Origin of the sequence: Caldovatus aquaticus (assembly GCF_019458025.1) — a bacterium.
Lineage (GTDB): Bacteria > Pseudomonadota > Alphaproteobacteria > Acetobacterales > Acetobacteraceae > Caldovatus > Caldovatus aquaticus.
The window spans coordinates 1-47301 of sequence record NZ_JAHZUY010000024.1 but is presented as its reverse complement, the minus strand read 5'-3'; the positions used below and the strand labels follow the sequence as shown (position 1 = coordinate 47301).

General features: G+C 75.3%; 45 protein-coding genes. 18 read left to right on the top strand and 27 right to left on the bottom strand.

Features of this window, described 5'->3' with window-relative positions; all coding sequences use genetic code 11:
• The 5 genes from K1J50_RS10475 to K1J50_RS10455 all read right to left on the bottom strand — a co-directional run.
• The coding region (locus tag K1J50_RS10475) for an IS5 family transposase (protein ID WP_220117662.1) at window positions 1-361 on the bottom strand (361 nt) is incomplete at its 3' end.
• 640 nt (window positions 362-1001) lie between these two features.
• Window positions 1002-1970: a metal ABC transporter permease gene (locus K1J50_RS10470; protein ID WP_220117661.1), complete on the bottom strand. Its 969-nt coding sequence runs from the start codon at window positions 1968-1970 to the stop codon at window positions 1002-1004.
• Window positions 1967-3328 (bottom strand): metal ABC transporter permease, encoded by a 1362-nt coding sequence (locus K1J50_RS10465; protein WP_220117660.1) that lies wholly within the window; start codon window positions 3326-3328, stop codon window positions 1967-1969. Before K1J50_RS10465 ends, K1J50_RS10470 begins: the two co-directional genes overlap by 4 nt.
• Entirely contained in the window at window positions 3325-4161 is an 837-nt protein-coding gene (locus tag K1J50_RS10460) for a metal ABC transporter ATP-binding protein (protein WP_220117659.1), read from the bottom strand. The genes K1J50_RS10465 and K1J50_RS10460 overlap by 4 nt, the downstream gene beginning before the upstream one ends.
• Complete coding sequence (locus K1J50_RS10455) at window positions 4158-5192, bottom strand: metal ABC transporter solute-binding protein, Zn/Mn family (protein WP_220117658.1); 1035 nt, start codon at window positions 5190-5192, stop codon at window positions 4158-4160. The genes K1J50_RS10460 and K1J50_RS10455 overlap by 4 nt, the downstream gene beginning before the upstream one ends.
• A 143-nt stretch (window positions 5193-5335) precedes the next feature.
• Here K1J50_RS10455 and mntR point away from each other — a divergent pair, with 143 nt between their 5' ends.
• The 9 genes from mntR to K1J50_RS10410 all read left to right on the top strand — a co-directional run bounded on the left by mntR (window position 5336) and on the right by K1J50_RS10410 (window position 15715).
• Window positions 5336-5800, top strand: coding sequence for a manganese-binding transcriptional regulator MntR (gene mntR, locus K1J50_RS10450; protein ID WP_220117657.1), 465 nt, complete (start codon window positions 5336-5338; stop codon window positions 5798-5800).
• Window positions 5801-5977: 177 nt separating this feature from the next.
• The gene (locus K1J50_RS10445) at window positions 5978-7873 is read left to right on the top strand and encodes a PHA/PHB synthase family protein (RefSeq protein WP_255575167.1); all 1896 of its coding nucleotides are present in this window, start codon (window positions 5978-5980) and stop codon (window positions 7871-7873) included.
• Between the two features lie 105 nt (window positions 7874-7978).
• On the top strand, window positions 7979-8401 hold the full coding sequence (locus tag K1J50_RS10440) for a CBS domain-containing protein (protein ID WP_220117656.1): 423 nt from the start codon (window positions 7979-7981) through the stop codon (window positions 8399-8401).
• A gap of 120 nt (window positions 8402-8521) precedes the next feature.
• Window positions 8522-9757: a CaiB/BaiF CoA transferase family protein gene (locus tag K1J50_RS10435; RefSeq protein ID WP_220117655.1), complete on the top strand. Its 1236-nt coding sequence runs from the start codon at window positions 8522-8524 to the stop codon at window positions 9755-9757.
• Complete coding sequence (locus K1J50_RS10430) at window positions 9754-10566, top strand: enoyl-CoA hydratase (protein WP_255575166.1); 813 nt, start codon at window positions 9754-9756, stop codon at window positions 10564-10566. Before K1J50_RS10435 ends, K1J50_RS10430 begins: the two co-directional genes overlap by 4 nt.
• Before the next feature lie 194 nt (window positions 10567-10760).
• The gene (locus K1J50_RS10425; protein ID WP_255575165.1) at window positions 10761-11498 is read left to right on the top strand and encodes an exopolysaccharide biosynthesis protein; all 738 of its coding nucleotides are present in this window, start codon (window positions 10761-10763) and stop codon (window positions 11496-11498) included.
• A 25-nt stretch (window positions 11499-11523) separates the two neighbouring features.
• A complete protein-coding gene (locus K1J50_RS10420; protein WP_220117654.1) occupies window positions 11524-12003 on the top strand; it encodes a MaoC family dehydratase in 480 nt (159 codons plus the stop codon).
• Between the two features lie 537 nt (window positions 12004-12540).
• Window positions 12541-14490 (top strand): TonB-dependent receptor plug domain-containing protein, encoded by a 1950-nt coding sequence (locus tag K1J50_RS10415; RefSeq protein WP_220117653.1) that lies wholly within the window; start codon window positions 12541-12543, stop codon window positions 14488-14490.
• Between the two features lie 88 nt (window positions 14491-14578).
• The gene (locus K1J50_RS10410) at window positions 14579-15715 is read left to right on the top strand and encodes a serine hydrolase (protein WP_220117652.1); all 1137 of its coding nucleotides are present in this window, start codon (window positions 14579-14581) and stop codon (window positions 15713-15715) included.
• Here K1J50_RS10410 and K1J50_RS10405 read toward each other — a convergent pair.
• The 6 genes from K1J50_RS10405 to K1J50_RS10380 form a co-directional block, all read right to left on the bottom strand.
• On the bottom strand, window positions 15703-16311 hold the full coding sequence (locus K1J50_RS10405) for a cob(I)yrinic acid a,c-diamide adenosyltransferase (RefSeq protein WP_220117651.1): 609 nt from the start codon (window positions 16309-16311) through the stop codon (window positions 15703-15705). The genes K1J50_RS10410 and K1J50_RS10405 overlap by 13 nt on opposite strands.
• A 19-nt stretch (window positions 16312-16330) precedes the next feature.
• Window positions 16331-16642 (bottom strand): energy transducer TonB, encoded by a 312-nt coding sequence (locus K1J50_RS10400; protein ID WP_220117650.1) that lies wholly within the window; start codon window positions 16640-16642, stop codon window positions 16331-16333.
• 824 nt (window positions 16643-17466) lie between these two features.
• Window positions 17467-18357: a cation diffusion facilitator family transporter gene (locus tag K1J50_RS10395; protein WP_220117649.1), complete on the bottom strand. Its 891-nt coding sequence runs from the start codon at window positions 18355-18357 to the stop codon at window positions 17467-17469.
• A 103-nt stretch (window positions 18358-18460) separates the two neighbouring features.
• Window positions 18461-18637: a hypothetical protein gene (locus K1J50_RS10390; RefSeq protein ID WP_220117648.1), complete on the bottom strand. Its 177-nt coding sequence runs from the start codon at window positions 18635-18637 to the stop codon at window positions 18461-18463.
• A gap of 231 nt (window positions 18638-18868) precedes the next feature.
• On the bottom strand, window positions 18869-22360 hold the full coding sequence (gene metH / locus K1J50_RS10385) for a methionine synthase (protein ID WP_220117647.1): 3492 nt from the start codon (window positions 22358-22360) through the stop codon (window positions 18869-18871).
• A 10-nt stretch (window positions 22361-22370) separates the two neighbouring features.
• Window positions 22371-23312 (bottom strand): ArsR/SmtB family transcription factor, encoded by a 942-nt coding sequence (locus tag K1J50_RS10380; protein ID WP_220117646.1) that lies wholly within the window; start codon window positions 23310-23312, stop codon window positions 22371-22373.
• Between the two features lie 32 nt (window positions 23313-23344).
• Here K1J50_RS10380 and K1J50_RS10375 point away from each other — a divergent pair, with 32 nt between their 5' ends.
• Together K1J50_RS10375 and K1J50_RS10370 are read left to right on the top strand one after the other, a co-directional pair.
• On the top strand, window positions 23345-23719 hold the full coding sequence (locus tag K1J50_RS10375) for a hypothetical protein (RefSeq protein WP_255575164.1): 375 nt from the start codon (window positions 23345-23347) through the stop codon (window positions 23717-23719).
• Window positions 23720-23895: 176 nt separating this feature from the next.
• Window positions 23896-24354 (top strand): gamma-glutamylcyclotransferase family protein, encoded by a 459-nt coding sequence (locus tag K1J50_RS10370; RefSeq protein WP_220117645.1) that lies wholly within the window; start codon window positions 23896-23898, stop codon window positions 24352-24354.
• A gap of 217 nt (window positions 24355-24571) precedes the next feature.
• On the opposite strand, the gene K1J50_RS10365 is transcribed toward K1J50_RS10370, so the two are convergent.
• The 4 genes from K1J50_RS10365 to K1J50_RS10350 form a co-directional block, all read right to left on the bottom strand.
• Window positions 24572-25105: a GNAT family N-acetyltransferase gene (locus K1J50_RS10365; protein WP_220117644.1), complete on the bottom strand. Its 534-nt coding sequence runs from the start codon at window positions 25103-25105 to the stop codon at window positions 24572-24574.
• 63 nt (window positions 25106-25168) lie between these two features.
• On the bottom strand, window positions 25169-26356 hold the full coding sequence (locus K1J50_RS10360; protein ID WP_220117643.1) for an amidase: 1188 nt from the start codon (window positions 26354-26356) through the stop codon (window positions 25169-25171).
• Between the two features lie 554 nt (window positions 26357-26910).
• On the bottom strand, window positions 26911-27075 hold the full coding sequence (locus K1J50_RS10355) for a hypothetical protein (protein ID WP_220117642.1): 165 nt from the start codon (window positions 27073-27075) through the stop codon (window positions 26911-26913).
• Window positions 27076-27197: 122 nt separating this feature from the next.
• Window positions 27198-27881 carry a GNAT family N-acetyltransferase gene (locus tag K1J50_RS10350; protein ID WP_220117641.1) on the bottom strand — a complete coding sequence of 228 codons (684 nt, stop codon included), beginning with the start codon at window positions 27879-27881 and terminating at the stop codon, window positions 27198-27200.
• Window positions 27882-28092: 211 nt separating this feature from the next.
• Here K1J50_RS10350 and K1J50_RS10345 point away from each other — a divergent pair, with 211 nt between their 5' ends.
• The 5 genes from K1J50_RS10345 to K1J50_RS10325 all read left to right on the top strand — a co-directional run bounded on the left by K1J50_RS10345 (window position 28093) and on the right by K1J50_RS10325 (window position 33280).
• Entirely contained in the window at window positions 28093-28932 is an 840-nt protein-coding gene (locus K1J50_RS10345; RefSeq protein WP_220117640.1) for a ferredoxin--NADP reductase, read from the top strand.
• 218 nt (window positions 28933-29150) lie between these two features.
• On the top strand, window positions 29151-30296 hold the full coding sequence (locus K1J50_RS10340) for a TRAP transporter substrate-binding protein (protein WP_220117639.1): 1146 nt from the start codon (window positions 29151-29153) through the stop codon (window positions 30294-30296).
• A gap of 81 nt (window positions 30297-30377) precedes the next feature.
• A complete protein-coding gene (locus K1J50_RS10335) occupies window positions 30378-31049 on the top strand; it encodes a TRAP transporter small permease subunit (protein ID WP_220117638.1) in 672 nt (223 codons plus the stop codon).
• Between the two features lie 9 nt (window positions 31050-31058).
• Window positions 31059-32477, top strand: coding sequence for a TRAP transporter large permease (locus K1J50_RS10330; RefSeq protein WP_220117637.1), 1419 nt, complete (start codon window positions 31059-31061; stop codon window positions 32475-32477).
• A 29-nt stretch (window positions 32478-32506) separates the two neighbouring features.
• Window positions 32507-33280 (top strand): hypothetical protein, encoded by a 774-nt coding sequence (locus tag K1J50_RS10325; RefSeq protein WP_220117636.1) that lies wholly within the window; start codon window positions 32507-32509, stop codon window positions 33278-33280.
• 58 nt (window positions 33281-33338) lie between these two features.
• Here K1J50_RS10325 and K1J50_RS10320 read toward each other — a convergent pair whose 3' ends face one another.
• From K1J50_RS10320 to K1J50_RS10300, 5 genes are all read right to left on the bottom strand, one after another.
• Entirely contained in the window at window positions 33339-33755 is a 417-nt protein-coding gene (locus K1J50_RS10320; RefSeq protein WP_220117635.1) for a hypothetical protein, read from the bottom strand.
• Window positions 33756-33897: 142 nt separating this feature from the next.
• Entirely contained in the window at window positions 33898-34197 is a 300-nt protein-coding gene (locus K1J50_RS10315; protein WP_220117634.1) for a hypothetical protein, read from the bottom strand.
• 34 nt (window positions 34198-34231) lie between these two features.
• A complete protein-coding gene (locus K1J50_RS10310) occupies window positions 34232-34561 on the bottom strand; it encodes a YggT family protein (RefSeq protein WP_220117633.1) in 330 nt (109 codons plus the stop codon).
• A 79-nt stretch (window positions 34562-34640) separates the two neighbouring features.
• A complete protein-coding gene (locus K1J50_RS10305; RefSeq protein WP_220117632.1) occupies window positions 34641-36434 on the bottom strand; it encodes a sodium:solute symporter family protein in 1794 nt (597 codons plus the stop codon).
• 3 nt (window positions 36435-36437) lie between these two features.
• Complete coding sequence (locus tag K1J50_RS10300) at window positions 36438-36743, bottom strand: DUF4212 domain-containing protein (RefSeq protein ID WP_220117631.1); 306 nt, start codon at window positions 36741-36743, stop codon at window positions 36438-36440.
• A gap of 162 nt (window positions 36744-36905) precedes the next feature.
• On the opposite strand from K1J50_RS10300, the gene K1J50_RS10295 reads away from it, so the two are divergent.
• Entirely contained in the window at window positions 36906-37532 is a 627-nt protein-coding gene (locus K1J50_RS10295) for a hypothetical protein (RefSeq protein WP_220117630.1), read from the top strand.
• Between the two features lie 41 nt (window positions 37533-37573).
• Here K1J50_RS10295 and K1J50_RS10290 read toward each other — a convergent pair whose 3' ends face one another.
• Genes K1J50_RS10290 through K1J50_RS10265 form a run of 6 tightly spaced genes read right to left on the bottom strand, consistent with a single transcriptional unit; the run spans window position 37574 to window position 43954 of the window.
• The gene (locus K1J50_RS10290; RefSeq protein WP_220117629.1) at window positions 37574-38464 is read right to left on the bottom strand and encodes a glycosyltransferase; all 891 of its coding nucleotides are present in this window, start codon (window positions 38462-38464) and stop codon (window positions 37574-37576) included.
• Window positions 38461-39354 carry a glycosyltransferase family 2 protein gene (locus K1J50_RS10285; protein WP_220117628.1) on the bottom strand — a complete coding sequence of 298 codons (894 nt, stop codon included), beginning with the start codon at window positions 39352-39354 and terminating at the stop codon, window positions 38461-38463. The genes K1J50_RS10290 and K1J50_RS10285 overlap by 4 nt, the downstream gene beginning before the upstream one ends.
• Entirely contained in the window at window positions 39351-40481 is a 1131-nt protein-coding gene (locus tag K1J50_RS10280; protein ID WP_220117627.1) for a glycosyltransferase, read from the bottom strand. Before K1J50_RS10280 ends, K1J50_RS10285 begins: the two co-directional genes overlap by 4 nt.
• Complete coding sequence (locus tag K1J50_RS10275) at window positions 40478-41563, bottom strand: glycosyltransferase family 4 protein (protein ID WP_369413571.1); 1086 nt, start codon at window positions 41561-41563, stop codon at window positions 40478-40480. Before K1J50_RS10275 ends, K1J50_RS10280 begins: the two co-directional genes overlap by 4 nt.
• Window positions 41560-43095, bottom strand: coding sequence for an oligosaccharide flippase family protein (locus tag K1J50_RS10270; RefSeq protein ID WP_220117626.1), 1536 nt, complete (start codon window positions 43093-43095; stop codon window positions 41560-41562). Before K1J50_RS10270 ends, K1J50_RS10275 begins: the two co-directional genes overlap by 4 nt.
• Window positions 43096-43144: 49 nt before the next feature.
• Window positions 43145-43954, bottom strand: a complete 810-nt coding sequence (locus K1J50_RS10265; protein WP_304502909.1) for a sugar transferase — start codon at window positions 43952-43954, stop codon at window positions 43145-43147.
• Window positions 43955-44436: 482 nt separating this feature from the next.
• Here K1J50_RS10265 and K1J50_RS10260 point away from each other — a divergent pair, with 482 nt between their 5' ends.
• A complete protein-coding gene (locus tag K1J50_RS10260; RefSeq protein ID WP_220117625.1) occupies window positions 44437-46071 on the top strand; it encodes a DUF6311 domain-containing protein in 1635 nt (544 codons plus the stop codon).
• A gap of 16 nt (window positions 46072-46087) precedes the next feature.
• On the opposite strand, the gene K1J50_RS10255 is transcribed toward K1J50_RS10260, so the two are convergent.
• The coding region (locus K1J50_RS10255; RefSeq protein ID WP_220117624.1) for an MFS transporter at window positions 46088-47301 on the bottom strand (1214 nt) is incomplete at its 5' end.

The following is a 47301-nucleotide window of genomic DNA, read 5'->3' as shown; positions in this document are numbered from 1 at the left end:
GAGCCCCCTTTTGATCGCCGGTGCGCACCGACTGGCTGTCGATGATCGCCGCCGTCGGGCTGGCTTCGCGGCCTGCCCGCGCGCGGTCGGCCAGCAGCACGGCATGGTGGATGCGCTCCCACACGCCTTCGGCCTGCCAGCGGCGGAGGTAGTAGTAGACGGTCTGCCAGGGCGGGAAGTCGTGCGGCAGCAGGCGCCAGGCCATGCCACCGCGCAGCACGTAGAGGATCGCGTTGACCAGTTCGCGCGACGATGCCCGGCGCGGCCTGCCGCCGGGCCGCGCCTCGGGCACCAGTTCCGCGATCGCCGCCCATTGGGCATCGGTCAGGTCGGTCGGGTAGGCTCGGCGGCGCCGTCGCATCGGGTGTCGCCCTCAAGGCCGACACCCCATGAATCACGCTTCTCCCCCCGACGAAATCCCCTTCTCAAACACGCTCTTGGTCCGTCTCCACCCGCCGGTGCGCGCGGCAACGGCTCCTCCGCACCGTCGGGCGCGCGGCGGCGCGCTCCCCGCCAATGCCCGCCGGCCACCGGCGCGGGCGGTGCAGGTGCGGCGCACGCGCGGCGGCGCGCCGCCCTGGCGCGGAAGCGTTGCCGCCGTTCAGGGACGAGGTCGGCGGCGCCCCTCAGCCCCGCCGGCAGCACGCCCTCCCCCGTCGAAAGCGGCACCGGAAGCCTCCCCCCGCCCGACCGCACGCCCGGGGCCGCATGGCGGGCCATCCGCCGCGCGGTCCCGGTGCGCATCGGGCGCCACGCGAACGGGCGCGGGCGGGCGCAGTGCAGGGCCCGACCCGTGCCTTCGCCCCCCTCCGTTGGCGCTCCGAGACACGCTGCGGCGGCGGAAGGCCGGGATCGGCGGGGCGGCCGAAGACGGCATCCCGCCAACCCACGGCTCGACCGCGCCGGCGCTCTCCCCCGCAGGCGGCGCGCGAAGCCGCGCCGCGAGCGGCCTGGAGCGGGAGGCGGGCGGCTTGCGGGCGCCCGCGCCGCGGTCGCCGGCGCTACTCGGCCGCGGGGGCGGGCACGCGCACGGGGCCGACGGCCACGGCCGCGCGACGCCGCGCGCGCCCTGCCGGCCCGAAGGGGCCGAGCAGGCAGGCGCCGGCCAGCAGCAGGCCCGCCACCACGGCCATCATCCCGGCCGCGTTCAGCCCATGGCCGAGGCCGAGGGCGTCCGGCACCAGCACGGCGGCCCAGTAGCCGCCGCCCCCCATCGCCACGGCCGCCAGGGCGGAGATCGCGAACTGCGCGGCGTAGTCGTTGGTCAGCAGCCGCGCGATCGCGGCCGGCGCGACCAGCGCCGCGATCACCAGGATCGAGCCCACCGCCCAGAACGCGGCCACGCAGGCCGCCGAGACGAGCACCAGCACCAGCACCGAGACCAGCCGCGGCGCGAACCCGATGGTCCGGGCGAAATCGGGATCGAAGGCGACGAGCCGCAGCTCCTTCCACAGCAGCGCGAGCAGCCCGAGGGTCAGCGCCAGGATCGCGGCGAGCGTCTTCACCTCGGCCGGGAACTCCGCGAGCGCCGCCGGATCGAGCAGCGAGCCGAGCCCCTCCGCGGCGGGCCAGATCAGCGCCTCGAGCTGCCCGTACAACACGCAGTCCACGTCGAGGTCCACCGCCCGCGCGCCGGTCACCTCGATCAGCACGAGGCCGAGCGCGAACATGCCGGAGAACACGACGCCCATGGCTGCCCCCGGCTCGAGCCGCGTCAGCCGCCGCACCAGCGCGATCAGCAGCGCCGCGGTGACGGCGGCCGCCATCGCGCCCGCCACGAGGGGCGGCGCGGCGCGCGAGCCGCTGGCCCAGAAGCCGAGGACGATGCCGGGCAGCACCGCGTGGCTGATGGCGTCGCCAAGCAGGCTCTGCCGCGTCAGCAGCAGCAGGTTGCCGATCAGGCCGCAGGCGAGGCAGGCGAGCACCGCCGCGAGCAGGGCCGCGAGGTCGAGCCGCAGGAACTCCGTCATCCTCGTCGCTCCGGGATCGCTTCGCCGGGGCGGGGCAGGCCGACGTCATCCGGCCGCAGCCGGCCGGGATCGTGGCGGCTGAGCCACGCCTCGGCCTCCCGCGCGACCTCCGGCGGCAGGGTGTGCTCCACCTGGTCGGCGAGGCGGTGCGCCGCCGCGGGCGCGAGCCCGCCGGCCGCCTGCATGTAGTGCTCCCACAGCCGGTGGCGGCGCGTCAGCTCGCGCGCCGCCGCGAGGCCCGCCGGGGTGAGCGTCACGCCGTCCCCCCGCCGCGGGTCCTGGGCGACGAGGCCGCTCGCCCGCATCCAGCGCGGCAGCACGGCGCGCTGCCAGGCGGTCCACCCCGCGCCGCGGCCGATCTCGGCCCAGGTCAGCGGCGCGCCCCGGCCGGGCGCGGCCGCCGCCTCGGCCTGCTCGAGCGCGGCGCGCAGGGCATGGTCGCGCGCCACCGCCAGCGACAGCCGCGCCTGGCGCCAGGCGAAGGCGAGCGCCCCGCGCCGCGGCGCGAACGCCAGCGCCAGCGCGAACACGCCGCAGGCGACCAGCGCGATGGTCGCGCCGGTCGGGAGGTTCGGCAGGGCGGCGGACAGCGCCACGCCGAACCAGGCGGCGAAGGCGCCCAGGGCGCCCGCCAGGGGCACCATCACCTCCAGCCGCTCGGTCGCGAGCCGCGCCGTCGCCGCCGGGATCACCATCAGCGCGACCACCAGGACCAGGCCGACCGCGCGCAGGCCCGTGACCGTCACCGCCAGCATCAGCGCGAGCAGCCCGAGGTCGAGCGTCCGCACCGGCAACCCGACCGCGGCGGCGAAGTCGCGGTCGAAGCAGAGCGCCGCCAGCGGCTTGAACAGCACCGCCACCAGTAGCGCCGACAGCGCCGCGAGCGCGCCGATGAGCTGCGCGTCGGACGCCCGCATCCCGGCCGCCTGGCCCAGGATGAAGCTCTTCAGTCCGGCCTGGCCGCCGACGGCGAGCGACTGCACGACCGAGACCAGCACCACCCCGAGGCCGAAGCCGATCGAGAGCACCAGCGCCATGGCGGCGTCGTCGCGCAGGCGCCCGCCCCGGGTCAGCGCGCTGACGACGAGCACGGCGAGGCCGGCCGTGACCGCGCCGCCGGCCAGCAGCAGCGGCAGGGAGCGGGCATCCCAGCCCATCGCGGCGGCCAGGATGAAGGCCCCGGCGACGCCGGGCAGCGTCGCGTGCGCCGCCGCGTCAGCGATCAGCGCGCGGCCGCGCAGCAGCACGAAGCAGCCGACGGCGCCCGCGGCGAGCCCGAAGGCCGCGCAGCCGAGCGCCACCACGGCGGCGTTGTAGCCGCCGGCGAACAGCAGCGCCTCGAGCAGCGCCCCGTTCATCGCCGCTCCGGCCCGCCGGGCGTCGCCCCGCCCACCGGCACGCCGCCGCCGAGCGCCGCCGCCACCGCCTGCTCCAGCAGCGACAGCCGGCCGCCATAGGTGCGCGCGAGATTCTCGGGCGTGAAGGTCGTCGCCATCGGCCCGGCGGCGATGGCGCGCACGTTCAGCAGCAGCACGTGCGCGAAGTACTGCGGCGCCGTCGCGAGGTCGTGGTGCACGGCGATCACCGTCCGCCCTTCCCGCGCCAGGCGCTGCAGCACCTCGATGATCGCGCGCTCGGTCGCCGCGTCCACGCCGGCGAAGGGCTCGTCCATGAGGTAGAGGTCGGCCTCGAGCGCGAGCGCGCGCGCGAGGAAGACGCGCTGCTGCTGGCCGCCCGAGAGCTGGCCGATCTGCCGGTCGGCATACGCCGCCATGCCGACCTCGGCGAGCGCGGCGCGGGCGCGCTCCCGCTCCGCGCGGGGCAGCGGCCGGATCCAGCCGACCCGCGGGTAGCGCCCCATCGCGACCACCTGCAGCGCGGTCGCGGGGAAGTCCCAGTCCACGCTCGCCCGCTGCGGCAGGTAGCCGACGCGGCGGCGCACCTCGGCGATCGGCCGGCCGAAGGCCCGCACCTCGCCCGAGAGGCGCGGGACGAGGCCGAGCACCGCCTTGAGCAGCGTGGACTTGCCGGCGCCGTTCGGCCCGACGATCGCGACCAGCCCGGAGGGCGGCGACTCCCAGGTGACGTCCCAGAGCGCCGGCTGGTCGTTGTAGGCGACGGAGAGGTGCCGGACCGAGAGCGCCGGGACCGGCAGCGGCAGCGAGGCGCCGCTCGCGGGCGATCCGCTCATGACGCCGCGCGCAGCCGGCCCTGGAAGCCGCGCTCCGGCGCCACGCCGCCGAGGGCGCGGACGATCGCGGTCACGTTGTGGTCGATCATGCCGATGTAGGTGCCCTCGTAGGTGCCGGGCTCGCCCATCGCGTCCGAGAACAGCTCGCCCCCGACGACGACGTCGTGCCCGCGCGCCCGCGCGCCCTCGACCAGCGCCCGGACATTGCGGTCCGGCACGGAGCTCTCGACGAAGACCGCGGGGATGCGCCGCCCGACGAGCACCGCGACCAGCTCCTGGATGCGCCGCACGCCGGCCTCGGATTCGGTCGAGATGCCCTGGATGCCCAGCACCTCGATGCCGTAGCGGCGGGCGAAGTAGTTGAAGGCGTCGTGCGCGGTGACCAGCACGCGCTGCCGCTCGGGGATCGAGGCGATCGCGCGCTCGGCATAGGCGTCGAGCTCCCGGATGCGCGCCTGCAGCACCGCGAGGCGGCGGCGGAAGCCCGCCGCGCCTCCCGGATCGTGGTCCGCGAGCTTGTCCGCGATCAGCTCGGCGGCGCGCGACCAGGCCCGCGGGTCCATCCAGACGTGCGGGTCGTAGTGGCCGTTCGCGCCCTCGGGCTCCAGGAGCTGATCCTCGGGCAGCAGCTCCGTGACCGCATAGACCGGCTTGCCGCTGCGGGCGATGCGGACGAAGGCGTCGGTCATTTTCCCTTCGAGACCGAGGCCGTTGTAGAAGACGACGTCGGCGCGCAGCATCTTCGCCACGTCCTCCCGCGTCGGCTTGTAGAGGTGCGGGTCCACCCCGGGTCCCATCAGCACCTCGAGGCGGATGCGCTCGCCGCCGATCTCCCGCACCAGGTCGCCGATCATCGCGGTGGTCGCGAGCACCGCGAGCGGGCCGCGCCGCGGCGCCTGGGCGTCGATGTCCCGCCACGGCCACGCGAGGAGCGCGGCGGCGAGCAGGCCGCCGGTTGCGCGCAGCGCGGCGCGCCTTCCGGGCACGCGGTGGCCGGCGTGGCGGGAGGCCCGGTCGGGGAGGTCGGTCATGCGTCCGCTCCTGGGGCGAGCTCGCGCCGGCGTGTTCCTCCGGCCCCATTCTGGATAATCGGCCCCATTGTCGCGCTCAAGCCCGAATATCGAGCCTTGGCTACAAGTTGGCGCAAGGGCTTCGGTCCTGCTAGATTGCACCCATGGAATTGCTTGGACACCCGGAGGCCCAGGCCGCCGACCACCGGCCGGACGAGGCGGCGCGCCACGCCTCGGCCCGCTCGGCGCGCGCCAGCGCCCTGGCGGAGGACTACGTCGAGATCATCGCCGACCTGCTCGAGAGCGAGGGCGAGGCGCGGCCGATCGACATCGCCCGCCGGCTCGGCGTGACCCACGCCACGGTGATCAAGACGATCGGCCGCCTGAAGCGGGACGGCCTCGCCCACGCCAAGCCCTATCGCGGCGTCTTCCTGACCGAGGCCGGGCAGGCGATGGCACGCCGGGTCCGGGCGCGCCACCAGACGGTGGTCGCCTTCCTGCGCGCGATCGGCGTGCCGCCCGCGGTGGCGGAGATGGACGCCGAGGGGATCGAGCACCACGTCAGCGACGCCACGCTTGCCGCCTTCGAACGCTTCCTCGCCGGCCGCCCCTCCCCCGCCGGGCAGTGACGGCGCCCCGGCCCGCCGGCGGCCGCGCGCCCGGCCCCGGGCGCGGAATCCGGGCGACGCCGCCCGGCGCGAGCGGGCGAACCGGCCCGCCGGCGCGCGATTGACGAAGCGCAACGCGCGCACCGCGCCGCCCCGGCAGGGAAGCGGGGGAAGCGGCATCGCAGCGGGAGCGGTTCCATGGACGAGAGCGATCGCCGGATGCAGGCGGACGGCAGGACGACGGAGGCAGCGGCCCCGGCCGGGCCCGTGCCCGCGCCGCCCGCGCCTCCCGCCCCCGCGAGGCCGCCATCGCCCGCGGCGGCGCCCGCCGCGCGGCCGGGCCAGGCCCCGGGCGCCACTGCGGGCGGCGCGCCGCTGCCCAGCTTCGAGACGCTCGACCGCAGCCTGCGCGCGGCGCAGGCACGCGCGACGCAGGGAATCTCCCCCCTGGCGCTGGCCGCGCCCTGGCTGGACTGGGCGGTCAACCTCGCGGGGGCGCCGGGCAAGCGGCTGTCGCTCGCCCTGCACGCCCAGGTGCTGGCCGCGCGCTACGCCCTCTGGCTCGCCCGCTCGGCCCTCGGGCGGGAAGCCGAGCCGGTCGCCGCCCCCTCCGATGCGCGCTTCGCCGACCCGGGCTGGAGCCTGTTCCCGTTCAACGCCGTCGCCCAGGCCCACCTGCTCGCCGAATCCTGGTGGCTGGAGGCGGTCCGCCGCGTCCCCGGCGTCACCCGCCGCCACGAGGAGCAGCTCGGCTTCATGATGCGCCAGATCCTGGACGTGTTCGCGCCGAGCAACCAGCCCTGGCTGAACCCGGTCATCATGACGCGCACCATCCGCGAAGGCGGGCTGAACCTGCTGCGGGGGGCGGAGAACTGGATCGAGGACCTCGAGCGCGCGCTCGCCGGCAAGCCTCCGGCCGGGGCGGAGCGCTTCGTCGTCGGCCGCAACATCGCCGTCACGCCGGGCCGGGTGGTGCTGCGCAACGACCTGATGGAGCTGATCCAGTACGCGCCGGCGACCGAGCGGGTGCACGCCGAGCCGGTGCTGATCGTGCCGGCCTGGATCATGAAGTACTACATCCTCGACCTCAGCCCGGAGAACTCGCTGGTGCGCTGGCTGGTCGAGCGCGGGCACACCGTGTTCATGATCTCGTGGAAGAACCCGGACGCGCGCGACCGCGAGACGAGCCTCGACGACTACCGCCGCCGCGGCGTCATGGCGGCGCTCGACGCGGTGGGCGCGATCGTGCCGGGGCGGAAGGTCCACGCCTGCGGCTACTGCCTGGGCGGCACCATCCTCGCCATCGCCGCCGCCACCATGGCGCGCGACCACGACGACCGGCTCGCCTCCATGACCCTGCTCGCCGCGCAGACCGACTTCGCCGAGGCGGGCGAGCTGATGATGTTCATCGACGAGAACCAGCTCCGCTGGCTCGAGGACCTGATGTGGGACCAGGGCTACCTGGACACCCACCAGATGGCGGGCGCGTTCCAGATGCTGCGCTCGAACGAGCTGATCTGGTCGCGGCTGATCCGCAACTACGTGCTCGGCGAACGGGACGAGATGACCGACCTGGCGGCCTGGAACGCCGACCAGACGCGCATGCCTGCGCGCATGCACAGCGAGTACCTGCGCGGCCTGTTCCTCGAGAACCGGCTCACCGCCGGGCGCTTCGCGGTCGAGGGCCGGGTGATCGCGCTGCGCGACATCCGCGCGCCGATCTTCGCGGTGGGCACGTTGCGCGACCACATCGCCCCCTGGCGCTCGGTCTACAAGGTGAGCCTGTTCAGCGACACCAACGTCACCTTCGCGCTCGCGACCGGCGGGCACAATGTCGGCATCGTCAACCCGCCGCCGGGCTGGCCGGGCAGCGGCTTCCAGCTGATGACGCGCCGCCACGGCGAGCGCTACATGGACCCCGACACCTGGGCCACCGTCGCGCCGCGCCACGAGGGCTCCTGGTGGCCGGCCTGGGAGGAATGGCTGGTCGCGGCCGGCTCGGGCGAGCGGACCCCGCCGCCGCCGATGGGCGCGCCGGAGCGCGGCCTGGTGCCGCTCGATCCCGCGCCCGGCACCTACGTCCACATGGCCTGAGGACCGGCGCGGGCGCCCGTTGCGCTGGATCAAGGCGCGCGCCGCGCCGGCGTCGCCTCCTTGGCGCCGGCAGCGGTGCCGCGCGGGGCGGCGGGGAGAGAGGGCATGCACGAACGCAGGGTGGGCGAGATCGTCCGCGACCAGCGTCCCCTCATGATGGGACCGGACGCCACCGTTTCCGAGGCCTGCGCCGCCATGCACAAGCGCCGTGTCGGCGCCGTGCTGGTGGTGGAGGACGGCGACCGCCTCGTCGGCATCTTCACCGGCCGCGACGCGGTGCGCTGCCTCGCCGAGGGCTGCGACGCCAGGCGCACGAAGCTGCGCAAGGTGATGACCCGCGACCCGGTGACGCTGCCGCCGGAGGCGACGGCGGTGGAGGCGCTGCGCCTGCTTTCCGACTGCGGCTTCCGCCATCTCCCGGTGTGCCGGGACGGCCGGGTCCGCGGCATCGTCTCGCGCTACGACTTCCGCGCCACGGAGCACGCGCGGCTCGACGAGGAGACGGGCTTCTTCGAGATCCTGCGCTGAGGACGGCGAGCCCCCGGCCCCCGGCGGCAAGCGCCGCCGGCGGCGCCGGGCCTCCCGGGACCGGCTAGCCGCGGCGCCCGCGGCGCCCTAGTCTCGGCGCCCCGCAGGAGACCGCCGCGCATGCCCGAAAGTCCCGCCGATCCCCAGCGCGCCCTCGGCCCGGCGCCGGAGGGCGCGAACCGCCTGCCGCTCGCCGGCCTGCGCGTCCTCGACCTCACCCTCGCGCGCGCCGGGCCGACCTGCGTGCGCCACCTCGCCGACTGGGGCGCGGACGTGATCCGGGTCGAGCCGCCCGGCGCCAACGACGCCCTCGGCGGCCCGCGCGACGGGTTCGACTTCGTCAACCTGCACCGCAACAAGCGCTCCATCGCGCTCGACCTGAAGAACCCGGCCGGGCACGCGGCCTTCCTGCGCCTCGCCCGGACCGCCGACATCCTGGTCGAGAACATGCGGGTGCAGGTCAAGCACCGCCTGAAGATCGCCGACGAGCACCTCCGGCCGCTCAACCCGCGGCTGATCTACGCCTCGATCTCGGGCTTCGGGCAGACCGGGCCGTATGCGGCGCGCGGCGGCGTGGACCAGATCGCCCAGGGCATGGGCGGGCTGATGAGCATCACCGGCGAGCCCGGGCGCGGCCCGATGCGCGTCGGCATCCCGATCGACGACCTGACCGCCGGCAACCTGCTCGCCCTCGGCATCCTGCTCGCGCTCTACGAGCGGGAGCGGACCGGCCTCGGGCGCTACGTGCACACCTCGCTGCTCGAGGCGCAGGTGTTCATGCTCGACTTCCAGGCGACGCGCTGGCTGATGGACGGGCACATCGCGGGCCAGGCGGGCAACGACCACCCGGTCAACATCCCGATGGGCGTCTTCCCCACCGCCGACAAGCCGATCAACATCGCCGCCTCCTCGCCCAAGCTGTGGGAGGCGTTCTGCAAGGCCCTCGGGAAGCCGGAATGGCTCGCGGTGCCGGAGTGGAAGACCGCGCAGGGGCGCAGCGGCGACCGCGCGCGGGTCAACGCGACCATCGCCGAAGTGACGCGGACGCGGCCCTCGGAGTACTGGATCGCCAGGCTCGAGGAGGTCGGCATCCCCTGCGGGCCGATCAACAACATCAAGGAGGTGTTCGAGGACCCGCAGGTGCGCCACCTCGGCATGGCGATGCCGATGCGCCACCGCAGGCGGGGCGACATCCGGGTGGTCGCCAGCGCGATCAACATCGAGGGGCTGGAGACCGGGGTCTATCGCGACGTGCCGGAACTCGGCGAGCACGCCGAGGAGATCCTCGCCGAGGCCGGCTTCACGGGGGACGAGATCAGGGAGCTGCGCGCCTCGGGCGCGCTCGGAGCGGCATGACGATGGCGGAAACCAGGGAATACGCGAACGGCAAGATCCTCGCCCGGCGCGAGGAGGGCTTCGGGCGGATCGTCTTCAACCAGCCCGAGAAGCGCAACGCCATGTCGGTGGAGATGTGGGACGGGCTGGGCGCCGCGCTCGACGCCTTCGCCGACGACGCGGGCGTGCGCTGCGTGGTGCTGCAGGGCGCGGGCGACAAGGCCTTCGTCTCCGGCGCCGACATCAGCCAGTTCGAGCAGCGCCGGGCGGATGCCGACGCGCAGAAGGAGTACGACCGCCTGACCTCCGGCGGGCGGGCCAAGCTCGCCGCCTTCCGCAAGCCGGTGATCGCGCAGATCCGCGGCTTCTGCATGGGCGGCGGCCTCGGCATCGCCATGTCGGCGGACATCCGCATCGCCTCCGAGGACTCCCAGTTCGGCATCCCGGCGGCGAAGCTCGGCATCGCCTACGGCTTCGACATGGTGCGCAACCTCGTCGCCCTGGTCGGGCCGGCCCATGCGCACATGATCCTGATGACCGGCGAGCGCTTCGATGCGCGCGAGGCGGAGCGCATGGGCCTCGTCAACAAGGTGGTGCCGGCGGAGGAACTCGAGCCGACGGTGGCGCGGCTCGCCTCCACCCTGGCGGCGAACGCCCCGCTCTCGCTGATCGCCAACAAGCTCACGGTGCGGACCGTGCTGCGCGACCCTGCAGAGCGGGACATGGAGGCGGTGCGCGCCGCCTACGCCGCCTGCTTCGACTCGGCCGACTACCGGGAGGGCCGCCGCGCCTTCATGGAAAAGCGGAAGCCCGCCTTCACCGGGCGCTGAGGCCAGCCGCCCCGGGGCGGCGGGGGGACGCGGCCGCCGCGGACCGGACTCCGGCCGGGGCCCTTCCGACCGTGCCGGTGGCCGGCTACCTTATTCCCCGATCCGCGCGCTGCCGGCCTCCTCCCTCCCGGGAGCGGCGGCGCGCGGCAAGAAGGCTCACGTTGCGCAGGGAGCGGAAAGGTCCGACGCGGCGCATGGATGGCAGTAACCTGAACGTCGCCGCACCATCGGCGGCGCGGCCCGAGGTCGCGCCCATGCCGGCCGAACCCGCGGCGGCCGTGGCCGCCCTTCCTCCGGCGGTCGCGGCGGCGAGCATCATCACCACCGGTTGCGAGGCGGATCTGGCGCCGATCTCGCGCATCGTCGCCGAGGTCGCCGCCCACTGCTCGGGAGAGCGCGTCAGCCTCGGCGAGATGGCCGAGGCCTTCGGGGACCGGGCCTTCGGCCTCCTCATCCTGCTGCTGCTGTTGCCGGCGCTGCTGCCCGGCCTCGCCTCGGTCTTCGGCACGCCGATCCTCATCCTCGGCATCCAGATGGGGCTCGGCATGCGGGTGCCGCGGCTGCCGGCCTTCGTCAGCCGCATGACGATCCGGCGTGCCGACCTGCTCCGCCTCAACGGCATCTCCTCGAAGCCGCTCAAGCGGATCGAGCGGTACGTGAGGCCGCGGCCCGGCCCGTTCGTCTCGCCGCTCGGCGACCGGCTGGTCGGCTGGCTCAGCGCCTATGTCGCGCTGATGCTCATCCTGCCCGGGCCGGGCACCAATGCGCCGCCCGCCTTCGGCAACATCGTCATGGCGCTCGGCCTGGTCGAGCACGACAGCCGCGTGGTCGGGCTCGGCGTGGTGCTGACGGTGCTGGGCTGCGCCTTCGCGACCGCCGTCCTGGCGCTGCTCTGCTGGTTCGGCTACGAGGCGCTGCGCTGGTTTATCTGAACGGCGGCCGGCGGAAGGAAGGCGGATGGCGTCGCAGGGCGAGGATGGGCGCCTGTTCCTCGAAGATCTCTCCGTCGGCCGGCGCTTCGCCGCCGGGCCGGTGCGCGTGAGCCCGGAGGAGGTCCTCGCCTATGCCGCACGCTTCGACCCGCAGCCCTTCCACACCGACCCCGCGACCGCGGGGCATCCGGTGCTCGGCGGGCATTCCGCGAGCGGCTGGCACACCGCCTCGCTGACCATGCGCATGGTCACGGAGGCGCTGCCGCTCGCCTGGGGCGTGGTGGGCGGCGGCGGCGAGATCGCCTGGCCACGCCCGGTGCGTCCCGGCGACACGCTGCGGGTGGAGGCGGAGGTGCTGGAGACCGGCCGCTCGCGCTCCCGCCCCGACCGGGGCTGGGCGCGGCTGCGCGTCACCACGCTGAACCAGCGCGACGAGCCGGTGCAGGTACTGGTGACGCGGCTGATCGTGCCGAGCCGGGTTCCCGACTCCGGAACGTCCTGCTAGCCTCGCGCACATGCGCCGGTGGCCCGCAAGGGCTGAAACGGGAACGCGCGAAGCGGCGGTGACGGCCCGCGCGCGGTCCGCGCGGGGCTGCGCCAGGTGGCACGCCGCGCCGATCGCCCCGGGCACGACCGCCGCGAGTCCGCGGCTGCCCCCGCAACTGTAGGCGGCGAGTCCGGCCCCACCCTGTGCCATTGCGCCGCCCCCTGCGGCGCGAGAAGGCGGGGCCCGGACGCCGGGCGAGGCGGGATCCTCCGCCTCGCCCGACAGCCGCGAGCCAGGAGACCGGCCGGCGCAGAGCCGTGCCGCGCGCGTCGGGCGGGGTGCACCGGCGCAACGGAGCGATGCGGGCCGCGCGCTGCGCCCCCGGGCGCCGCGCGTGCGGCCGCGTCGGCAGTCCGGTGCCATCGCGGCGCCGCGCCCGGAGGGTGCGGCGCGGTCCTGGCCCCGGCGATTCCGCTAGCGGTGACGACGCCAGCCTGCCCGGCGGCCGCGAGGCGGCCGGGCGTGTGTCGCCATGCTCGTCCGCCGGAGGCCGCGATGCGCCGTCTGATTCCCCTGCTCACCCTCCCCCTCCTCGCCGCGCCCGTCGCGGCGCGGGCGCAGGAGGCGCCCGCCGCGCCGACCCTGCCCGAAACCGTCGTCACCGGCACCCGCGCGCCGCTGCCCGCGGCGCGCATCCCCGCCGCCGTAACCGTGATCACGCGTGCCGACATCGAGGAGCGCGGCTACCAGTCGCTTGCCGAGGCGCTGGCCGCGGTGCCCGGCCTGCACCTGGTGCAGGCCGGCGGGCCCGGGCAGCAGGCCAGCGCCTTCCTGCGCGGCACCGCCTCGCGCCATGTGCGGGTGCTGCTCGACGGCGTGCCGATCGAGGACCCCTCCGATCCGAACGGCGCGTTCAATTTCGGCAACGACCTGCTCGGCGACATCGAGCGCATCGAGGTGGTGCGCGGCCCGGCTTCCGCGCTCTACGGCTCGGGCGCGCTGGGCGGCGTGGTCAACCTCGTCACGCGCCGCGCCCCCCCGGGGCGCGCCTTCGCCCCGTTCGGCGAGATCGCCGGCGGCACCCAGCGCACCCTGCGCGGCACGCTCGGCGCCGCGGGCGAGGCGGGCGGGCTCGACTGGATGCTCGCCGCCCAGTCGCTCTCCACGCGCGGCTTCAACGCCACCGCGCCGCGCTTCTTCTCCTCGCTCGGCGAGCGCGACGGGCTGCGCGCGGCGGCCTTCACGGCGCGGCTCGGCGCGACGCCGGTCGAAGGCACGCGCCTCGAGGCGCTGCTGCGCTGGCGTGAGAACGTCTTCGGGCTCGACGACGTGCCGCGCGACGACCCGAACTACAGCGGCTCGGACCGCCGCTGGATCGGCTTCCTGCGCGGCGAGACGCGCCTCCTCGACGGGCGCTGGACCACCGGGCTGCGCCTCGCCGCCACCCACGACCGCAGGCGCTACGTCAACCTGCCCGACGCCGGCAGCCCCGCCAGCACCTACGACCTCTACCGCGGCGAGCGGGTCGTGCTCGACTGGGCCAACACCGTCCGCCTCGGCGGCTTCGGGCCGGTGTCGGACGCGCTGCTGGCCTTCGGCGTGGCGGAGGAGCGCGAGCGGGTGGACAGCGCCTCCGGCAGCCCGTTCTTCCGCACCACGGTCAACGCCTCGCAGCGCAGCCTGGCCGGGCATGGCGGGCTGCAATTCCGCCTCTTCGACCGGCTCGACCTCTCCGCCGGGCTGCGCCACGACGCGCCGGAGGGGTTCGACGGCGCGACGAGCTGGCAGGTCGGCGGCGTGCTCGCCCTGCCGGAGATCGCCACGCGCCTGCGCGCCTCGGCCGGGACCGCGTTCAAGGCGCCCTCGCTGTTCCAGCGCTTCGGCGTCATCGGCACCTTCTTCCGCGGCAATCCCGACCTGCGGCCGGAGCGCTCCCTCGCCTGGGAGGCGGGCGCGGAGACCGACCTGCTCGACGGCTTCGCCACCGTCTCGGCGCTCTACTTCGCGAGCCGGATCCGCGACCTGATCAATTTCGACGCCGCCTTCCGCACGCTGGAGAACGTGGACCGCGCGCGCATCCGCGGCGCGGAGCTCGGCCTGACCCTGCGCCCGGCGACCTGGCTCTCGGCCACGCTCGCCTGGACCATCACCGACGCGCGCGACGCGGCGACCGGCGAGCGCCTGCCGCGCCGGCCGGAGCACGTGGTGGGCGTGACCGCGCGGATCGCGCCGCTGCCGCGCCTCGTCATCGCGCCGGAGATCCTGTTCACCGGCCGCTCGCCCGAAGCGCCCTTCGCGAGCTACGCCGACGACGGAACGCCCTTCCCGGCCGCGCGCAGCAACCCCGCGGGCGTGGTGGCGAACCTCACGGCGAGCTGGCGCTGGAGCGACGCGGCGACGCTGTTCGTCGAGGGGCGGAACCTCGGCAACAGCCGCTTCGAGCCGGCCAACGGCTTCGTCGTGCCGGGGCGCAGCCTGCTCCTCGGGGTGCGGCTCGGCCTGTGACGGCGGCGCGCGGGCCGGTGCGCCACGGAACGTGTCTCGCGCCTGGCCATCCGCCGGACGCAAGGTTCCCGTCCCGGAGGAAGCGCCCATGCCGCCGCCGGTGACGCCGCCGATCCCGCTGTTCCCGGTCCCGACCCTCGGCTTCGCGGCCGACGCGAAGCTGCAGGGCGCGGTGACGACCGCGGTCGCGGAGCTGAACCGGGCGGGCCGCGCCACCGTTCCCTTCTCGCTCGCGATCGTGGACCTCGGCGGCGGCTCGGGGGCGGAGACGCTGAAATGGGGGGCGCACAAGCCGGACGAGGAGCACTACGTCGCCGGCATCGCCAAGGTCGCGGCGATGTACGGCGCCTTCGCGCTGCTCGACATGGTCCGGCGCTTCGCCGCCGTGGCCTCCCTCGCCTCCGCCGCGGCGGTCCTGATCCGCGCCGTCGCCCCCGGCGGGGTGCCGCCGCCGGCGGCGAAGCCGAGATCCCTCTTCGATGCGCTGCGCGAGCGCATGGACCCGGCGATTGACCGCAGCGGCGGCGGCGTCCTGCAGAGCGCGGTCCGCCGCGAGCACCGCGTCCCGCACTACGAGCAGATGCTGGTCGCCCCGCGGCCCGGCGTCTCCTACATCCCGGCCTTCCGCGGCGAGTATCGCGAGGCCCTGAAGCAGATGATCGTCCCCAGCAGCAACGAGGGCGCGGGGCGCTGCATCCGGGGCATCGGCTACGGCTACCTGAACGGCGCGCTCGAGGCGGCAGGGCTGTTCGACGCCAAGGCCCAGAAGGGCATCTGGCTGGCCGGCGACTTCGTCGGCCTCTGGCCCTATGCGCGCATCGAATCGGCCAACGACGGCGCGGTGGCGCAGGCCGGCACGGCGCTTGCCATGGCGAAGTGCATGGCGATGATCGTCAACCGCGGCGTCCTCGACGCCGCCGCCTGCGACGAGATGCGCACGCTGCTCGCCGGGGCGGCCAGCGGGCCGGACCAGCCCTTCCTCACCCGGACGGAGGCGGTGAGCGCGCCGCTGCGGCTGCCGCTCGAGAAGGTGACGCACGCCAAGCTCGGCCTCGGTCCGCTGAAGAAGGGCGGCAACGTGCTGTCGGAGGCGTTCCGGCTGGAGGCCATCGGCAAGCCGGGAAAGAGCTACGCGGTCGCCTACCAGAACCTCGACCAGCGCCAGTCGAGCCTCGACGACGTCGCCTTCCTGCTGCGCCGCGCGATCGAGATCTACGAACGCTGACCGTCGCCGGCGCCGCCGCCCGGCACCCAGAGGAGATCCGCCGCGCCGTTCTGGTTCAGCCGGCGCGCCAGCACGAAGAGATGGTCCGAGAGGCGGTTCAGGTAGCGCAGCACCTCCGGGTTCACCGGCTCCTCCGCCGCGAGCCGCACCACCCGGCGTTCCGCCCGCCGCACGACGGTGCGCGCCACGTGCGCCTGCGCCGCGGCCAGGCTGCCGCCGGGAAGGACGAAGCTCGCGAGCGGCGGCAGCGTCGCGTTCATGGCCGCGATCTCCGCCTCCAGCCGTGCGCAGTGCGCCTCGGTCAGCCGCAGGCGCGTGCGGCCGGTCCTCGCGTCCCTGGCCTCGGTGCCCGGCACGCTGAGGTCGGCCCCGAGATCGAACAGGTCGTTCTGGAGGCGCGCGAGCATCGCCTCCGCCCCGGCGTCGCCGCCCGCGGCCGCGATCTGGGCGCGCAGCAGGCCGAGCGCCGCGTTCGCCTCGTCCACCGCGCCGATGGCCTCGATGCGCGCCGCGTCCTTGCGCACGCGGCTGCCCTCGCCGAGCGAGGTCTCGCCCCGGTCGCCGCCGCGGGTGGTGATCCGGTCGAGGCGCACCATGCGCGACCTCCTTCGCCGCTCAGCCCTGAAGCCGGAAGGTGACGGGCGCGCGCACGGTGCTGCCGACCGGCCGGCCGTCGCGCAGCGCGGGGCGGAAGCGCCACTGGCGCGCCGCCTCGATCGCCGCGCGGTCGAGCGCGCGATACCCGGAACTGCTGAGCAGCGTCACCTCGGCCACGCGCCCCTCGGCGTCCACGTGGAGCAGGAGGATCACCGTGCCCTGCTCGCCGCGCCGCTCGCTCTCCGGCGGATAGACGAAGCGGGGCTGGGCGAGCGGGGTGGCGCTGCGGGTGACCGCGCCCTCCGCCCGCCCCGGACCGAGGACCAGCACGTCGGGGCCCAGCCCGGCGAAGGGATTGGCCAGAGACGTCTCGGCGGCGGGCGGCGGGGAGGACGGAGGGTGCGCCGCGACGGCCGCGGCCGGGGGGCGACGCTCGGGCTCGGGCCGCGGGGGCCGGCGCGCGGCGGGAGCCGGAGGAACGGCCTGCGGCGGGCGGGCGGCGGCTGGCGGGTCGGATCGCGGCGCAGGCGGCGGCTCGGACGCGGCGGTCACGGCGCGGGCCCCGGCGGCGGATGGGGCGGGAAGGCCGGACGGGGGTTCCCCGCCCGCCGTCGCGCGAGGCGCCGGCGACGCGGCGTCCGGCGCGGCGATCCCGGGAAGCGGCGCCTCCTGCGCCTCCGGCGGCGGCCCGGAGGGGACTGCGGCTTCCGGCGCCGGCTGCGGCGGCTCCGGCGGGCGGGGCGGCGGCAGGGCCGTGACCCGCTCGGCCGCCGGCGCGGCGGACGCGGCCGACTCCGGCGGCGCCGCGGCCGCCACCTCCTCGGAGGCGCCGGAGGCGGAGGGCTGCACGGCGGGCGCCGGAGCGGTGCGATCGGAAGGCGCCGCCGCGTCCCGTTCCGCCACGGCGGCGCCCTGGCCGCCCCCCGCGGCCTCGTCCTCCACCTCGGCCCAGATCAGCGCCACGCCGCGTTCCCGGTCCGGATCGCGCGGCGGGGTGCGGTCGAGGAGGAGCAGCACGCCGGCCAGCGCGCCCGCATGCAGCGCCACGGACAGCAGGGCCGGCCAGGTGCGGCGGCCGGGGGCGAGACCGCCGCGGCGGGACGCAGCGGCCGGCGCGCCGCCCCGCCCCTGCCCCGCCGCGGTCATCCCGGCCGTCACAGCACCGGCACCCCCGTCGCCTTGGCCTTGCCCTCCGGCTCTACATGGATGGTGATGACGGCGTTCTCCAGCTCCTCGCGCAGCGCCGCCTCGATGCGGTCGCAGATGGCATGCGCGTCCACCACCTTCATCTCGCCCGGCACCACCAGGTGGAACTCGATGAAGGTGAGGCGGCCGGCGTGGCGGGTGCGCAGGTCGTGCGCCTCCAGCGCGCCCTCGGCATGGGTGGAGACCACGGCGCGGATGCGCGCGAGCAGCGCCTCGGGCACGGCCTCGTCCATCAGCCCGCCCACCGATTCGCGCATCAGCCGCCAGCCGGAGACGAGGATGTTGCCCGCGGTGAGCGCCGCCAGCAGCGGATCGAGCCACACGAGGCCGGTGAGGAACACCAGCCCGACCCCGGCCAGCACGCCGGCCGAGGTGACGACGTCGGCCCAGAGGTGCCGGGCATCGGCGAGCAGGGCCGGCGACCGCACCTTGCGCCCGCGGCGCGTCAGCAGCGTCGCCCAGCCGGCGTTGGCCGCGGTGGCCAGGGTGGCGACGACCAGCGCGGCCGAGGAGAGCTCGGGCCCCCGCCCCTGCAGCCAGGCCCCCCAGGCTTCCTGGAGAATCATCACCGCCGCGGCGACGATCAGCGCGCCCTCCAGCACGGCGGAGAAGTATTCCGCCTTGGCGTGCCCGTAGGGATGCCTGGCGTCGGCCGGCCGGCTGGCATAGCGCACGGCGGCGAAGGCCGCCGCCGCGGCGGCGACGTTCACCACGCTCTCCAGCGCGTCGGCGAGGAGGGCGACGCTTCCGGTCAGCCACCAGGCGGCCGTCTTCAGCGCCAGCACCGCCAGCGCGACGGCCACGCTGGCAACGGCGGTCCGCTCGGCGAGGCTGGTCATACCGCCGGCTGGAATAGGCGACGCGGCGCGCCAAGGCCAGAGCGCGCCGGCCGATTCGGCGGGCCGCGTGCCGCTCCGGCAACCGCGCGGCGCGGCGTCCGCCTCAGTCCGCGTTCGCCCAGAGGCCGGCGGGCGCGCTGCCGGCCGGCGCCGCGGCGCACAGCGCCTCCGCCACCGCGCGGACGAAGGCCACGCCCTGCTCGAGGAAGAAGGACAGGGCGGCGCCCTCGATCTGGAACATGACCGTCCGCCGCGCTCCCTCGGCGGTGACGAGCAGCACCGCGAAGCCGCGGTTCTGCGGCAGCGAGAGCAGGGTCGCGCCCGCCTCTGCGCCCGCCGGAGTGCGGACCGTGACGGCGAAGGGCGGCGCGAGGTCCGATCGGATCGGAAACGACCGCGGCCGGACAAGTCACGGTCCCGTGCAGGCACGGGACGTCCAGCAACGGCCTGTTTCGGGCGCAGATCGCGGGCCACGGTCCCGTGCAGGCACGGGACGGCCCGCGGGCCCGGCTCAGACCGAGAAGTACTTGGCGCGCGGATGGTGCAGCACGATCGCGCTCGTGGACTGCTCCGGATGGAGCTGCCACTCGTCGGACAGGGTGACGCCGATCCGCTCCGCGCCGAGGAGTCGCAGCAGGGGCGCCTGGTCCTCGAGGCGCGGGCAGGCGGGATAGCCGAAGGAGTAGCGGCCGCCGCGGTAGCCCTGGCTCAGCATCTTCTCGATGTCGCGCTCGTCCTCGGCGGCGAACCCCCATTCGGCGCGGATCCGCTTGTGCACGTACTCGGCGAGGCCTTCCGCCATCTCGACCGAGAGGCCGTGCAGGTAGAGGTAGTCCTGGTAGCGGTCCTCCTCGAAGAACCGGCGCGCCACCTCGGAGGCGCGCTCGCCGACGGTGACGACCTGGAGCGCGATCACGTCGCGCCGCTCCGGCCCGTCCTCGATGTCGCGCACGAAGTCGGCGATGCACTCGCCGTCCTCCTTCGGCTGGCGCGGCAGGGTGAAGCGCGCGACCTCGGTGACGCCGTCCGGCTCGAACAGGACCAGGTCGTTGCCCTCCCCGGCGCACTTCCAGTAGCCGTAGATCGCCTGCGGGCGGAGGATGTCCTGCTCCTCGCACAGCGCGAGCATGCGGCGGAGCACCGGGCGCAGCTCCTGCTTCGCCCAGGCGAGGAAGTCCTCGAGCGAGCGGCCCTGCTTGCGGAAGCCCCACTGGAATTGGTAGAGGCTGCGCTCGTTGATGAAGGGCACGACGGCGCGCGGCGCGGCGGAGAGGATGCGCGGCCCCCAGAAGGGCGGCGCCGGCACCGCGAGCCCGGCGGTGAGGCGGCGGCGGCGCGCCCGGGCGTAGCCGGCATCCACCGGGGCGAAGCCGCGCGGGTCGGCCACGCCGAGCATGCGCTTCTCGTTGCGCGCCTTGCCGCGGCGGCGCGCCTGCACGGCGGCGAGATAGTCGTCGAAGCCGTTGCCGACGATGCGGTCCATCAGGTGCAGCCCGTCGAAGGCGTCGCGGGCATAGGCGACGCGGCCGCAGGCGTAGGCGCGGACGCAGTCCTCCTCGACGAAGGTGCGCGTCAGCGCCGCGCCGCCGAGCAGCACCGGGATGTCGAGGCCGAGGCGCGACATCTCCTCGAGGTTCTCGCGCATCACCACGGTGGACTTCACCAGCAGGCCGGACATGCCGATGGCGTGCGCCCGGTGCTCCTTCGCCGCGGCGATCATGTCGGCGAGCGGCACCTTGATGCCGAGGTTGACCACCCGGTAGCCGTTGTTGGTGAGGATGATGTCCACCAGATTCTTGCCGATGTCGTGCACGTCGCCCTTGACCGTGGCGAGCACGATCGTGCCCTTCTCCTGCCCGGCGACGCGCTCCATGAAGGGCTCGAGGTAGGCGACGGCGGCCTTCATCGTCTCCGCCGACTGCAGCACGAAGGGAAGCTGCATCTTCCCGGCGCCGAACAGCTCGCCCACCGTCTTCATGCCGTCGAGCAGGATGGCATTGATGATCTCGAGCGGCGGGTAGCGCTTCAGCGCCTCCTCGAGGTCGGCCTCCAGCCCCTTGCGGTCGCCGTCCACGATGCGGTCCTTGAGGCGCTGCTCGACGCTCTCGGCGCGCCTGCGCGCGCCGGCGTCGGCGGCCTTGCGGCCGGCGAACATCTCCAGCATGCGGGCGAGCGGGTCGTAGCCGTCGCGCCTGCGGTCGAAGATCAGGTCCTCGGCGACCCGGACCTCCTCCGGCGCGATCTGGTGCAGGGGCCTGATCTTGCTCACGTGGACGATCGCCCCCGTCATGCCCGCGCGCAGCGCGTGGTCGAGGAAGACGCTGTTCAGCACGTGGCGCGCCGCCGGGTTGAGGCCGAAGGAGATGTTGGAGAGGCCGAGGATGATCTGGATGTCCGGGAACTCCTCCCGGATCATGCGGATGCCCTCCAGCGTCCAGAGGCCGAGCCTGCGGTCGTCCTCGTTGCCGGTGGCGATGGTGAAGGTGAGCGGGTCGATCAGCAGGTCGGAGGGCGGCAGGCCGTGGCGGCGGCAGGCGAAGTCCACCAGGCGCCGGGCGATGCGGAGCTTGTCCTCCGGCGTCTTCGCCATCCCCTGCTCGTCGATCGTCAGGGCGATCACCGCGGCGCCGAACCTGCGCGCCAGCACCATGCGGTCGTGCGCGTGCCGCTCGCCGTCCTCGAAGTTGATCGAGTTGATGATCGCCTTGCCGCCGTGCAGCTTGAGCGCCGCCTCGATCACCGCGGTCTCGGTCGAATCGATCACCAGCGGGGCGTTGACGCTGGCAGTGAAGCGCCGCACCACCTCCACCATCTCGGCCCGCTCGTCGCGGCCGACGAAGGCGGTGCAGAGGTCGAGGGCGTTCGACCCCTCCGCCACCTGCTCGCGCCCCATCGCCACGCAGCCGTCCCAGTCGTGCGCCGCCTGGCGCTCGCGCCAGGCCTTGGAGCCGTTGGCGTTGCAGCGCTCGCCGATCGAGAAGTAGCTGTTCTCCTGCCGGAGCGGCACCGCCGCGTAGAGGCTCGCCACCGCCGGCACCCACACCGCCTTGCGCGCCGCCGGCGCCGGGCGCGGTTCCCCCAGGCGGCGCAGCATCGCATCGAGCGCGGCGATGTGCGTCTCGTCGGTGCCGCAGCAGCCGCCGATCAGGTTGACGCCGTCCTCGCGCACGAAGCGCTCCATCCAGACGGCCATCTCCTCGGCGCCGAGCGGGTAGCGGGTCCTGCCGTCCACCAGCTCCGGCAGGCCGGCGTTCGGCATGACGCTGATCGGCCCGGGCCAGTTCTGCGCCAGCCAGCGCACGTGCTCGGCCATCTCCTGCGGGCCGGTGGCGCAGTTGAGGCCGAGCAGCGGCACGTCGAGCGCCCGCACCACCGTCGCCGCGGCGGCGATGTCGGAGCCGACCAGCAGCGTGCCGGTCGTCTCCACCGTCACCTGGACCAGGATCGGGACGTCGCGCCCCGCCTCCGCCCGCGCCGCCTTGGCCGCGTTCACGGCGGCCTTGATGTAGAGCGGGTCCTGGTTGGTCTCGGTCAGCAGCGCGTCCACGCCGCCGGCGAGCAGGCCGCGGCACTGCTCGGTGAGCGCCGCCTCCAGCGCGTCGTAGGCGATGTGGCCGAGGCTCGGAAGCTTGGTCCCCGGCCCGATGTCGCCGATCACGAAGCGGTCGCGCCCGTCGGCGAAGCCCTCCGCCGCCTCGCGCGCGATCTCGGCAGCGATGCGGTTGATCTCGAAGGCGCGCTCGGCAAGGCCGAACTCGCCGAGCGTGACGGGCGAGCCGCCGAAGCTGTTGGTCAGCACCGCGTCGGCGCCGGCCGCGAAGTAGCCGCGATGGATCGCGCGCACGATGTCGGGACGGGAGAGGTTCAGAACCTCGGTGCAGTTCTCCCGGCCCCAGAAGTCGCGCTCGACGTCGAGCGCCATCGCCTGCACGCGGCTGCCCATGGCGCCGTCGCAGAGCAGCACGCGGTCGCGGAGCACGTCGAGGAGATGCGGGCGGGCCATGGGCGCCCCCTCAGAAGGCGAGCACGGAGACGGGCCCGCGCCGGCGCCGCGCCGACCACAGCCGCACCGGGAGCGGGCCGCCCCCGATGGCGACGGTCTGGGCCGGCACGCAGCCCGCGGCGCCGAGCCAGCCGGCGAGGGCGGCGTCGTCGAAGCCGGGCCAGCGATGCGCGAAGCGGCCGATCACGTCGGCGCGCTGATGCGGGGCGAGGTCCACCACCAGCAGCAGGCCGCCGGGCACCGCGACGCGCGCCGCCTCGGCCAGCGCGGCGACCGGGTCCTCGGCGTAGTGCAGCACCATCTGCAGCGTCACCACGTCGAAGGCGGCGTCGGGCAGTGGCAGCCGGTACATGTCGGCCTGGCGCACGGCGCAGTGGGAGAGGTGCCGCTCGGCCAGCCGGGCGCGGGCGAGGGCGAGCATGGCGCGGCTCGCGTCCACGCCGAGGGCGCTCTCGACGCGCGGCGCCACCAGCTCCAGCAGCCGCCCGGTGCCGGTGCCGACGTCGAGCAGCCGGCCCACGCGCGGCGGCAGCGCGGCGAGCAGCGCCTCCTCGATCGCCGCGGCCGGCAGGCCGAGAGCGCGCGTCTCGTCCCATTCCGCGCCCTGGCGGCGGAAGGCCTCGGAGGCCTCGCGCGCCCGCTCGGCGGCGAGGCGCACGGCGGCGCGGCGGTCGGCGGCGAGCAGGGGGTCGTCCTCCGGCAGCCGGGCGAGGATGGCGCGGGCGAAGTCGCCCTGGGCGGGCACCTGGAACCAGGCGTTGGCGCCCTCCCGCGTGCGCTCGAGCAGCCCGGCCTCGACCAGCAGCTTCAGGTGGCGGGAAAGGCGGGGCTGGGACTGGCCGAGCAGGGCGCAGAGGTCGGAGACGCGCCAGGCGCCGCGGGCGCAGAGGGCGAGCAGGCGGAGCCGGGTGGGCTCGGCGGCGGCGCGGAGCTGGGCGAGGAGATCCTGCATCGGCGGGTTGCATGTCGCATAAACATATCTTTATGTCCAGTCGGATGACCGCCGGCGCCCTCCCGCCCGACCCCCGCATCCCCGTCCGCCTGCTCGCCCCCGGCGAGCCGCCGCCGGCGGGCGCGGCCGTGCTCGCCGAGGGCGAGCCCCCTGCCCTGCCGCCGGATGGCCGGCCGGTGGCGCGGTTCGACCTGCCCGCCTCGGGCCACGCGCTCGGCTGCGCCTGCTGCGCGCCGCGCAACCCGGCGGCGGTGGCGCTCGACCGGCTGTTCCTGATGCGGGTGCGCGGCGAGGCGGCGTTCTTCGCGGAAGTGGCCGCGATCGCCCGCAGCAAGATGGGCGCCGCGGCGATCCACGCCGCCCTCGCCGGCGATCCGCTCGCCCGGGCGCGCTTCCGGGCGGCCTGAAGCCGTTTGCCGCGCGCGGCCGGCAAGCCCGGGTCCGGCCTGCCGCGACTTCGGCCTTCCGGGCCGCAAGGACGGCGATCGGCGGCGCCGACGAGAGGGGGCGGGAAGAGGGGGGTGCCGATGACATTGCCACCACGGCGGTTATCCTGACCGCGCCCACCGGCGGGAGGACGAGGATGGCGGATTTCCTTCCCGAACCTTATGCGGCCTATGGCAGCAACCTCTGCCCAGAGCAGATGCTCCGCCGCTGCCCGCAGGCCGAGGTGGCGGGCAGCCTCCTCCTGCCCGCCTGGCGCCTGAGGATCGGGCGCTTCGCGTCCATCGAACCCGCCCCGGGAGCCTTCTGCCCGGTCGGGCTTTGGCGCATCACCGCCGCCTGCCTTGCGGCGCTCGATCTCCACGAAGGCGCCAAGCCCGATGAGGGTGCCAAGCGGCGGAAAGAACCGGCCTACGAGCGGAAGAAGATCGCTCTGCCCGACGGCCGCAAGGCCTGGATCTACATCGAAAAGACGCGCCGCGACGGCCCCCCGTCCGAGGAGTACGTCGCCCGGCTGCGACGCGGCTACCGCTTCTTCGGCTTCGATTCCGCGCCGCTCGAGGAGGCGCTCGCCCGCGCGGGCTTCGGCGCCGCCTGACGGGGCGCGGCAGCGTCGGGCGCGCACCGCCCCCCGTACCGCCGCCGCGCCCCCGCACGGCGCGCCGGGGAGCGGATCGCGGAGGGACGGCACCAGCGGAAAGGGGGCTTCCCCGCACGCAGCCGCGCGCACATGGGGCCCGCCCGCGCGGCCTCCCGGCGCGAGAGGCGGTCGCGCCGCGGCCGCCGCGGCAGCGGGGCGCGCGACGCCGCCGCGGTCACTCCGGCGGCACGGTGCGGTCGCCGGCGCCGAGCGGGCGCTGCATGTACACCACGTCGAGCCAGCGGCCGAACTTCAGCCCGGCCGACTTCAGCACGCCGACGCGGCGGAAGCCGAGCGAGAGGTGCAGCCCGATCGAGCCGACATTCTCGGCGTCGCCGATCACCGCCACCATCTGGCGGAAGCCCTGCGCCTCGGCGCGCTCGATCAGCGCCGCGACCAGCGCCTTGCCCACCCCCTGGCCGCGCTGGTCCTCGCGCACATAGACCGAGTCCTCGGCGGTGTAGCGATAGGCGGAGCGGTCGCGGATCTGGCTATAGTAGGCGTAGCCGACGATCTCGCCGGCCTCGTTCTCGGCCACCAGCCAGGCGCCGCCCGCGCCCTGCACGCGGGCGAGGCGCGCCGCCATCTCCGCCGCATCGGGCGGCACCTCCTCGAAGGTGCCGGTGCCGATGCGGACGTGATGAGCGTAGATCGCGGTGATGGCGGCGATGTCGCCGGGCGCGGCGGCGTTCGCGTCGCGAATGCGCATGGATCGGCCGTCTCCTGCGCGCCCCGCTTAGGGCCGACCAGGCGCCGCGGCAAGCCGCGCCCTTCAGACCGGCAGCCCGAGCGCCTGCGCCACGCGCTCGGCCGCCGCCAGCAGCGCCCGGTCCCGCCCCGGCGCCGCGCTGAGCGAGAGGCCGACCGGCGCGCCCTCGACCCGGGCGGCGGGCAGCGTCACCTCGCACAGCCCGGCGAAGCCGGCGATCGCGGTCACGCCCATCGTCCGCTCGCGCACCGCGGTCTGCTCGGCGAGGCTGATGCCGAGCTTCGGCGCCGGCCCCGGCGCGGTCGGGTGGACCAGCACCGCGCCGCCGGCGAGCAGAGGGCGCAGCCGCGCCTGCACGACGCGCCGGAAGGCGCGGCCGGCGGCGGCCTTGGCCGGGTCCATCGCCCGCGCCGCGGCGAAGCGCTCGGCCACGCCGGGACCGAGGCGCGGCTCGGTCGCCGCGATCCAGGAGCCGAGGGTGGTCCAGGCCTCCTCCGCCTGGGCGCAGCGGAAATGCTCGTAGAAGACGTCGAGCCCCTCGGGCGCGAGGTTGACCGGGAGCGCCGGGCCCAGCACCCGCTCCGCCGCCGACAGCGCCGGGGCGAGGGCGGCGGCGGTGGCCGGCAGTGCGTTCACCCATGCCTCCTGCACCTTGAGCAGCGGGCCGAGGCCCGCCTCCGGCCCGGGCGGCAGCAGCACCTCGCCCACCCGGCGCAGCACCGAGGCGCGGGCGGCGAACCAGCCGGCGGTGTCGTAGCTCGGCCCGAGCGGACAGGCGCCGACCAGGCTGACCGCCCCCCAGGAGGGGCGGATGCCGTAGATGCCGCAATAGCTCGCCGGGATGCGCACCGAGCCGCCGGTATCCGAGCCCATGGCGAGATCCACGAGCCCCGCCGCCACCGCCGCCGCCGAGCCGCAGGAGGAGCCGCCCGGGAAGCGGTCCGGCGCCGCCGGATTGAGCGGCGTGCCGTACCAGACGTTCTCCCCGGTCAGGCCGTAGGCCAGCTCGACGGTCTTGGTCTTGCCGCGGAGACGGGCGCCGGCCTCGAGCAATTGGCGCACCACGGCGGCGTGCGCGACCGCCGGCGGATGCGTCCTGGCCCAGTCCGGGTTGCCGTAGCCGGTGACATGCCCGGCCACGTCGTAGAGATCCTTCACCGCGAAGGTCAGGCCGGCGAGCGGCCCGTCGGCGGCACCCGCGATCTCGACCGGCGGACCGGGCAGGAAGGCTCCGACGCTGTCTCCGCTCATGGTGCATCCATCTCGGTGCAGAGGATGCGGCAAGGGTGCGCGAGAGGCCGGGGGTTGGCAACGTCCGCCCGCAGGCGACCGGAGGCCGCCCGCCCGCACGGCCGAAACCCGGGAAATTGGATCCCGGCCGGCCCGCAATCCTGCCGCAACAAGCGGGCCCTGGGCGTGCGGCGGCCCCGGCCGCATCGGGCACCATCGGAGGGTCGGAGGAGCCCGCTCCGATGCACCCCGCCATTCACGGCTCTGGCTCCGTCCACCCGGCCGCCGGCTCCGGCCGGGGCCTCCGCGCGGCCCGTGAGGGCCCTGCGCCCTCAGGCGCCCCGGCGGCGCCATCGTCGGCGCGCGCACAACAACGCACACACGCCCGCGCCCTCAGGTGCCCCGGCGGCGCTCGCCCGGGTGGTCCCGGAGCGGCTGCGCCCTGCCGTCCGGAAAGCGCGCTATCGGCCGGAGACGCGCTCCATGCGCGGCGGAGAGTCCGGCCGTGCGGCGCGGCGCTGGACGACGCACCGCCGGCGGCGACGCCGCGATGGCGCGCCCGCAGCGCCCGCGACTCAGGTCGGATCGAACAGCGCCGCCTTCGTCGCCAGGGCGGCGAGCGCCGCAGCGACGATCGCGCCTGCCGGCCCGGTCCGGACGATACGGTCGGCCACGGCATAGGCCAAGGCTGCGGCGATCAGCGCCCAGGCCGCCGCTTCGGTCAGTTCCAGCCCGGTCATGGGCCTTTCCTTGCGATCAAATGAACTTCTTTTAAGATAAGCGGGGCGCTGCCGAATGTCGAGAGAAGGATGCTGCCGGGGGCGTGGCCGGGAAAGGCACCCGGAACCCGCCCCCATCCCCCTCAGCCGGAGCGCGCGAGCGGCCGCAGCGCCCGGCCGGCGGCATCGAAATTGGCGTCGTCCAGCCAGGCCAGCAGCGCCTCGCGCCGGGCCGGCCATTCCTCCGCCAGGATCGAGAACATCGCGGTGTCCCGGCGCCGGCCCTTGACGACCATGTGCGCGCGCAGCGTGCCCTCGTAGACGAAGCCCAGCCGGTCCGCCGCCCGCCGCGACGGGGCGTTCAACGCGTTGCACTTCCAGACCAGGCGCCGGTAGCCGAGGTCGTCCATGGCATGGCGCATCAGCAGGAACATCGCCTCGGTCGCCGCGCGGGTGCGCTGGAGCCGGGGCGAGAACCAGATGTTGCCGATCTCGATCGCCGCATGGGCGGGCTGGATGTCCATCAGGGTGAGCCAGCCGTCGGCGGTGCCGGTCGCGTGCGGGCGGACCGCCCAGGCCATCGGGTCGTGCTGGGCGGAGAAGGCGGCGATGTGGGCGCGAAGCGCGGGCTTGGCCGGGAACGGGCCGTAGGCCAGGTAGGTCCAGGTCGCATCGGCCCCTTGCGCGGCCTCCCAGAGCTCGTCGAGGTGGGCGAGGCCGAGAGGCTCGAGCGTCACGCTCGCGCCGCGGTGCGGGACGCGGGCCGGCAGCGGACGCGGGGTGGGGTCCACGGCTTCGCCGCAGGGGAAGGCGGGGGCGGTCGTCATGGTGGGGCCGGACTCCGAAACGCGGGCCCGCCACGATGGCCCGCGGCGGTCGCGGATGCCAAGGCGGGACGGCGGCGGCCCCGGCGCCCGGCAGGGGCGAGGCACGTCCCGGCCGCCCGGTGTCGCGCTGCGGCGCGCATGCGCCCGGATCGGGGCTCCGACGCCAACTCGGCGGTTGCGTCGCCCGGCACACCGCAGCATATGCCGCCGCATGACGAGCCCTGCCGCCCTCGCCGCCCTCGCCGCCCGCGCCGACGCCGCCAGGCCCGCCTCCGCCCCGGCCGCCCTGTTCCGCGAGCGGGTGCTGACGGTCCATCACTGGACCGACACCCTGTTCTCCTTCACCTGCACCCGCGATCCGGGCTTCCGGTTCCAGGCCGGCCAGTTCGCCATGATCGGCCTGATGGTCGAGGGCAAGCCGCTGCTCCGCGCCTATTCCATGGTCAGCGCGCCCTACGAGGAGCATCTCGAATTCCTCTCGATCAAGGTGCCGGACGGGCCGCTCACCTCGCGCCTGCAGCACATCCGGCCGGGCGACGAGGTGCTGGTAGGGCGCAAGGCCACCGGCACGCTGATCCTGGACAACCTGCTGCCGGGCCGGACGCTCTGGCTGCTCGGCACCGGCACCGGCCTCGCCCCCTTCATGAGCCTGGTGAAGGACCCGGAGACCTACGACCGGTTCGAGCGCGTGGTGCTGACCCACACCGTGCGCGAGGTGGCCGAGCTCGCCTACCGCGACTACCTGACGCGCGACCTGCCGCAGCACGAATTCCTCGGCGAGATGGTGCGGGCGAAGCTGATCTACTACCCGTCCGTGACGCGCGAGGCCTTCCACACCCAGGGCCGGATCACCGACCTGATCCGCTCCGGCAAGCTGTTCGCCGACCTTGGCCTGCCGCCCTTCGGCCCCGAGGAGGACCGGGTGATGATCTGCGGCAGCCCGGCGCTGCTGGCCGATGCCCGCGAGCTGCTCGAGGCGCGGAGCTTCGTCGAGGGCTCGGGCAACGCGCCGGGCCATTACGTGATCGAGCGCGCCTTCGTCGAGAAGTAGGCCCCGCCACCCGGCGCCGCGTCCCCCGGCCTGGCGCGGGCCGGGGGCTCGGGCGCCGCGGGCTGCGCGCGGCGCGCGCAGGGCCCTTCCCCCGGCGCCCCGGCGGGTGCCGGGCATGTTGTGTTTTGACGCGATCTCCGATAGGGCAACTACCGTTGCCAATCGTCCGGCCGCGACGGCGCAAGGGCGCCGGCGCGCCGGTGGAGGGACGTCGGACCATGGCGAAGAAAGAGACGGTTGCCAGGCGCCGCGGGCTGCTCAAGGCCGCCGCGGTCGGGGCGGTCGGCGCGGCGGTGCTGGCGAAGCCGAATGTCAGCCGCGCCCAGACGGTGACGCTGCGCTTCCAGTCCACCTGGCCGCAGCGCGACATCTTCCACGAATACGCCCAGGACTACGCCGAGCGGGTGAACCGGCTGGCCGGCGGCCGCCTGCGGCTGGAGCTGCTGGCGGCAGGCGCGGTGGTCGGCGCCTTCCAGCTCATTGACGCGGTCTCGGCCGGCACGCTGGACGGCGGGCACGGCGTCTCCGCCTACTGGTTCGGCAAGAACAAGGCGTTCAGCCTGTTCGGCACGCAGCCGCCCTGGATCGCCGACGCCAATCAGCTCCTCGGCTGGTTCTACTACGGCGGCGGCGAGGCGCTGTACAAGGAGCTGGTCAACGACGTGCTGCGGCTCAACGTCGTCGGCTTCCTGACCGGGCCGATGCCGACGCAGCCGCTGGGGTGGTTCAAGCAGCCGATCGAGCGCGTGGAGCAGCTCCGCGGCCTGAAGTTCCGCACCGTGGGCCTCGCCACCGACCTGTTCGCCGAGCTCGGCGCGGCGGTGGTGGCGCTGCCGGGCGGCGAGATCGTGCCGGCGCTCGAGCGCGGGGTGATCGACGGGGCGGAGTTCAACAACCCCTCCTCCGACCGCGTCCTCGGCTTCCCGGACGTGGCCAAGAACTACATGGTGCAGAGCTTCCACCAGCGCGGCGAGGTGTTCGAGATCCTGTTCAACAAGACGCGCTACGAGAGCCTGCCGCAGGAGCTGCAGTCGGTGCTGCGGGTGGCGGCCGAGGCGGCGTCGGCCGACATGTCGTGGAAGCTGCAGGACCGCTACACGAAGGACCTGCTCGAGATGGCGCAGCGCCAGGGCGTGCAGGTGCGCACCACGCCGCGGCCGGTGCTGGAGGCGCAGCTCCAGGCCTGGGACCGCGTGGTGCAGCGGCTGGAGGCCGACACCTCCTCGCCGACCGCGGGCCCGCTGTTCAAGAAGATCGCCGACAGCCAGCGCGAATGGGGCCGGCGCGTCGGCAGCTTCTTCCTGCGCTTCGAGGCGAGCCCCGTGCTCGCCTACAACCACTTCTTCGCCCGCCAGGGCGGCTGAGGCGGCCGTGCCGCGACGCCCGCCGGCCCCGCCCCGGCCGGCGGGCGTCGTCTGTCCGGCCCTCGGGAGGGAGCCCCGCAAGTGCAGCGCCTGCTCCTCGGCATAGACCGGTTCAGCACCGCGATCGGCAAGACCTTCGCCTGGTGCATCCTGGTGCTGACCGTCGTCGTGGTGTACGAGGTAGTCGTCCGCTACGTGTTCCGCGCCCCGACGAGCTGGGGCTACGACGTCTCCTACATGCTCTACGGCACGCTGTTCATGATGGCCGGCGCCTACACGCTGAGCCGCAACGGGCACGTGCGCGGCGACTTCCTCTACCGCATGATGCCGCCGCGCCCGCAGGCGATGCTCGACCTCCTCCTGTACTTCCTGTTCTTCTTCCCGGCGATCCTCGCCTTCATGATCTCGGGCTGGCACTACTTCCTCGACAGCTACCGCCAGAACGAGCGGACCATGTTCAGCCCGCACGGCCCGATCATCTGGCCCTTCAAGTTCCTCATCCCGCTCGTCGGCTTCCTGCTGCTGCTCCAGGGCCTCGTCGAGGTGGTGCGCTGCCTGCAGTGCATCCGCACCGGGCGGTGGCCGCAGCGGCTGCACGACGTCGAGGAGATGGAGGCGCGCATCCTCGCCGAGGCCGAGGCGGCGCGCGAGGCGGACCAGCCCGGCGCGGCGCTGGCCGAGCACGCCCGCGGCGCCACCCGCGGCCCCTCGCCGCTGCACGAGCGCGCCGGCGACCAGCAGGACGGACGGTAGGACGCCGCGATGACCGACGCCGCGCTCGGCCTGACCCAGCTCGGGCTGTTCCTGTTCTTCATCCTGCTTGGCTTCCCGATCGCCTTCACGCTGATGGCGATGGGCCTGTTCTTCGGCTACCTCGGCATGGGCGAGCGCGTCTTCGACCTGCTGGTGCAGCGCACCTACGCGGTGATGGCGAACGACGTGCTGATCTCCGTCCCGCTCTTCGTCTTCATGGGCTACATCATCGAGCGGGCGAACATCCTCGACCGGCTGTTCCGCTCGCTGCAGATGGCGAGCGGCAACATCCCGGGCAGCCTCGCCGTCGCCACCCTCGCCACCTGCGCCCTGTTCGCGACCGCCACCGGGATCGTCGGCGCGGTGGTGACGCTGATGGGGCTGCTCGCCTTCCCGGCGATGCTGCGCGCGGGCTACGACGTCCGTCTCGCCGCCGGCGTGACCTGCGCGGGCGGCTGCCTCGGCATCCTGATCCCGCCCTCGGTCATGCTGATCCTCTACGGCGCGACCGCCGGCGTGTCGGTGGTGCAGCTCTACGCCGCGGCCTTCATCCCCGGCCTGATGCTCGCCGGCCTCTACATCGCCTACGCGATCGGGGTGGCGGTGGTGTACCCCTCCAAGGCGCCGCGGCTGCCGCCCGAGGAGGTGAGCGTCCCCTTCGCGCGCATCCTGCTCGCGCTCCTCACCTCCTTCTTCCCGCTGGCTCTGCTGATCGCGGCCGTGCTCGGCGCGATCCTCCTCGGCCTCGCCACGCCCTCGGAGGCGGCGGCGATGGGCTCGCTCGGCTCGATCGTGCTGGCCCTCGCCTACCGCGCCTTCTCCTGGGAGAAGCTCAAGGAGAGCGTGTTCCTCACCGCCCGCACCAGCGCGATGGTGTGCTGGCTGTTCGTCGGCTCCTTCATCTTCTCCTCGGTCTTCGGCTACCTCGGCGGACAGCAGCTCGTGGAGGAGTTCGTCAAGTCCCTGCCGCTCAACCAGTTCACCTTCATGCTGCTGGCGCAGGCGATCATCTTCGTGCTCGGCTGGCCGCTGGAGTGGACGGAGATCATCGTGATCTTCGTGCCGATCTTCCTGCCCCTGCTCGACGACTTCAACGTCTCGCCCCTGTTCTTCGGCATCCTGATCGCGCTGAACCTGCAGACGAGCTTCCTCAGCCCGCCGGTCGCGATGGCGACCTTCTACCTCAAGGGCGTGGCCCCGCGGCACGTGCGGCTCGAGGACATCTTCGCCGGCGTGATGCCCTTCATCTACATCGTCATCTTCTGCATGCTCATGGTCTATTTCTTCCCCGGCCTCGTCACCTGGCTGCCGGACCAGCTCTACGGCTACACGCCGCCGAGCGAGGGGGCCCCGCCGTCGGGCCTCGACGCCCCGCCGCAGGGCGGCTTCCAGGAGGACGAGGCGGTGCGCCTGCCGTCGCTGAACTAGCCCCGGCCGGTCGCGGGAGCGGAGCCGTCATGCCGGACCGGCGCGCCCGGGCGCCCGCCGCGCCCTTCCAGCCGAGCGCCAGGGCGGCGGCGGGGTGGATCGCCGAGGCGCTGGTGACCGGAAACCCGCTCGCGCCCCTGCCCGAAGACCTCGCCCCCCGCACGACGGCCGAGGGGGAGTGCGTGGCGCTCGCCGTTCTGGAGGAGGCAGGGCTGGTGGCCTGCGGCGTGCGCGTCGCGCCCGGGCCAGCGGGCGGGCCGCCGGTCGCGGGGCCGGTGATCGAATCCCGCCTGCTGCGGGACGGGGCGACGATCGCGCTGTCGGCGCTGCGCCACCCCGCCGTCTCCGCGGCGGTGGTCGGGGTGCTCGGACGTGCGCTGCCGCCCGGCGAGGAGGAGCAGGAGCCGTCCGTCTTCTCCGCCCTGCACCCGGCGGTGGACATCGCCGCCAGCCGGTTCCGCGACCCGCCGCAGACCCCGGCGCTGCAGGCGGCGGATCTCGGCGGGCTCGGCCTTCTGGTGGTCGGGCGCGGCGTCGCCCCCGCAGCCGCCGGACCGGTGCCGGTCAGGCTGGGCCCGGCCGGCGCGCGACGGCGGAGAGGCGAGGCCCCGGTCCCCTTGGACCTGCTCGCGGCGCTCGCGCCGGCGGTGGCGGCGGCGCGGCGGCTGGGCGGACTGCCGGCCGGCGCGGTGCTGGTGGCCGCCGGCCTCGCGGCGCCGGCGATCCGGCCCTCGCCGGAGGGCGTGCTGCGCGCGGACTTCGGGCCGCTCGGCCGGGTGCAGGCGCGGTTCACGGCAGGCTGACACCGCCCCGCGGCGTGGCCCCCCGCCCCCCCGCCGGCAGGCGGCAGCGGCGGGCCCGTCAGCCGGCTTGCCCTGCCCCGCCGCCCGCGAACAGGAATTCGGCCAGGGCGACCAGCGCTGCGGCCGCGCCGAGCGCGAGGGCGGTGAGGCCTGCGCGCTCGGCGTGCCAGAACAGGCGCTCGCGCAGCACCTGCGCCAGCAGCATCTGGATCTGGGCGCGCGGCATGCGGCGCAGGGGAGCCGCGCCGGTTCCGGCGAGCAGCGTCCAGAGCTCGGTCCGCCGCATGTCGCGCCGCGGCGCGGTCCAGCCGCCGACGGCAAGGGCGAGGCAGACCAGGGCGGAGAGCTGTCCGCCCGCGCGCAGGCTCAGCAGCAGGTCGAAGGACAGGGCGAGCATGACGACGCAGACGCCGAGGCCGGCGAAGCCGAGGGCGCGCCGGATCGTCATGTCGGCCAGGGCGCGGATCTCATCCATCGGACCCCCGCGGCACAGCCCGCCGGCCGCCCGCTCCGGGGCCGGCTCCTCCATCCAGGGCCGATGTTGCCGCGAACGCGCGGGCAATGCGAGGGTTGGATGCGGGCGAGGCAGGCTGCCGGCCGCGGCCCGAAGCCCGCCCTCAGGCCCGGGCCAGCACGCCGAGCGCGGTGAGCGCCGAGGCGCCGGCCAGCCAGATCCGGAGGGCCGCCTCCCCGGAGACACCCAGGCGTTCCGCGAGGGCGGCGGGCACGGCGGAGAGCAGCAGCGTGCCCGTCGCGACGATGAGGCTCGCCCCGTAGAGCACGATTTCCGGCGTGGCGGGAACGATCGCCGGCAGCCAGAGGGGATGGAGGACGAAGGCGAGGCCCAGCGCCGGGCTCACCAGCCCGTTCGCGAGGCTCGCCGCCACGGTGAGGGTGAAGAGCGTCTGCGGCGTCATGCTGGCATCCGGGACGGCCTGTCCGGACCGGCGCTCAGCCGGCGGCCGAGGCGGCGGAGCCGAGGCGCGGCGCCCAGCCCGCGGCCAGCATCGCCAGGCCGAACAGGAGACGGATCACCCAGATCCAGAACGCCGCCACCAGAGGCAGGAATGCCGCCGCCACGTAGCGCGGCACGAGCAGCCGGGCGAGCGCGAGGGCCCAGTCCGTCAGCCGCCGGAAGGCGCGCCAGATGTAGTTCGGGCTGTCGGGCGGCACGGCCCATTGCAGGGCGAACCGCCCGAGGCAGGTCCAGCCGACCACGGCCAGGCCGTAATTCACCACCCAGAAGGGCAGGTAGCCGAAGAGGAAATGGGTGCCGTCCATGGACCCGGCCAGGATGCGGGGGCGGCCGCGTCTCCGCAACCGCCCCCGTGCCGTTCGCGCCCCGGGCCGGCGCGCCGTCCTACTCCGGCGCGTGCTCGCCCTCGATCATGCGCACGGCCCCGCGCGGCGTGCGGATCGAGTCGATGAAGTCCTGCATCGCCTGCGAGGGCGCCGGGGTCAGCAGGCTGACGATCCAGGTGGTGAGGAAGGCCGCCGGGATGCCGAACAGGCCGCAGGAGATGTTGCGCACCCCGAACCAGAGCGGCATTCCGAAATACTGCGTGCCGATCAGGTAGTAGAGGCAGACGCCGTAGCCGACGATCATGCCGGCGATCGCGCCCGCCGTGGTGGTGCGCTTCCACCACACCCCCATCACCAGCGCCGGGAACAGGCCCGAAGCAGCGATGGAGAAGGCCCAGGCGACCATCGCCAGGATGCCGGCCGGGCGCGTGCTGGCGACGTAGGCGGCCACCACCGCCACGCCGATCAGCAGGATGCGGGCGACGATCAGGCGCCGCTTCGCGTTCGCGTTCGGGTCCACCATCCGGTAGTAGATGTCGTGGCTGAGCGCGTTGGCGATGGCGAGCAGCAGCCCGTCGGCGGTGGAGAGCGCCGCGGCGAGGCCGCCGGCGGCGACGAGGCCGGCGATCACGTAGGGCAGGCCCGCGATCTCCGGCGTCGCGAGGACGATGGCGTCCTGGTTGATGCTGAACTCGCGGAACTGCAGGATGCCGTCGCCATTGGCGTCCCGCACCGTGACCAGGCCGACCTCGCCCCAGAGGCGCACCCAGGCGGGCAGGTCGGCGATCGCGGTGCCGATGACGTTCTGGTACACCTCCAGCTTGGCGAAGGCGGCGTAGGCGGGGGCGGTGAAGTAGAGCAGGAAGATGAAGAACAGGCTCCAGGCCACGCTCTGCCGCGCCTCGCGCACGCTCGGCGTGGTGAAGTAGCGCATCAGGATGTGCGGCAGCGAGGCGGTGCCGACCATCAGGCAGAAGATCAGCCCGAAGAAGTTGAGCGGATCGTAGGTCTGGAACGGCTGGACGTGCGAGGGCGCGCCGGCCAGCGCCTCCTTCGTCGTGCGCAGCGCCTCGATCTGCTCCAGCACCTGGCCGTACATGATCTGCGGGATCGGCACCCCGGTGACCTGGGTCGAGAGCAGCACCACCGGCACCAGGTAGGCGATGATCAGGATGATGTACTGCGCGACCTGGGTCCAGGTGACCGCCCGCATGCCGCCCAGCATCGAGCAGAGGAGGATGCCGGCGAGGCCGACGAACACCGCCAGCTCGAACGACATGCCGAGGAAGCGCGAGGCGATGATGCCGGTGCCGTACACCTGCGCCACCACGTAGGTGAAGGAGGCGCTCATCAGCACGATCACGCCGACGAAGCGCGCGAAGTTGCCGCCGTAGCGCGCGCCGAGGAAGTCCGGCACCGTGTAGGCGCCGAACTTGCGCAGGTAGGGCGCGAGCAGGATCGCCACCAGCACGTAGCCGCCGGTCCAGCCGAGGACGAAGGCGAGGCCGTCATAGCCGAGCAGGTAGAGCGTGCCGGCCATGCCGATGAAGGAGGCCGCCGACATCCAGTCCGAGCCGGTGGCCATGCCGTTGTAGATGGCCGGGACGCGCCGCCCGGCGACGTAGTACTCCGAGAGCTGGGCCGTGCGCGAGATGATGCCGATCAGCGCATAGACGCCGATCGTGAGGAAGACGAACAGGTAGCCGATGATCTTGTTCGGCACGCCGAGCTGCTCGAGCAGGGCGAGGAGCAGCACGAAGCCGATGAAGCCGCCGGTGTAGATGGCGTACACGCGGCCGAGATTGGCGAGGAAGTCGCTGCGCCCCGGCGCAGTCTTGGAGGCATCGGACATGGATCAGTCCTCCGACACGCCGAATTCCTCGTCGATGCGGTTCTGTCGCGCCGCGAACCAGAACAGCATGACAACGTAGATGATCAGGCTGCCCTGCGCCGCCATGTAGAAGCCCAGCGGGAAGCCGAACACCTTGATCTGGTTGAGAGCGGGGGCGAAGGCGTGGATCACGAAGCTCGCCACGAACCAGATCACGAGCATCGTCCACATCAGCCCGGAGGTCTTGCGCCAGTAGGCCTCTCTGACGGCAGGATCCACGGCCGGCCCCGCCGCGGCCTGCGGCGCGGCGCCACGTTCGACTGCTGGCATACGTTCTCTCCCTACTGCCTCGGCCTCCCCCGGGCCTGGGCTTGATTCGGCGCCGCCGCGGCCGCGCCGCATCGCGGCAAGGCCAGCGGAATCGCCCGCTCAAGGCGCTATCATGCTGCGCGGCAGGTGCGCAATAAGATTGCGAGTCTCGCAGGAGCCCCCGTGTCCCTCGCCTTCCCCTGGCTGCCGGGGCGCCGCCGCGCCTCGGCCGACCCCGCGGCCTTCGCCGGCTTCCTCGCCCGCCAGGGTGCCTATGTCGCGCAGAAGACGGTGTTCGACTATTGCCGGGTGAAGGCCGGGCGGCAGGAGCGCGCGCTGTTCGCCGATCCGGCCTTCCTGGCCGCGCTGCATCATTGCCGCTGGCAGACCTTCCACTGGACGATGCTCGACATGGCCGCCATGGCCGAGTCGTGGCTGCGCCCGCATGTGCCGCGCGGCGCGGAGCCGGCGCTCGCCGCGGCGCTCGTCCCCCTGCATGCGCGCGCCCTCTCCCTCGCCGGGCCGCCGCCCGAGGAGGAGCGCGCGGCGGCGGAAGCGGCGCGCCAGGCCCTGCCCGGGCATCTGGCGGCGCTGCAGCTCGCCCCGCCGCAGCCGGCGAATCGCCTCCGCCTGCTCGCCGAGGCGCCGCTGCTCGCCACCCTGCCCATCCATCCGGACCGGCGCCGGGGCGAGACGCCGGCGATCAAGGGGGCGTTGCGGTTCCTCGTCGTCAGCGCCCAGCAGGAGATGGAGCGGCGCTTCGCGCCCGGTCCGCTGGCCGCGGCGCTGCTGCACGACCGGCCGCCCTGAGCCGCCCCGGCCCGGGAGGCGCGCCGCGGTCGCGGCGCCGCTCAGAGGTCGAGGATCCGCCGCGGGTCCGCCCGCCCGAGCAGCAGGTCGCGCAGCGCCAGCAGGTTGCCGCGGAACCGCCCGAGGCGGTCCACCTCCGGCTCCGGCGCGAGCGAACGCAGCGCGTTGATCGCGCAGTGCCGGAGCGCGCTCGGGACGGCATGGCTCCAGGGGAAGCTCCCCTTGCGCGCGAGGTAGATCGGATTCGCCACCTGGCTGTAGCCGAGCCGGAGGCCCGGCGTGCGCGCGGCCTTGACGCCGAGATGCACGCCGCGCGCGCCGGCGAGCCGCAGGATCGCCCCCCCGCTCGCGGCGGCGAGGCGGCGCGTGAAGTCGATGTCCTCGTACCAGGCGTAGAGCGGCAGCGCCTCGTCGAAGCGGAGGCCGTGCGCGCGCACCGGCGCGAGGCGCACCGCCATGTTGCAGCCGTAGCCGTTGAAGTGCGGCGCAGCGGCGAGCGGGTCCGGGGCGCCGGGATCGCGCGCGAGGAGGGCACGGCCCTCCGCGACCGCGATGCCCGGCCCCTTGGCGCCGTCGGCGATCACCGTGCCGGTGGCGACGACGCAGTCGGGCCGCGCCCGCAGCACCGCCTCCAGCACGGCGAGGTAGTCGGGCGCGGGCAGGAAGTCGTCGTCGAGGAACAGCAGCACGTCGCAGTCCGGCCCCGCCGCGTCGAGGATGGCGTTGCGCTGGCGCGGCAGCCCGGCCTCGGCGCGCAGGAAGGCGACGCCCGGATGCGCCTCGGGCAAGGCGGCGACGTCCTCCGGGCCGACATGGCAGACCAGCACGCGCTCCGGCGCGCGGCGCTGGCGGGCGAGCTCGGCGAGCGTCTCGGCGAGGATCGCCGCGCGGCCGCGCGTGGCGATGCCGACGGCGATGCGGAGGCGGCTCATGCGCCCCTCTCCCGCGGGGCCGGTTCGAGCGGCGCGAGGCGGCGCCCGGCCGCCGCCTCGCCGCCCGCGAGCAGGCCGCGCAGGCGCCCGCGCAGCGTCGCGGCGTAGTAGGCGAGCTCCAGCCGGCGCAGCCGCAGCGCCGCGAGCGCCATGCCGCCGAGCGGCCGCACCAGGAAGCGCAGCCACACCGCGGCCGAGGGCGCATGGCGGCGCAGCACCAGGCCGAAGCCTGCGCCGTAGAGCGCGGCACGCTCCACCGCCACCGGCGTCAGCCGCTTGTCCGGATGGACGACGCGCTGCCCGAGGTCGTAGCGCGCGGCGTGGCCGGCGCGGATCGCGCGCGCCACCAAGTCGTTGCCCTCGCCCGAGCCGAAGCGGGTCCCCGGGCCGAGCCGCTCGTCGAAGCCGCCGAGGGCGAGGGCGAGGTCGCGGCGCAGGAACAGGTTGAACTCGATCACGCTGGTCCAGAGGTTGTCGAGCGTGATCGGCCCGCCCTCCTCCCGCCAGCGTCCCGAGCCGAGGCCACCCGCCGGCGACTCCGCCGGTCCGGTCAGCACCGCGAGCGCGGGATCGGCGCGGAACGCGGCGTCCACGCGGTCGAGCAGCCCGGGCGGGTAGAGGCAGTCGTCGTCGGGGAAGCCGACGATCTCGCCGCGCGCGGCGCGCAGACCGAGATTGCGCGCGTGGCAGGCGTGGCCGCGCGCCGAGCGCAGCCAGAGGAGCGGCAGGCGGCCGGAGACGCGCGCGATCACCGGCGCGAGGCGATCGTCGCCGTTCTGGTCCACGACGATCGCCTCGGCGTCGGCCCGCCCCTGGGCGAGCAGGGAGTCGAGGAACTGCGCCAGTTCCTCCACCCGCCCGCGCGTGGCGACGATCAGCGAGAACCTCACGGCCCGCCCCCCGCGAGGTGGCGGGCGACGAGCGCGGTGATCTCCTCCCGGAAGCGCTCGGCGCCGAAGCGCTCGGCGTTGCGCCGGCAGGCCTCCGGGGTGATGGCGGGCGCGAGCGCGTCGAAGCGGGCGAGCGCCGCGACGATCGCCTCCGCGGTCTGCTCGGCGAACAGCAGGCCGGTGGGCGCGGGATCAGGCGGGATGCGCACGATGTCGCGCGCCCCGCCGCGGCCGTAGGCGATCACCGGCGTGCCGCAGGCCTGGGCCTCGACCAGGGCGATGCCGAAATCCTCCTCGGCGGCGTGCAGGAAGGCGCGCGCGGTCTGCATCAGCCGCACCAGCTCCGCCCGGCCGACGCGGCCGCGCAGCTCGATGTTCGGGGCGTCGCCCGCGGCGGCGCGCACCGCCGCCTCGCCGGGGCCGTCGCCGACGACGATCAGGTGGCGCTCCGGCATGCGCCGGAACGCCTCGGCGACCAGCTCGACGCGCTTGTAGGGGACCAGGCGCGAGGCAACGAGGAAGTGCCCGCTCTTCTCGCGCTGCAGCGGGAAGGCCGCGACGTCGACCGGCGGGTGGATCACCACCGCGTCGCGCCGCCAGGCCTTGCGGATGCGCTCGGCGATGTAGGTGGAGTTGGCCACCAGCACGTCGGGGCCGGCGGCGCTCGCGCGGTCCCAGGCGCGCAGGCGGTGCAGCAGCCAGCGGGTGAAGGCGCCGCGCAGCCCGCGCTCGAGGCCCGCCTGGCGCAGATACTGGTGCTGCAGGTCCCAGGCGTAGCGCATCGGCGAGTGGACGTAGGAGACGTGCAGCTGCCCCGGCCCGGTCAGCACGCCCTTCGCCACCGCATGCGAGGAGGAGAGCACCAGGTCGTAGCCCGCGAGGTCGAGCTGCTCGATGGCGAGCGGCATCAGGCCGAGATACCAGCGGAAGCGCGTGCGCGCGAAGGGCAGGCGCTGGATGAAGGTGGTGCGCGGCGTGCGGCCGCCGAGGAATCCGCGCTCGGCCTCCGGCAGGAAGTCGCAGACGGCGAAGAGGTCCGCCTGCGGCCAGCAGTGCAGGAGCTGCTCCACCACCCGCTCCGACCCGGCGTAGGTCTCGAGCCACTCGTGCACGATCGCGACCCTCATCGCGGGGCGGCGTCCCCGGGGGCGAGCAGGCGCAGCAGGCTCTCCGCGGCGCGGCGCCAGGTGTAGGAGCGGGCCCGGGCGAGCCCGCGCGCGGCAAGCGCCGCGGCGAGGCCCGGCTCGTCCAGCAGGCGGGCGAGCGCGGCCGCGAGGCTTGACGGATCGGCCGCGTCGAACCACAGCGCGGCGTCGCCGCAGACCTCCGGCAGCGCGCCGGAACGGGCGGCGAGCACCGGGCAGCCGCACCGCATCGCCTCGAGGGGCGGCAGGCCGAAGCCCTCGTAGCGCGAGGGGAAGACGAGGCAGAGCGCGTTCTCGTAGAGCGCGCGCAGCTCGGCGTCGCCGACGCGGCCGAGCGCGACCGCTCCTTCCCCCGCGGCGTCCGCGGCCGGGCGGAACACGGCCGGATCGGCCGCGCCGACGGCGGCAAGCGCGAGGCCGCGCGCGGCGAGCAGCGCCGCCGCGCCGCGCAGCGCCGCGAGGTTCTTGTGCGCCGCGCGGTTGCCGACCGCGAGCACGTAGCGTCGCGGCGCGAGGCCGTGGCGCGCGAGCACGCCGGTATCGGCCGCCGCGCGCAGGATGTGCTCGGCCCCTTCCGGGATCACCCCGATCCGCGCCGGATCGAGGCCGAGCCGCGCCGCGATCCGCCCGCGCGCGAACTCGGAGACCGTGACGATCCGCGCGCCGGTGCGCGCGAGCGCGCGGTGCAGCGCCCGGTACCAGGCGCGGAAGGGCAGCGCGTACGATTCCGGGGTGTCGAAGGCGCCGGCGTCGTGGATCACCACCGCCTGGCGGCGGCCCGCAAGCAGCGGCGCCGTGTTGCCGAGATTGAGCAGGAAGGCGCCGCGCGCCGCGCGCGGCAGCTCGAGCTGCTCCCAGCCCTGCCCGCCGAGGCGCCCGACCTCCGCCACCGCGAGGTGACGGAGCGGCGGTGGCGCGGCGCCGCGCGGCGTCAGCAGGCGCGTCGGCGGCCACGCCCCCTCCCCGGCCAGCGTGTCCATGGCCGCGGTCAGCTCGGTGGCGAAGCGCTGCACGCCGCTGAAGGGCTGGGTCGTGAAGCGGCCGTTGAGGGCAAGCCCGGTCACGACACGCCCCCAGGGCGCAGCAGGCCGCGCGGCGCGCGCAGGGCGGCGCGCTCGGCCGGCGCGAGGCACCGCCAGGCCAGCGCCGCGAAACCCGCGAGCACCGCCCCCGCCGCCGCCACCGGCGCCGCGACGCCCGGCGCTCCCTCGGCCAGCGCCGCGACCGCCGCGAGGCCGGCGCCGCCCCAGGCCAGGCCGGGGAGGAGGCCGCGCGCCGCCGCCGCCGCCGGCGGATAGAGCCGCGCCGCGAGCCACAGCCGCCCGGCGCACTCCACCGCCGCGCGCGCGCTCCACGCCAGCGCCATGCCCTCGATGCCGCAGCCCGCGAACAGCAGCAGCGCGCCGGCCGGCAGATAGACCGCCGCCTGCGCCAGCGCGAAGCGCGCCGCCGCGTCCGGCCGGCCGATCGCGTCGAGCAGGCTGCCCGGCGCGAAGCCGACACAGGAGAACAGGATGCCGACGCCGAGGATGCGCAGCACCGTCGCCCCGCCCGCGGCGAACTCCGCGCCGAGCCAGAGGCGCAGGATCGTCTCGGCGAAGGCCACCAGCGCGAGCGAGGCCGGCAGCACCAGCGCGGCGATCAGCAGCGCGCCGCGGCGCAGCAGCGCGGCGGTCTCCTCGGGCCTGGCGCGGAAGCCCGCGGCGAGCGCCGGCAGCAGCGCCTGCGCCACCGCCACCGGCAGGATCCACATCCGCATCACGAGATCGAGCGGCGTCGCGTAGTAGGCGACCGCCGCGAGCGAGAGCAGCGCGCCGATCAGGAACCGGTCGGCCTGCAGCAGCGCCTGGGTGAGCGCGCCGGAGACGCTCATCCACCCGCCCAGCCGCAGCAGCGGCAGCGCCGCGGCAAGGCGCGGCCGGACGCGCGCGAGCCCCGGCAGCAGCCGCCATGCCAGCCAGGCATAGGAGAGCGTGTTGGCGAGCCGGCAGGCGACCAGCGCCAGCATCACGGCGACGAGCGAATCCCAGGCGAGCAGCGCGAGCAGCGGCCCCAGATAGTAGAAGACGGCGACCGGGATGCTGGCCAGGTTGGCGGCGCGGAAGCGCTGGTGCGCCGCGAGCACGCCCCACAGCGCCGCGTTCACCACCACCAGCGGCGCCGCCAGCAGCAGCACGCGGAAGGCGCGCACCGCCTCCTCCTGCAGGGCGGGCGGGACGTTCAGCACCCGTCCGACCAGCGCCGGCATCGCCCACCACAGCAGCGCCGCGCCGGCGGCACCGATCGCGGCGAGGACGAGGACCGCTGCCGCCACCAGCTCCGCCTCGCCCTCGCGCGATCCGCCGGAGCCGAGGCGCTCCGCCAGCGCGCGGGTCAGCGCGGGGCCGAGGCCGAGGTCGAACAGGCCGAATACCCCGACCAGGCCGAGCGCCAGGGTGAACAGCCCCCAGCGGTCGAGGCCGAGCTGGCCGAGCAGGAGCGGCGTGAGGAGCAGGGCGAGCAGCAGCGGCAGCCCGCGCCCGGCGGCGTTCCACGCCGTGCCGGTGAGCAGGCGGCGCCCGCTCGGGACGCGCGTATCCGCCGGGGTTTCGTTCATCACGGGGCGCGCAGCGAAGCAGCCGCGCGGCGCGGCCGCAAGCGGGCCGTCAGTAGGCCCCGCGCCGCAGCAGCACGGCGGCCGGCGTGCGCAGCAGGATGCGCAGGTCCTCGCGCAGCGAGGGGCGGGTGGCGTAGGCGACGTCGAGCGCGACGCGGTGCGCGTAGCTGGTGTCGTTGCGCCCGCTCACCTGCCAGGGCCCGGTGATGCCCGGACGCACCGACCGGTAGTGCTCCGCCGCGGCGCCGTAGCAGGCGGCGAGCTCGGCCGCGGGGACCGGGCGCGGGCCCACCAGGCTCATCTCCCCGCGCAGCACGTTGACGAGCTGCGGCAGCTCGTCGAGGCTCGAGGCGCGCAGGAAGCGGCCGATCCAGGTGATGCGCGGGTCGCGGCGCAGCTTGCGCGTCGCCTCCCACTCGGCGCGCGCCTCCGGGTCGGCCTCGAGCAGCGCGGCGAGGCGCGCCTCGGCGTCCGGCACCATGGTGCGGAACTTCAGGCAGTTGAACGGCACGCCGCCCTTGCCGACGCGGCGATGGGCGAACAGCACGGGCCCGCCGTCGGCGCGGACCAGCAGCGCGATCACGGCGAGCGGCACCGCCAGCACGACGAGCAGCGCGGCGGCGCCCGCGACGTCGAGCGCGCGCTTGAGCAGCGGGCGCAGCCGGTCGCGCAGCCCCTGCGCGCCGCCGCCGCGCCGCGCCGGGAACGCGCCGGAGGCTCCGCGGCGCGGCGGCGCCAGCATGTCCTCGGCGGAGGCGCCCAGGAAGGCGAAGTGCAGAGCCGGCGCCGGGACGAGGGAGGCGGTGCCGCGCGCCGCGGCCTCCTGCCGCGAGGGCTGACTGACGTCCACGCCAGGCATGGATTGACCTCTGTACCGCAACAGCGTGTGCCTCAGGGCGCCGACGGTTCCGGCGGACGAGACACGCGGTCCGACGCGCCCGCCGGACCAACCGGCGATCCGAGGCGCACCCCCGCCTGCTCTTCCCGGGTGGCCCCGGCGGGTCGGCACCCTGCGATCGGGCGGCGACGGCAATGCGACCGGCTTTGGGCAAGATTGTGGCATCGAAACCGTGGCGGAGCGGGCCCTGCCCGCGCCCTCGGGAACCGTCCCGGGACCGCCATCGGGAGCGGTCGCTCGCTCCCCGGCGATCATCCGGCCGGTCACCGCGCCGGCCGCGCCCCGGACCGCCGGCTTGCCCGGCCGCCGCGCCCGCCGGTAGAGGGCGCGCACCGGCGCGCGACGCGCCGCGCGGAGAGGAGCGCGAGGTGGGAGACGCCGCCGCAGGGGGATATCGGATCGCGGCGCCCGCGTCCGCGCGGGAGCGGGCGCCCGCCGGCGCCATGCCGGCCGCGGCCTCGGTCGCCGCCCATGCCGCGGCGGCGCTGCTGGGAGCGGCGCTGGCGCTCGCGCTCCTGCCGCGGGAGTTCCTGCTGCCGGAGGCGGGCCGCCCCTGGATGCCGGTCGGCGACGCGGCCCAGCACATCGTCGCGCAGCGCTACTTCCTGCGCGACCCCGCCTGGCACTGGCCGCCGCTGCTCGCCCCGCATCTCGGCACCGCCGAGGGGGGCACGAACATCGCCTTCGCCGACGGCATCCCGCTGCTGGCGCTGCTGCTGAAGGCGATCGCGGCCTGGCTGCCGGCGGGCTTCCACGGCATCGGGCTGTGGTACGGGCTCGCCTTCGTGGCGCAGCCCGTCGCCGCGGTGTGGTGCCTGCGCGGCAGCGGGGAGCGGCGCCTCGTCCCGGCGCTCGGCGTGGCGCTGGCGGCGGCGAGCATGCCGGCCTGGCTGAACCGCTACGGCCACGCGGCGCTGACCGGCCATTTCTTCCTGCTGGTCGCGCTCGGCCTCTACCTGCGCCTCGCGCGGCGGCAGGGCGCGGCGCCCTGGGCCGCCGCCGCGGCGGTGGCGGTGGCGGCGCTGCTCGCGCATCCCTACCTCGCGGCGATGGTGCTGGCGCTGCTCGGCGCGGTGCCGCTGACGTGGCTGCTGCGGCGCGACGCGGCCGCGGCCGGGACGGCGCTGGCCGGCAGCGGTGCGGCAACCGCCGCGGTGCTGCTGGTGATGGCGGCGTTCGGCTATCTCGGCGCGACCGGCGAGGGCGGCTACGGACAGTTCGCGATGAACCTGCTTGCGCCGGTCTGGCCGCACCGCTCCGGCCTGCTCGCCGGCCTGGTCGCGGCCGAGGTGGACGCCACCGGGCACGGCGGCTGGGAGGGCTACAACTGGCTCGGCGCCGGCCTGCTCGGCGGGCTCGCCGCGGCGGGGCTGCTGCGGCCGCGCGCCGTCGCCGCGACGCTGCGCCGGCATGGCGGCCTCGCGCTCGTCCTGCTCGGCCTGACGCTGCTCGCGGTCTCGCACCGCGTGGGCCTCGGGCCGGCGGTGCTGCTCGACCTCGGCGCGGTCCCGGCGGTGCTGGAGCAGTTCCGCGCCTCGGGCCGGTTCTTCTGGCCTGTGGCCTACGCGCTGCTGATCGGCACGGCGGCGGTGCTGGCGCGCCACCCGCGGCGCGGGCTCGGCGCCGCGCTCGTGCTGGCGATGGGGCTCGCGCAATTCGCCGACGCGGCGCCGCTGCGCGCCGCCCTGCGCGACTGGGCGGCGACGCGGCCGGCCTGGACGCTCCATGCCCCGGCCCTGCGCGCGCTGTTCGCGCGGCATGAGCGCCTGACGCTGCTGCCCTCCTGGCCCTGCATCGCGCGCGGGGCGGAGCGCGACTACGCGCAGACGCTGGAGGCGCTGGCGCTCGCCTCGGAGACCGCGCTGCCGGTCAGCACCATGTACGTCGCGCGCTGGCGCGGCGCGCCGCCCGCCTGCCGCGATGACGAACGCGCGGCGGCGCCGCTCGCGCCCGGCGAGCTGCGCCTGATCCTGCCCGGCGCGGTGGCGCGGCTGCTGCCGCTGGTGCCGGGCGCGGCGGAGCGGTGCGTCGCGGTGGGCGAGGCGGTAGCCTGCGCCGCGCCGCCGGCGGGGCCGTAAGCGGCGCGGCGCCGCGTCAGCCGCCGCGTGGCGGCCACGCCTCGCCGGGCGGCACGGGCCGCAGCGGCACCAGGCAGAGCAGCGCCGCCCCCGCCAGCGCGCCGGAGAGCGCGAAGGTCCAGGCCGCCGGCAGCCCCTCCACCGCCGGCGCGGCGAGGGTCGGCGCGATCGCCTGGGCGATCAGCACCGGCATGGCCAGCCGGCCGAGCAGCGTCGCATAGCCGCGCGGCCCGAACAGGGCGAGCGGCACCGCGCCGCGGCTGATCGTCAGCAGCCCGTTGCTGATGCCGTAGCAGACCGCGAAGGCCGCCGCGGCGGGCGCGATCGCGAGCGGGCCGGGAGCCAGCAGCAGCGCGACGCCGAGCGGCAGCGCCAGCGCGCCGAGCCGCGCGACGGTCAGCGGATGCGCGCGCCGGGCGAAGGCGAACTCCAGCATCCGTCCGGCCACCTGGCTCGGCCCGACCAGCGACGCCACCGCCACCGCCGCGGCGAGGCCGAGGCCGATCCCCTCGAGCAGCGCGATCAGATGCACCGACATCGCCGCGCCGACCACGGCGCGCAGCGTGAAGAAGGCCCCAAGCATCAGGACGGCGCGCCGCATCCAGGCGGCGTGCGCGGCGGGGGCGGCCCGCGGCGCCTCGGCCCGCTCCGGGCGCGCGCCGTCCTCGCCCGGCGCGGGCGGCGGCGCGGCGGACGGCACGAGGGCGAGGTAGAGCGGAAGCACAAGGAGGATCTGCGCCGCCGCGTAGGCGAGGCAGGTGCCGCGCCAGCCGAGCTGCGGCAGCAGCGCGGTCGAGACCGGCCATCCCACCGTGCTGGCGAAGCCCGCGATCAGCGTCACCTGCGTGATCGGCCGCCGCGCTTCGCGCCCGTAGAGGCGCCCGAGGGTGGCGAAGGCCGCATCGTAGAGCCCCATCGCCATGCCGAGGCCGAGCACCGCCCAGCCGGCGCACCAGCCGGCGATCCCCGGCAGCAGGCCGAGCAGCGCGAGCCCGGCCGCCAGCACGAAGGAGGAGGCGACGAGCACGCCGCGCCCGCCGCGCGCCTCGATGGCGCGGCCGACGCGCGGCGCGCAGAGCCCGGCGATCAGCAGTGCCGCCGAGAAGGCGCCGACCACCGCCGTGCGGGGCGCGCCGAGTTCTTCCGCGACCGGGGCGGCGAGCACGGCGGGCAGATAGTAGGTGCAGGCCCAGGCGACGGTCTGGGCGAGGCCGAGCGCGACCGCGACGC

Bases quoted from the DNA above. Each gene is read 5' to 3' on its own strand.
- K1J50_RS10470 (WP_220117661.1), bottom strand. From the start codon at position 1,970: ATGACGGAGTTCCTGCGGCTCGACCTCGCGGCCCTGCTCGCGGCGGTG.
- K1J50_RS10465 (WP_220117660.1), bottom strand. From the start codon at position 3,328: ATGAACGGGGCGCTGCTCGAGGCGCTGCTGTTCGCCGGCGGCTACAAC.
- K1J50_RS10460 (WP_220117659.1), bottom strand. From the start codon at position 4,161: ATGAGCGGATCGCCCGCGAGCGGCGCCTCGCTGCCGCTGCCGGTCCCG.
- K1J50_RS10455 (WP_220117658.1), bottom strand. From the start codon at position 5,192: ATGACCGACCTCCCCGACCGGGCCTCCCGCCACGCCGGCCACCGCGTG.
- mntR (WP_220117657.1), top strand. From the start codon at position 5,336: ATGGAATTGCTTGGACACCCGGAGGCCCAGGCCGCCGACCACCGGCCG.
- K1J50_RS10445 (WP_255575167.1), top strand. From the start codon at position 5,978: ATGGACGAGAGCGATCGCCGGATGCAGGCGGACGGCAGGACGACGGAG.
- K1J50_RS10440 (WP_220117656.1), top strand. From the start codon at position 7,979: ATGCACGAACGCAGGGTGGGCGAGATCGTCCGCGACCAGCGTCCCCTC.
- K1J50_RS10435 (WP_220117655.1), top strand. From the start codon at position 8,522: ATGCCCGAAAGTCCCGCCGATCCCCAGCGCGCCCTCGGCCCGGCGCCG.
- K1J50_RS10430 (WP_255575166.1), top strand. From the start codon at position 9,754: ATGACGATGGCGGAAACCAGGGAATACGCGAACGGCAAGATCCTCGCC.
- K1J50_RS10425 (WP_255575165.1), top strand. From the start codon at position 10,761: ATGGATGGCAGTAACCTGAACGTCGCCGCACCATCGGCGGCGCGGCCC.
- K1J50_RS10420 (WP_220117654.1), top strand. From the start codon at position 11,524: ATGGCGTCGCAGGGCGAGGATGGGCGCCTGTTCCTCGAAGATCTCTCC.
- K1J50_RS10415 (WP_220117653.1), top strand. From the start codon at position 12,541: ATGCGCCGTCTGATTCCCCTGCTCACCCTCCCCCTCCTCGCCGCGCCC.
- K1J50_RS10410 (WP_220117652.1), top strand. From the start codon at position 14,579: ATGCCGCCGCCGGTGACGCCGCCGATCCCGCTGTTCCCGGTCCCGACC.
- K1J50_RS10405 (WP_220117651.1), bottom strand. From the start codon at position 16,311: ATGGTGCGCCTCGACCGGATCACCACCCGCGGCGGCGACCGGGGCGAG.
- K1J50_RS10395 (WP_220117649.1), bottom strand. From the start codon at position 18,357: ATGACCAGCCTCGCCGAGCGGACCGCCGTTGCCAGCGTGGCCGTCGCG.
- metH (WP_220117647.1), bottom strand. From the start codon at position 22,360: ATGGCCCGCCCGCATCTCCTCGACGTGCTCCGCGACCGCGTGCTGCTC.
- K1J50_RS10380 (WP_220117646.1), bottom strand. From the start codon at position 23,312: ATGCAGGATCTCCTCGCCCAGCTCCGCGCCGCCGCCGAGCCCACCCGG.
- K1J50_RS10375 (WP_255575164.1), top strand. From the start codon at position 23,345: ATGTCCAGTCGGATGACCGCCGGCGCCCTCCCGCCCGACCCCCGCATC.
- K1J50_RS10370 (WP_220117645.1), top strand. From the start codon at position 23,896: ATGGCGGATTTCCTTCCCGAACCTTATGCGGCCTATGGCAGCAACCTC.
- K1J50_RS10365 (WP_220117644.1), bottom strand. From the start codon at position 25,105: ATGCGCATTCGCGACGCGAACGCCGCCGCGCCCGGCGACATCGCCGCC.
- K1J50_RS10360 (WP_220117643.1), bottom strand. From the start codon at position 26,356: ATGAGCGGAGACAGCGTCGGAGCCTTCCTGCCCGGTCCGCCGGTCGAG.
- K1J50_RS10355 (WP_220117642.1), bottom strand. From the start codon at position 27,075: ATGACCGGGCTGGAACTGACCGAAGCGGCGGCCTGGGCGCTGATCGCC.
- K1J50_RS10350 (WP_220117641.1), bottom strand. From the start codon at position 27,881: ATGACGACCGCCCCCGCCTTCCCCTGCGGCGAAGCCGTGGACCCCACC.
- K1J50_RS10345 (WP_220117640.1), top strand. From the start codon at position 28,093: ATGACGAGCCCTGCCGCCCTCGCCGCCCTCGCCGCCCGCGCCGACGCC.
- K1J50_RS10340 (WP_220117639.1), top strand. From the start codon at position 29,151: ATGGCGAAGAAAGAGACGGTTGCCAGGCGCCGCGGGCTGCTCAAGGCC.
- K1J50_RS10330 (WP_220117637.1), top strand. From the start codon at position 31,059: ATGACCGACGCCGCGCTCGGCCTGACCCAGCTCGGGCTGTTCCTGTTC.
- K1J50_RS10325 (WP_220117636.1), top strand. From the start codon at position 32,507: ATGCCGGACCGGCGCGCCCGGGCGCCCGCCGCGCCCTTCCAGCCGAGC.
- K1J50_RS10320 (WP_220117635.1), bottom strand. From the start codon at position 33,755: ATGGATGAGATCCGCGCCCTGGCCGACATGACGATCCGGCGCGCCCTC.
- K1J50_RS10315 (WP_220117634.1), bottom strand. From the start codon at position 34,197: ATGACGCCGCAGACGCTCTTCACCCTCACCGTGGCGGCGAGCCTCGCG.
- K1J50_RS10310 (WP_220117633.1), bottom strand. From the start codon at position 34,561: ATGGACGGCACCCATTTCCTCTTCGGCTACCTGCCCTTCTGGGTGGTG.
- K1J50_RS10305 (WP_220117632.1), bottom strand. From the start codon at position 36,434: ATGTCCGATGCCTCCAAGACTGCGCCGGGGCGCAGCGACTTCCTCGCC.
- K1J50_RS10300 (WP_220117631.1), bottom strand. From the start codon at position 36,743: ATGCCAGCAGTCGAACGTGGCGCCGCGCCGCAGGCCGCGGCGGGGCCG.
- K1J50_RS10290 (WP_220117629.1), bottom strand. From the start codon at position 38,464: ATGAGCCGCCTCCGCATCGCCGTCGGCATCGCCACGCGCGGCCGCGCG.
- K1J50_RS10280 (WP_220117627.1), bottom strand. From the start codon at position 40,481: ATGAGGGTCGCGATCGTGCACGAGTGGCTCGAGACCTACGCCGGGTCG.
- K1J50_RS10270 (WP_220117626.1), bottom strand. From the start codon at position 43,095: ATGAACGAAACCCCGGCGGATACGCGCGTCCCGAGCGGGCGCCGCCTG.
- K1J50_RS10265 (WP_304502909.1), bottom strand. From the start codon at position 43,954: ATGCCTGGCGTGGACGTCAGTCAGCCCTCGCGGCAGGAGGCCGCGGCG.
- K1J50_RS10260 (WP_220117625.1), top strand. From the start codon at position 44,437: ATGCCGGCCGCGGCCTCGGTCGCCGCCCATGCCGCGGCGGCGCTGCTG.